This is a genomic window from Sedimentitalea sediminis (genome assembly GCF_042687825.1).
Lineage (GTDB): Bacteria > Pseudomonadota > Alphaproteobacteria > Rhodobacterales > Rhodobacteraceae > Sedimentitalea.
Window position 1 is genome coordinate 1 of the sequence record NZ_JBHUQE010000003.1, and the last position, 55,245, is coordinate 55,245.

Consider the following 55,245-nt stretch of genomic DNA (forward strand, 5'->3'; position numbering starts at 1 on the left):
TAGACAAACTCATACCCATGATCGACTGAGCTGCGGATTTCCTGCGAATCTGGACAAGGGCGCCCCATCGGGCGCCCTTTTTCGTGACCTGAACCGCGCCGGGGCAGACTGTTGTGGCGTGAAACGGCCGGCGCATCCAGCGGGCCAACCGCCCGGGGACTAAAAGGGGATTTTTGAACGAAATCGCGATGTTGCCGCTGAGAATGCGCCGATGCGAGCGTGGTCGTATACCATTGTATTCCGCTAACATCATGAAATAAAAAGAAAAATTGCAAAGTGGCGGATTTTTCCTATAGTGGCGCAAATCAGCCGGAGCCGAGCATGCCACCGATAGAAGACCACCCCTTGCGTTACAGACTGGCGAACGAGCTGCATGCGCGGCCCTTTCCCAAGATGAACACCACAAGCAATGTCGCGTTTCTTGCGGTCAAACAACCGAACGAGGCGGTCAGCCGCGACCGGGCACAGGATCTGGCGCATCTGACGGATCTGCTGGATCGTCACGGCGCACCGCACCCGCAGCCCGGCGCGACGCATTATTCCGGCCGCATCGGCCGGCATGTCCTGAAATGGGAGCAGCACACCGAATTCGTCACCTATACCGCCTATTCCGACGGGCTCAGCGCGCGGCCCTTTGATCCGGCGGATTTCCTGGTCTTTCCCGAAGATTGGCTTGCCGCCGCGCCGGGGCAACGGATCACCTCGGCGATGTTGCGGGTTGAACCCCGGCCGGACGACGACAGCATAAACGGCGTCCTGGCCAACTGGTTCGTGCCCGAAAGCCTGGCCGTGGCCGAAGTGCTGGACGGTGCCGCCGTGGTCGCCAGCGATTTTCGGATCGACCCGGCCGGGCATTTGCGGATCGCGGTCTTTGCGGGCGCCCAGACGGGCCAGCGCCGGATCGGGCGCGTGGTCCAGCGATTGTGCGAGATCGAAACCTATAAATCCGTGTCTATGCTGGGCTTTTCGCGCGCGCGCGACATGTCTGACCGGATTGCCGAACTGGACAACCGGCTGACCCGGCTGATGATGGAAATGACCGGTGACACCTTGCCGCCCGAGGTGATCCTGCCCGATCTGCTGTCGATTTCGGCCGAGCTGGAAACGCTGTTGGCGCGTTCGTCCTTTCGGTTCGGCGCCACCGGTGCCTATGAGGCAATCGTCAACCAGCGCATCGATGTGCTGCGCGAGGCGCGGTTTCAGGGACGCCAGACCTTTGCCGAGTTTATGATGCGGCGCTATGAGCCGGCGATGCGTACAGTCAAATCCACCCAGGAGCGCCTGCAGGCCCTGGCGGATCGCGCGATCCGCGCCGGGGATCTGTTGCGCACCCGGGTCGATGTCGAACGCAGCGCGCAGAACCAGGAATTGTTGGCCAGCATGGATCGCCGGGCCGATCTGCAACTGCGGCTGCAACACACGGTCGAGGGGCTGTCGGTGGTCGCGATCAGCTACTATGCTGTGTCCCTGGCCGGCTATCTGCTGTATCCGCTGACCGCGGCGGGCATCAGCAAGGGCATGTTGACGGCGCTGGTCACCCTGCCGGTGGTGGGGCTGGTCTGGTGGATGATCCGGCGCATCCGCAGCCGCATCGGCTGAGGCGGCGGCCGCGGCTGTGCTGGCGCGCCAGTGCAAAGTCGATATAGTCATCAGCGCGCGCGGGGCGGCGCCGTCTGTCGTTGCCCTGTGCCCCGGCCTAAGGAGACACCGATGCCCGTCAAGAACCGATTTGCCGAATTGCACGATGAAATCACCGCCTGGCGCCGGGATATTCATGCCCATCCCGAGCTTTTGTTTGACACCCACCGGACCGCGGCGCTGGTGGCGGACAGGCTGCGCGACTTTGGCTGTGACGAGGTCACCACCGGCATTGGGCGCACTGGTGTCGTCGGGGTGATCCGGGGCAGATCGGACAGCCAGGGCCGGGTGATCGGTCTGCGCGCCGATATGGATGCGCTGCCGATCCACGAGGCGACCGGGCTGGACTATGCCTCGCAGACCCAGGGGGCGATGCATGCCTGCGGCCATGACGGCCACACAGCGATGCTGCTGGGCGCCAGCAAATACCTAGCCGAGACCCGCAATTTCGACGGCACCGTGGTGGTCATCTTTCAGCCGGCCGAAGAGGGCGGCGGCGGCGGCAAGGAAATGTGCGACGATGGCCTGATGCAGCGCTGGGGCATTCAGGAAGTCTATGGCATGCATAACTGGCCGGGGCAGCCGGTGGGCAGCTTTGCGATCCGGCCGGGGGCGTTCTTTGCCGCCACCGACCAGTTCGAGATCACCTTCGAGGGGCGCGGCGGCCACGCGGCGAAACCGCACGATACCATCGACAGCACGGTGATGGCGGCACAGGCGGTGCTGGCGCTGCAGACCATCGCCAGCCGCAATGCCGATCCGGTCGATCAGGTCGTGGTATCGGTGACTTCGTTTGAAACCTCGACCAAGGCGTTCAACGTGATCCCGCAACAGGTGCATCTCAAGGGTACGGTGCGCACCCTCAGCAGCGCCTTGCGCGATCTGGCGGAAAAGCGGGTCACCGAGATTTGCAACGGCATGGCCGCCACCTTTGGCGGCACGGCGCGGATCAATTACATGCGCGGCTATCCGGTGATGGTGAATCACCCCGAACAGACCGATTTCGCCGCTGATGTGGCGCGCCGCGTGTCCGGGGCCTGCAACGATGCGCCGCTGATCATGGGCGGTGAGGATTTCGCCTATATGCTCGAGGAACGCCCCGGCGCCTATATTCTGGTCGGCAATGGCGATACCGCCATGGTGCATCACCCGGAATATAATTTCAACGACGAGGCGATCCCGCACGGGTGCAGCTGGTGGGCCGAGATCGTCGAACAGCGGATGCCGGCAACCTAGGCCGCCGCGCCGCGCCACAGACCGTCGTAGACCGCCTCGATGCCCGCGGCCTCGGCGGCGGCGCTGAAATCATCCACGGCGATCTGGCGTGCCGCCGCCGCCAGGGCGGCATGGCGCGCGGGGTTCAGCAGCGCCAGTGCGGCCTCGGCGGCCTGTTGCGGCGCCTCTTGCGGCACGATCGCGCCGCACCGCCCGTCCGAGGCAAAGCGGCGGTAATAGCCGGCGTCGCTGCCGACAAAGGGTACGCCGCTGGCCATGGCTTCCAATGGGACCATGCCATAGCCCTCGTAGCGCGGCAGTTGCATCACCAGCGACAGGCCTCGCATCAGTTCTGCCAGTTCGGCCGCCGGAATCTCGCCGGGGAACAGGATGCGGTCGCTCAGCCCCGCGGCGGCGATGCGATCCTGCAACCCGCGCAGGAAACCCTGGTGCTCGCGGGCGGCGCGCCCCAGCACCAGCGCCACCGCGCCGGGCATCTGCGGTAGGGCGTGCAGCATCGCCTGCACGAACAGATCGGTGCCCTTTTCCGGGCGGATGCGGCCCACCGTGGCAATGCCCATCGTGCCGCCATGGCCCAGAGCCGCCCAGGCCGCCGCGCGATCCGGTGCCGGGGTGAACAGATCGCTGTCCACGCCATGCGGCACCACGGCGCGGACATGCGGGACATATCCGGCAGCCTTGTCTGTTGTCGCGATCACCGCGTCCATGCGGCTGATCAGCCAACGCGGCCAGGCCGAATGCCGCCGCTGCGCCGCCGAAGTAAAGACGATGCGCAACGGCAGGCGCAGGACGTCACGCGCCCAGATCGCGGCGCGCATCTCCGGGTTGCGGCGCACGTGCCAGATGGCAAAGGGGCGGTCGGGCGCGGGCGTCGTCTGGCGCGTCAGTTGCCGGGCCTGCGCCACCGAGATCGGTGCCGGACAGCCGGGCAGGGGATGTCCCACCAGCCGCAGATCGTGATGCCGGGCTTGCTGGCGGATCACATTGGCGGCGGTCGCCGAGACGCCGGTAAAGCGCGGATTCAGGTTCGTGACGAAAAGGTCAGGCATCGACCGACAGCCCCAGACCGGCGCAAAGCCGGTCGATGATCCTGTCCAGCAGGCTCTGTTGCTGCGCGACCATGTCGGCAGCTGCGGCCCGGGCTGCGGCCAGCGAGTCGGGCTCGGCCATCCAATGTGTCAGCGCCTGTGCCAGTGCCGGAGCATCGCTGACCTCGATGGCGCCGCCCGAGGCGATCAGCGGGCCGTAGGTCTCCGAGAAATTGGTCACATGCGGTCCGGTCAGCACGGCTGCGCCGGCCTGCGCCACCTCGTAAGGGTTGTGCCCGCCGATCGGCAACAGCGAGCCACCCAGAAACACCAGGGGCGTCAGCGCATACCAGGTTCCGGTCTCGCCCAGCGTGTCGGCCATGTAGACCTGAGTGCGGGCTGTGACCGGTTCACCGCTGGTGCGCCGCGCCATGGTCAGCCCTGCCGCCTGTATCAGGTCGGTCACCGCATCGCCCCGTTCCGGGTGCCGGGGCACCAGCACCAGGCACAGGTCGGGATGCGTTTTTAACAAGTGCCGATGCGCCTGCAGAACCACCTCTTCCTCGCCGGGGTGGGTCGAACTGGCGACCCAGACCGGACGACCGTCCAACTGGACGCGCAGCGTGGACAAGGTGTCATGGTCCACCGGCAGGGGGGCGGCGGTCGATTTCAGGTTGCTCCCGACCTCGACCCGGCCCGGATCGGCGCCCATGGCCAGCAGGTAGTCAGCGCTCTGGCGGTTCTGGGTCAGCATGAGGGCAAAGCGGTCCAGCACGAAGCGCGCGGTGGCCGGCGCCTTTTGCCATCCCTGTACAGATTTTTCCGACAGCCGCGCGTTCAGCAGCGCCAGCGGCACGCCGCGATCATGTCCCTGCGCCAGGATCAGCGGCCACAGCTCGCTCTCCACAAATATCCCGGCATCGGGGTGCCAGTGATCGAGAAACCGCGCCACCGGGCCCGGCGCGTCCAATGGGGCGAACTGGTGCCGGGTGCGGGGCGGCATCCGGCGCGCGATCAGGGCGGCCGACGTGGCGGTGCCGCTGGTGATCAGGAACTCGGTATCGGGCAGGCGTTCGCCCATGCGGGTGATCAGGGTCAGAACCGACAGGCTTTCGCCGACGCTGGCGGCGTGAAACCAGATCAGCCGGCCCGCCGGGCGGCTGGCGCTGGCATTGCCCAGCCGTTCGTGCAGCCGGCGGGGCGGCACGTCGTGACGGCGCAACTTGCGCGACACGATGGCATAGGCCAGCGGCGACATCAGGGCCGAAAACAGCCGATAGGCGTGAAACAGCCCTGTCGGGGCAGCGGCGGATTCGCGGGCCATCAGCCGCCCGTATGGCTCATGTGACGCGACATCTGGCCGTCCGCCTGCTGGCGGGAATAGTCGAAATCATGGCCTTTGGGTTTGTGCGAGATCGCCGCCCGGATCGCCGCCTGCAACGGCGCCTCGGTCTGCGGGTGGTCCCGCAGCGGCGCGCGCAGATCCGCGTTGTCCTCTTGCCCGAGGCACATGAACAGTTCGCCGGTGCAGGTCAGGCGCACCCGGTTGCAGCTTTCGCAGAAATTGTGTGACAGCGGGGTAATAAAGCCGATCTTCTGCCCGGTTTCTTCCAGCCGCACATAGCGCGCCGGCCCGCCGCTGCGTTCCGCCAGATCGGTCACGGTATAATGCGCCTCGTATTCGCGGCGCACGTCCTTGAGCGACCAGAACTGACCGATGCGGTTCTCGTTGCCGATATCGCCCATCGGCATGACCTCGATCCAGGTCAGGTCCATGTCGCGCGCCGCGCACCATTCGGTGATCGCCGGCAACTCGTCCTCGTTGAACCCTTTCAGCGCCACCGCGTTGATCTTGACGCGCATGCCCGCGGCCTGTGCCGCGTCGATGCCGCGCAGAACCTGCGGCAGGCGGCCCCAGCGGGTGATGTCGGCAAATTTTCCCTGATCCAGCGTGTCCAGCGAGACATTGACCCGCCGCACTCCTGCCGCCCAGAGATCGCCGGCAAAACGTTCCAGCTGGCTTCCGTTCGTGGTCAGTGTCAGTTCGCGCAGGGCACCGCTGTCCAGATGCCGGCTCATGGCGTTGAAAAAGGTCATGATTCCCTTGCGCACCAGCGGCTCGCCACCGGTGATCCGCAGCTTTTCCACCCCCATGCCGACAAAGGTCGAGCACATGCGGTCCAGTTCCTCGAGAGTCAGCAGCTCTTTCTTGGGCAGAAAGGTCATGTTTTCCGACATGCAATAGACGCAGCGGAAATCGCACCGGTCGGTGACAGAGACACGCAGATAGGTGATGGCGCGGGCAAAAGGGTCAATCAGGGGCACGGTCATGTCATATAGCTAAAGCGCCACCCTGCGGGCGGCAAGGGCGATGTGATGACGCGCCTGCTCAGGCCGCGGGATCGGGGCCCGGATCGCCAAGGTATTTTGCCGCTTCGCGCCGGGCAAAGGGCTTCATCGCATCGCCATGAAGCGCCAGAAAGGCCCGCACGCGCGGCGCGTCATGCTTGGACAGGTCGCGCAGCCACCAGGCGATGGCCTTTTGAATGAACCAGTCGCGATCCGGCACATAGCTGGCGGCCCAATCCAGAATGCGGTCGCGGCGGACCAGATCCTCGGGTTTCGGATGATTCTGTTTGGTCCATGGCAGAGTGATGACCAGCGCGGCGCGGCGGGTCCACATGTGATCCGAGCGCGTCCATGTCTGGACCTGATCCAGCCGGTCGGGGTTGGCGATCAGGCGTTTCTGCCCGGCCATGCAGGCATGATCGGCCAGCGCCCAGCTGTCGAAAGCCGGCACCCAGCTCTGGATCAGCGCCCAGACCGCGTCATCGGGCCGGATCCGTGCCTGGGTCAGCAGCTTGGCGGCGGCCAGCCGCGCCTCGAAGATATCGGTGCGCCACAAGCCGTCCGCCACGTGTACCCGTTGTGCCGCGTCCAGATCGCGCCGCCACGCCTTTGTCAGATCGTTTATGACCGGGTTGGCCACGCCCAGATAGACGCGGTCCGCCTTGTGATAGGCCGCCATGCCACCGGCTCGTTCCGGGTCGGCATGTGCGCGGATCTGATCGAGATAGAAGTCGATCATGAACCGGCCGGGACCCGGTCGCGTCGGGGTAGGGATGCCACTTGCAGGGTCCGGTTCGCCATGGCTATTCCACGGTCACCGATTTCGCCAGGTTGCGGGGCTGGTCCACGTCGGTGCCCTTGGCGACGGCGGTGTGGTAGGCCAGCAGCTGCGCCGGAACGGCATAAAGGATCGGTGTCAGCGCATCGTGGACCCGCGGCATGCGGATAGTGTCCCAGACCCCGTCGCTGGCCGCGTCGATGCCGTCCTGATCCGAGATCAGCAGCACCTTGCCCTTTCGGGCCATCACCTCTTGCATATTCGACACGGTCTTGTCGAACAACGCGTCCCGAGGCGCCAGGACGACCACCGGCATATGCTGGTCGATCAGCGCGATGGGGCCATGCTTTAGTTCGCCAGAAGCATAAGCTTCGGCGTGTATATAGCTGATTTCCTTTAGCTTTAACGCGCCTTCCAGCGCCAGGGGATACATCGCGCCGCGCCCCAGGAACAGCACGTCCCGGGCCTCGCTCAGGCGTTGGGCCGCGGCGCGGATGGTGTCGTCCTGGTCCAGCGCCAGGTTCAGCATGGCCGGGATACCGCGCAGGGCGGCGACATGATCCGCCAGCGCTTCGGGGCTGATCGTGCCCCGGTCGGTTGCGGCCTTGAGCGCCAGCATCAGCAGCACCGACAGCTGGCAGGTGAACGCCTTGGTCGAGGCAACGCCGATTTCGACACCCGCATGGATCGGCAGGGCCAGGTCGCTTTCCCGCGCGATCGAGCTTTCCGGCACGTTCACCACCGACACGATCTTGTCCGCCTTGCCGGCGCAATAGCGCAGGGCGGCCAGGGTGTCGGCGGTCTCGCCCGACTGGCTGACGAACAGGGCCACCGTGCCGTCGGTCACCGGCGGCTCGCGATAGCGGAACTCGCTGGCGACATCGACCTCGACCGGCAGGCGGGCCAGTTGTTCGAACCAGTATTTCGCGGTCAGGCAGGCATAATAGGCGGTGCCGCAGGCGACCATGGTCAGGCGCTGGACCTTGCTGAAATCCAGGCTGTCATCGGGCAGGCGGATGGTTGTCTCGCCGCTGGGCAGATAGCGGCGGATGGCCTCGGCGATCACCTCGGGCTGCTCGGCGATCTCCTTGGACATGAAATGCTTGTGCCCGGCCTTGTCGACCCGGGCGCTGTCCCGCCGGATCCGCTTGACCGGGCGCGCGACCTGTTGCCCCTGCGCGTCATGGATGGTGACGCTGTTGCGGGTCACGGCGGCGCGGTCGCCCTCTTCCAGATAGGTGATGCGGTCCGTCAGGGGGGCCAGTGCGATCGCGTCGCTGCCGACATACATCTCGCCATCGCCATGCCCCAGCGCCAGGGGCGAGCCCTTGCGGGCGGCGACGATCAAGTCCTCGTGCCCGTCAAACAGAAAGGCCAGGGCAAAGGCGCCCTGCAGCCGGTCCAGCGTGCGGTACGCGGCGCGGACCGGGTCGGGGTCCTCGCGCAGGTACAGTTCGGTCAACAGCGCCACGGTTTCGGTGTCGGTATCGGTGGTGAAATGCACGCCCTGTTCGGCCAGTTCGGCGCGCAGTTCGCGGTAGTTCTCGATGATGCCGTTATGCACCACCGCGACGCCGCCGACCCGGTGCGGGTGGGCGTTGTTGACGCTGGGCGCGCCGTGCGTGGCCCAGCGGGTATGGCCGATACCGGATTTGCCGGCCAGCGGCTCATGCACCAGAAGGTCGCTGAGATTGACCAGCTTGCCGACCGCCCGGCGCCGGTCCAATGCCCCATTGTTGACCGTGGCGATACCGGCACTGTCATAGCCGCGATATTCCAGACGCTTCAGCGCCTCGACCAGGATCGGCGCCACTTCGTGGCTGCCCAGAACTCCTACGATGCCGCACATCAGTTGGTTTCCCTTTCGCGTCTGGCCTTTTTCGCCCGCAGCATATCGAACAATTTGCGCGCCCGCCCGGGTTTGTTCTGTTGTTCGGTGCGGGACATGGCCAAAGCGTCGTCTGCGACGTCGCGGGTGATCACCGACCCCGAGGCCGTCATCGCGCCGGCCCCGACATTGACCGGCGCCACCAGCATGGTGTTCGAGCCGATGAACGCGCGCGCGCCAATCCGGGTGTGGTGTTTCATCACCCCATCGTAATTGCAGGTGATCGTGCCCGCGCCGATATTGGCACCGGCGCCGATGGTGGCGTTGCCGATATAGGACAGGTGGTTGACCTTTGCGCCCTCGTCAATGCGGGCGTTTTTCAGCTCGACGAAATTGCCGACCTTGGTGTTTTCCGCCAGTTCGGCGCCGGGGCGCAGACGGGCATAGGGGCCGACGATGGCGCCGCGGCTGATATGGCACCCCTCAAGATAGCAGAAGGCGCGGATCAACGCGCCGGTTTCCACCGTGACGCCGGGGCCAAAGACCACATTGGGTTCGATCACCGTATCGCGGCCAATGACCGTGTCCTGCGCCAGATAGACGCTGTCCGGGGCCATCAGGGTGACTCCCTTGTCCAGCAGCCCGGCCCGGGCGCGGGCCTGGAACAGACCGTCCGCCACCGCCAGTTCGGCGCGCGAGTTCACGCCCAGTGTTTCGGCCTCGTCGCAGGTGACCGCGGTCGCGGACAGGCCGCGGGCGCGGGCCAGCGCCACGACATCGGTCAGATAATATTCGCCCGAAGCGTTGTCATTGCCGACCGTGGCGATCAGGTCAAACAGCATCGCGGCATCGCAGGCCAAAAGCCCGCTGTTGCACAGATCTATGGCGCGCTCGGCCGGGCCGGCATCCTTGAATTCGACGATGCGGGTCAGGTCCGAACCATCCATCACCAGCCGGCCATAGCGGGCCGGGTCGGCAGCCTGAAATCCCAGCACCACCAGATCGTGGTCGGCCCGGGCCGCGATCATCCTTTCCAGCGTGTCCGGCTGCACAAAGGGCGTATCGCCATAGAGAACCACGACATCGCCGGAAAACCCGGCCAGCGCGTCGCGCGCCTGATCGACCGCGTGGGCGGTGCCCAACTGCTCGGTCTGCAGCACCACCTGGGCATTGTCATCCTCGGCCCGCACGGCGCGGGTCACGGCCTCGGCGCCGTGACCGGCCACGACCACGACTCGGGCCGGGTCCAGCGCCGCCCCGGCGCGCATGGCATGCACCAGCATCGGCACCTGGGCGATGGGGTGCAGCACCTTTGGCAGATCCGATTCCATCCGCGTGCCTTTGCCGGCGGCCAGGATGACCAGTGCAATACTCATATGTTTTCTCTTTGTGTTTTGTCGGCGTCCGTTTTATCCGCTGGGGGCGGCACTGCAAGCGTTGCGGCGATCAAACAAGGTTGCGGGCTGCAATACGGGCGGGCGGAATACCGCCGGAGGACAGAATGCGCACGGTGATTTTCGATCTGGACGGCACGCTGGCGGACACGTCGGGCGACCTGATTGCGGCGGCAAATGCCTGTTTCCGCCAGATGGGGCTGGGCGACGTTCTGATCCCTGGACGGGATGCCGCCATCGCGCTGCGCGGCGGCAAGATGATGCTGAGCCAGGGGTTGCGGCGGCACGATCGCTATGACGCGGATGTGGTCGAGGCCTATTATCCGATGCTGCTGGAGGCCTATGCCGGCGCCATCGATACGCATACGGTGCTGTATCCCGGCGCCATGGATGCGGTGCGCGCCCTGCAGGATCGGGGTTATGGCACCGGCATCTGCACCAACAAGCCCGCCGCGCTGGCCGACCTGCTGTTGCATCGGCTTGGTGTGCGCGCTGATTTCGCGTCGATGGTGGGGGCGGACACGCTGCCGGTGCGCAAACCCGATCCGGAACCCCTGCGCGAGGCGGCGCGGCGCGCCGGCGGCGACCCGGCGCAATGTGTCCTGATCGGCGACAGCGACACCGACCGGCAGACGGCGCGGGCGGCGGGCGTGCCCTCGGTGCTGGTCACCTTTGGGCCGTCGGGTGCGGACATGGCGGCGCTGCAGCCCGAGGCGCTGCTGCATGATTTTAGCGATCTGCCGGCGGTTGTCGCCGATCTGATCGGCTGAAGCGGCGACCGCGAGGCGCTTTCCGCCCGAGGCGGTGATCGCCGGTCTTGACCGGGACTGACAAGCACCGCACTAATGGCGCATGAGCGAACGGTTCACGGGCAGCTTCACGCAGCAGGAACCGATCCCCGAAGCGGGGATCGCCGCGGCGCTGCGGGTTCTGCAGAACGGCCGTTTGCACCGCTACAATCTGGCTGGCGGCGAAGCCGGGGAAACCGCGCTGCTGGAGCAGGAATTCGCGGTCCAGACAGGCGCAAAATTCTGCCTTGCGGTGGCTTCGGGCGGCTATGCCATGGCGACGGCATTGCGGGCCATCGGGGTCCGGCCGGGCGATGCGGTTCTGACCAATGCGTTTACTCTGGCGCCGGTGCCGGGGTCCATCGCCTCGGTCGGCGCCCGACCGGTTTTTGTCGGGGTCACCGAGGGGCTGACCATCGATCTGGACGATCTTGCGGCAAAGGCGGATCAGGCCGGTGTTCTGCTGCTCAGCCACATGCGCGGGCATATTTGCGACATGGACCGGCTGATGGAGATCTGCAACGGCGCCGGGATCAAGGTGATCGAGGATTGCGCCCACACCATGGGCGCGTCCTGGCGCGGGGTGCCATCGGGCCGGCACGGCGTCTTTGGGGCGTATTCCTGCCAGACCTACAAGCATGTGAATTCCGGCGAGGGCGGGTTGCTGGTCACGGATGACGAAATCCTGGCCGCCCGCTCGGTGATGCTGTCGGGCAGCTACATGCTGTATGAACGGCACCTTGCAGCGCCGGGCCCCGAGGTGTTCGAAAGGGTCAAATACGTGACCCCCAACATATCCGGCCGGATGGACAATCTGCGCGCGGCGATCCTGCGGCCGCAGCTGGCCGATCTGGCGACGCAGGTCGGGCGCTGGAACCAGCGCTATCGGCTGCTCGAAGAGGGGTTGCGCGGTACGCCGGGCCTGACCTTGATCGAACGGCCCGAGTCCGAGGCCTTTGTCGGTTCGTCGATCCAGTTCCTGCTGCTGGACTGGTCGGCCGAGGCCGTGCAGCAGGTGATGCAACGCTGTGCCGCGCGCGGGGTCGAACTGAAATGGTTCGGCGGCGCGGAACCGGTCGGGTTCACGTCGCGTTACGACAGCTGGCGCTATGTCGATGCGCCGCGGATGCCCGTCAGCGACCGGGTTCTGGCGGCGATCGTCGATATGCGGGTGCCCTTGACCTTTTCGCCGGCGGATTGCGCGTTGATTGCCCGAATCATCCGCGCCGAAGTCGGCGCCGTGTTTCAGAACACGTGATCCGGGCGCATGAACCGGCCAGACCCATCCGCGGCAAACAATCCGAATTTTTCGTTAACCGGCGGGGCCTTCGGGTCCTGTTAACAAGATAATTGACCGGTTCGAATTTCACTGCTATTCATTTATTGAACAGTCGTTCATTAAATCGGAGGAATGCCCGCTATGTTCAATGCAACCATGCAGTACGACCTGGGAGAAGACGTGAATGCGCTGCGCGAAATGGTGCATCGCTGGGCCCAGGAGCGGGTCAAACCAATGGCGGCCGAGGTCGACCGGACCAACGAGTTTCCCGCCGATCTGTGGACGGAAATGGGCGAGCTGGGTCTGTTGGGGATTACCGTGCCGGAAGAATTCGGCGGTGCCGGTATGTCCTATCTGGCGCATGTGATCGCGGTCGAGGAAATCGCCCGCGCCAGCGCCAGCATCAGCCTGTCCTATGGCGCGCATTCCAACCTGTGCGTGAACCAGATCAAGCTGAACGGCAGCGACGAACAGAAACGCAAATACCTGCCCGGGCTGATCTCCGGCGAAAATGTCGGCGCTCTGGCCATGTCCGAGGCGGGTGCGGGTTCGGATGTCGTGTCGATGAAGCTGCGGGCGGAAAAGCGCAACGACCGCTATGTGCTGAACGGCAACAAATACTGGATCACCAACGGTCCGGACGCCGACACGCTGGTGGTCTATGCCAAGACCGACCCCGAGGCCGGCAGCCGCGGAATCACCGCCTTCCTGATCGAGAAATCGTTCAAGGGATTCTCGACCAGCCCGCATTTCGACAAGCTGGGCATGCGCGGATCGAACACCGCCGAGCTGATCTTTGAAGATTGCGAAGTGCCGATGGACAACGTGCTTGGCGAAGAAGGGCGCGGCGTCAAGGTTCTGATGTCGGGGCTGGATTACGAGCGGGTGGTTCTGGCCGGGATCGGCACCGGCATCATGGCCGCCTGCCTCGACGAAATCATGCCTTACATGGCCGAGCGCAAGCAGTTCGGCAGGCCGATCGGCTCGTTCCAGCTGATGCAGGGCAAGATGGCCGACATGTATACCGCGATGAATTCGGCGCGCGCCTATGTCTACGAGGTGGCCAAGGCTTGCGATCGGGGCGACGTGACCCGTCAGGACGCCGCGGCCTGCTGTCTCTATGCCAGCGAACAGGCGATGGTGCAGGCGCATCAGGCGGTGCAGGCCATGGGCGGCGCCGGCTATCTCAGCGACAACCCGGTAGGCCGGATTTTCCGCGATGCCAAGCTGATGGAAATCGGCGCCGGCACCAGCGAAATCCGCCGGATGCTGGTCGGTCGCGAGATGATGGGAGCGATGGGGTGACCCTGTTGCCGATGGATCAGCCGGAGCGTCTGACCGCAGCGGGCGACCTCGTCGCCGCGCCGTGGCCACAACGGCGCCCGGCGGTTTCTGTCGGCACCCGGTTCCGTCCGGCGGTTGGCCTGGCCCGTCTGGCAGGTGCGCTGTGATCCGTCTGGCGGCGCTGATCATCGGGCTGGCCGCGCCGGTCGCCGCGCAGGATCTGCGCTATGCCGACACCGCGACGCTGACCTGCCTGTCGGCGGTGCCGCCGGCGCAGCAAGTGGACTGTATCGGACGATCGGCCAACCAATGCATGACGGCGACCACGGATGGCGGCACCACTGTCGGAATGGGGTATTGCCTGGAGCAGGAACTGGTCTTTTGGGACAACCGCCTGAACGCGCATTACGGTGACATCCGGGCACGGGCGCGGGCGGTGGACGATGAAATGGCGCAGATCGGGGCCACCGTGCCGCAGATCGCTCCGGCCCTGCGCGACATGCAGCGGGCCTGGATCGCCTATCGCGATGCCACTTGCAATTTCGAGCGCGCGCAATGGGGCGGCGGTACCGGCGGCGGCCCGGCGACCTATTCCTGCCTGATGCGCATGACTGGTACTCAGGCGCTGTATCTGTCCAGCGCCTGGTTGGGGGAGTGAGGACATGGCCGCACCCGCACTCCTGCCAACCGAAACACCCGACGGGTTCGACTGGCACCTGCCGGATCGGCTGAACATGGCCGCGCAATGCCTGTCGGGCCCGCCGGACCGGGTCGCGATCGTTGATCTGACCGGTGGCGTGCGCCGTGACATCGCCGTGGCGCGGTTGTCGCGCATGGTGGACGGGCTGGCGCACCGGCTTGTGCAAGGCCAGGTCGCGCGCGGAGATCGTGTTGGTGTGCTGCTCAGCCAGTCACCCTGGTGTGCTGCCGCGCATCTGGCAATCTGGAAAATAGGCGCCATATCAGTGCCCTTGTTCAAGTTGTTCAAGCGAGATGCCCTGCAGGCACGGATATCGGATTCCGGATTGCAACTGGTTCTGACCGATGGCGAGGGGGCCGACTCGCTGGGCGATCTGGCGGTGCCGCTGCTGGCCGATATGGTCGACGAGGACGGCCCGGAGATCGCCTTTGCCGAGACCAGGCCCGACGACCCGGCGGTATTGATCTATACCAGCGGCACGACCGGCGCCGCCAAGGGCGCGCTGCATGCTCACCGCGTGCTGACCGGGCATCTGCCCGGTGTGGCGCTCAGCCATGACCATCTGGGCCAGCCCGGCGACTGTCTGTGGACCCCCGCCGACTGGGCCTGGATCGGCGGCCTGTTCGATGTGGTGATGAGCGGGCTGGCGCTGGGGGTGCCCGTGGTATCGGCGCGGCAGGACAAGTTCCGGCCCGACAGCTGTGCCGACATCCTGGCGCGCGGCGATGTGCGCAACGTGTTCTTTCCGCCGACGGCGCTCAGGATGCTCAAGGCGGCGGGGACCGAATTGCCCAGCCTGCGTTCGGTTGCCACGGGCGGCGAGCCGCTGGGCGCCAAGATGCTGGACTGGGGACGCAGCGCCTTTGGCCTGTCGATCAACGAATTCTACGGTCAGACCGAATGCAACATGGTTGTGTCCGCCTGCGGAGCCGATTTTCCGGCCCGCCCGGGCTGTATCGGCAAACCCGTGCCGGGACATGTGGTGGCGGTTCTGGACGATGACGGCCGGCCCACCGAGGATGAGGGCGAAGTGGCGGTGCGGCGCGGCTCGGCCAGCATGATGCTGGAATACTGGCGGCGTCCGGACGAGACGGTCGCCAAGTTTCGTGGCGACTGGATGATGACCGGCGATCGCGGCATCTGGCAGGATGGTTTTCTGCGCTTTGTCGGTCGCGAGGACGACGTGATCACGTCGTCGGGATACCGTATCGGTCCGGCCGAGGTCGAGGATTGTCTGCTGACCCATCCGGCGGTGGCGACGGTCGGTGTCGTGGGCAAGCCGGACCCGCTCAGGACCCAGATCGTCAAGGCCTATGTGGTGTTGAAACCGGGGGCCAGCGCGGCCGCCGATTCGCTTCAGAGTTTTGTCAAGGAGCGGCTCGCAACCCATTCTTATCCAAGAGAAATAACATTTCTAGAAACTTTGCCTACAACCGTGACTGGCAAGGTGATCCGCAAGGAACTCAAGCGCCGCGCGGCGGCGGAACAGGAGGCTGACCAGTGAAACTGACATCAAGCGCGCTCCCGTCCTCGGACGGATTCAAACAGAACCGTGCAGCGCATCTGGAAGCGCTGGAAACCATCCGTGCCGCAGCGCATGCGGCGCGCATGGGCGGCGGCGAGAAATCCCGCGCACGTCACGAGGAACGCGGCAAGATGCTGCCGCGCCGCCGGGTGGCCAACCTGCTGGATTCCGGCAGCCCGTTTCTGGAAATCGGCGCCACCGCGGCGCATGGCATGTATGACGACGCTGCCCCCGGCGCCGGGGTCATTGCCGGCATCGGCCGGGTGCATGGCCAGGAGGTGATGGTGGTCTGCAACGATGCCACCGTCAAGGGCGGCACCTATTACCCGATGACCGTCAAGAAACACCTGCGCGCCCAGGAGATCGCCGAGGAATGCAACCTGCCCTGCATCTATCTGGTGGATAGCGGCGGCGCCAATCTGCCCAACCAGGACGAGGTGTTTCCGGATCGCGACCATTTCGGCCGGATCTTCTACAACCAGGCGCGGATGAGCGCCAAGGGCATCCCGCAGATCGCGGTGGTGATGGGTTCGTGCACCGCCGGCGGCGCCTATGTGCCGGCAATGTCCGACGTCACCATCATCGTGCGCGAACAGGGCACCATCTTTCTGGCCGGCCCGCCGCTGGTCAAGGCCGCCACCGGCGAGGTGGTCACGGCCGAGGATCTGGGCGGCGGCGACGTGCATACCCGCCTCTCGGGCGTGGCCGACTATCTGGCCGAGGACGATGCCCATGCGCTGGCGCTGGCGCGGCGCGCGGTGGCGCAGCTGAACCGTGGCAAACCGGACACGGTGCAATGGCAAAGCCCGGAAGAGCCGGCCTATGATCCGGACGAACTGCTGGGCGTGGTGCCCGGCGACCTGCGCACCCCTTACGACATCCGCGAGGTGATCGCGCGCCTGGTCGACGGCAGCCGGTTTGACGAGTTCAAGCCGCGGTTCGGCGAAACCCTGGTCACCGGCTTTGCCCATCTCAAGGGCTGCCCGGTCGGCATCGTCGCCAATAACGGCGTGCTGTTCTCCGAGGCGGCGCAGAAGGGCGCGCATTTTGTCGAACTGTGCAGCCAGCGCAAGATCCCGCTGCTGTTTTTGCAGAACATCACCGGCTTCATGGTCGGGCGCAAATACGAAAACGAAGGCATCGCGCGCCACGGCGCCAAGATGGTGACGGCGGTGGCCAGCACCAATGTGCCCAAGATCACCATGCTGGTCGGTGGCTCGTTCGGGGCCGGCAATTACGGCATGGCCGGGCGCGCCTACCAGCCGCGTTTCCTGTGGACCTGGCCGAACTCGCGCATCTCGGTGATGGGCGGCGAACAGGCCGCCGGGGTTCTGGCGACGGTCAAGCGCGACGCCATCGAACGCGGCGGCGATGTCTGGTCGGCCGAAGAGGAGGCCGAGTTCAAGCGCCCCACCATCGAGATGTTCGAGGAACAGTCGCACCCGCTCTATGCCAGCGCCCGGCTCTGGGACGATGGCGTGATCGACCCGCGCAAATCCCGCGACGTGCTGGCCCTGTCGCTCAGCGCCGCCCTGAACGCGCCCATCGACGACACCCGGTTCGGCGTGTTCCGGATGTGAGCCACCCCCTCTTCCTCTTGCCGGAAATATCCCCGGGGGTCCGGGGGCAGGCAGCCCCCGGTTCCGCCGGTTCAAGAAAGGAATACACAGATGTTTGACACGATCCTGATAGCCAACCGGGGCGAGATCGCCTGCCGGGTGATGGAAACCGCACAGGCCATGGGGGTCCGTTGCGTGGCGGTCTATTCCGACGCCGATGCCGGCGCGAAACACGTGCAGATGGCCGACCTGGCCGTGCATATCGGCGGACCCGCCCCGGCCGACAGCTACCTGCGCGGCGACGTGATCATCGAGGCGGCGCTGGACACCGGCGCCCAGGCGATCCATCCGGGTTACGGCTTTCTCTCCGAGAACCCGGATTTCGTCGATCTGGTCGAGGCCGCCGGTCTGACCTTTATCGGTCCCTCGGGCGACGCGATCCGCAAGATGGGCCTGAAAGACGCCGCCAAGAAACTGATGGAAGAGGCCGGCGTACCGGTCGTGCCCGGCTATCACGGCGAAAATCAGGATGACGAGCACCTGTCCGGGGCCGCCGATACCATCGGCTATCCGGTGCTGATCAAGGCGGTGGCCGGCGGCGGCGGCAAGGGCATGCGCCTGGTCGAGAAACCCGCGGATTTCGCCGCCGCCCTGGCCAGCGCCCGCAGCGAGGCCAAGACCGCCTTTGGCAACGACGACGTGCTGGTCGAGAAATACATCACCAAGCCGCGCCATATCGAGGTGCAGGTCTTTGGCGACGGGACCCATGCGGTGCATCTGTTCGAACGCGACTGCTCGCTGCAGCGCCGCCACCAGAAAGTCATCGAAGAGGCACCGGCGCCGGGCATGACCGCAGAGACCCGCGCGGCGATGGGGCAGGCCGGCGTGCGGGCCGCCGAGGCCATCGGCTATTCCGGCGCCGGCACCGTCGAATTCATCGTCGACGGCTCGGATGGGCTGCGGCCCGACCGGTTCTGGTTCATGGAAATGAACACCCGCCTGCAGGTCGAGCATCCGGTGACCGAAGCAATCACCGGGGTCGACCTGGTGGAATGGCAGTTACGGGTCGCGTCCGGCGAGCCGCTGCCCTGCACGCAGGACCAGTTGACGATCACCGGCCATTCCTTCGAGGCGCGGCTCTATGCCGAGGACGTACCCAAGGGCTTTTTGCCGGCCACCGGAACGCTGACCCATCTGGTGTTCCCGGCCGGCTGCCGCGCCGACAGCGGCGTGCGCGCCGGCGACACGATTTCCCCCTGGTACGACCCGATGATCTCCAAGGTCACGGTGCACGGGCCGACCCGCGCCGTCGCGTTGGCGCGGCTGGACCGGGCGCTGGAACAGACCCAGGTCGGCGGCACCGTGACCAACCTGGCCTTTCTGGGCGCCCTGGCGCGGCACGCCGAATTTTCCGCCGGCGACGTCGATACCGGGCTGATTGCCCGCGATCTGGACAGCCTGGTGGAGCCCCCGGCACCCGAGCCACGCCACATGGTCGCGGCGGGCATGCGGGCGCTGGATGTTCTGGACGGCGACTGGGACAGCGGGTTCACCCTGTGGGAACCGCTGGTGCACACGGTCAGCCTGGCCTGGCAGGGCGATCCCTGCGATCTGTTGATGCGCGCCGAGGGGCCGGACCGGCAGGTCTGGACCGTCGATGGGCAAGAAGTGGTTGCCGAACGTATCGGCGGGCGCTGGCGGGTCGGCGGCACCGTGATGCCGGATGTGGCGATGGCCCAGGGCGTGGTGACGGTGTTTGACGGCTATGGCCTGGCCTTTGATGTCATCGATCCGCTGGAACGCGCCGCCGGCGCGGTCGGCGACGGCAACCTGATCGAGGCGCCGATGCCGGGGCTGGTCAAGGCGGTCTTTGCCGAGGTCGGCCAGGCCGTCTCCGAGGGCGACCGCCTGGCGGTGCTCGAAGCGATGAAGATGGAACATAGCCTGCTGGCCGCGCGTGACGGGGTGGTGGCCGAGGTGCTGGCCGGCGCCGGATCGCAGGTCGAGGCCGGCGCCGCGCTGGTGCGGCTGGAACCGGAAGAGGCCTGAGCCAAAGATTTCCGATCTGCGCCGCCGGCGCGGGTCGGGATTTGCGACGATTTGAGCTGAAACGAGCAAGGGGGCCGATGCCATGGGCGAACGGGTCGAAATCTTCGAAGTCGGGCCGCGGGACGGTCTGCAGAACGAGAAACGCCAGATTCCGGTGGCCGAAAAGGTGGCGCTGGTCGACTGCCTCAGCCGCGCCGGATTTTCGCGCATCGAGGTGGCCAGTTTCGTGTCGCCGAAATGGGTGCCGCAGATGGCGGGCAGCGCCGAGGTTCTGGCCGGGATCAGCCGCGCGCCTGGCGTGCGCTATGCCGCGCTGACTCCGAACATGCGCGGCTATGACGATGCGCGTCTGGCCGGGGCGGACGAGATCGCGATTTTCGCGTCGGCCAGCGAAGGGTTCTCCAAGGCCAATTTGAACGCGACCATTGCCGAAAGCATCGAGCGCTTCAACCCGATCCTCGAGGCCGCGCGGCACGTGGACCTGCCGGTGCGGGGGTATATCTCCTGCGTCACCGACTGCCCGTTCGACGGGCCGACACCGCCGGACAAGGTGGCGGAACTGGCGGATACCCTGTTTGCGCGGGGCTGCTACGAGATCTCGCTGGGCGACACGATCGGACAGGCGACGCCCGACAGCATCGCGCGGATGCTGATGGCGGTGCGCGATGTGGTGCCGGCCGGGCGGCTGGCCGGGCATTACCACGATACCGCCGGCCGGGCGCTGGCCAATATCGATGCGTCCCTGGCGCTGGGCGTGCGGGTGTTCGATGCCGCGGTGGGCGGTCTGGGCGGCTGTCCCTATGCCCCCGGCGCCAGCGGCAATGTCGCCACCGAGGCGGTGGCCGAGCATTTGCAGCGGTTGGGTTATGACACCGGGCTGGACATGGCCATCATTCACGAAGCCGCCGACATGGCGCGGAAAATGCGGGAGGGTGCGTGATGTACCAGACGATTTCACTGCAGACCGATGCGCGCGGGGTGGCGCGGCTGACCTTGACACGCGTGGACAAGCACAATGCCATGTCCGCCGAGATGATCGCCGAACTGACGGCGGCGGCGGCGCGGATCGCAGCCGATGAGGCGATCCGCGTTGTGATCCTGACGGCCGAGGGTAAATCGTTCTGCGCCGGCGGCGATCTGGGCTGGATGCAGGCGCAGATGGCCGCCGACGGCGAGACCCGCTATCGCGAGGCGCGCAAGCTGGCCGAGATGCTGGGGGCGTTGAACAATCTGCCGAAACCGGTGATCGGCGCCGTGCAGGGCAACGCCTTTGGTGGCGGCCTGGGGCTAGTCAGCGTCTGCGACGTGGCGATCGGCGCCGATCACGTCAAGATGGGGCTGACCGAAACCCGGCTGGGCCTGATCCCGGCGACCATCGGTCCCTATGTCGTCGCCCGCATGGGCGAGGCGCGGGCGCGCCGCGTGTTCATGTCGGCGCGGTTGTTCGATGCCGCCGAGGCGGTCGATCTGGGGCTGTTGGCGCGAATCGTGCCTGCGGGCGATCTCGACGCGGCGGTCGAGCGCGAAGTGGTGCCCTATCTGTCCTGCGCGCCGGGGGCGGTGGCCTCGGCCAAACAACTGATCCGGGATCTGGCCTCGACCGTGGACGAGGACTCGATCGATCACACGATCCGGGCTCTGGTGTCGCGCTGGGAAACCGACGAGGCCGCCGAAGGCATCGGTGCGTTTTTCGACAAGCGCAAGGCCAATTGGATGTCCTGAGCGTGCCGGCCTAGGCCAGCAGTGCGCAGGCGTCCCGCCACAGCCGCGCGGTCAGCTGGTCGGCGGGTTCTGCCTGTGCCAAGCGGGCCGACTGGCCGGCCCAGGCCTGCATGGCGTCGATATTTCCGGCCTGCACCGCAGCCGCCCGCATCGGCGCGGTCAGCGCCCGCTGCACCGGATAGGGCGCGGGGTCAGGGGCGTCCGCCGTCGTATAGGCGGTGCGGATCGACCGGCCAAGGCGGCCGGAAAACGCGGCTGTGGCGATGGTGTCTTCGGGGGCGGCTCGGCCTATGGCGTCCGCCCAGACCGGCGCGATCTGGGCTTCGGGCGTGCGCAGGAACCCGGTGCCGATCTGCACGCCTGACGCCCCCAGCAACAGGGCGGCGGCGATGCCGCGGGCATCGGCGATGCCGCCGGTGGCGACGACCGGCAGCGAGACCGCATCGACCACGGCGGGCAACAGGGCGAACAGCCCGACCATGGCGGTGGCCGCATCGGCGGCCTCAAAGGCGCCGCGATGGCCGCCGGCCTCCATCCCCTGGGCGATGATGACATCGGCACCGGCCGCTTCGGCGGCGCGCGCCTCGGCCACGGTCGTGGCATTGGCGAACCACTTGATTCCCCTGGCTTTCATCTGGGCAACAAAGTCCGGCGGATACAGCCCCATGATCGACGATATCGCAGTTGGCCCGGCCTGCAGCATGGCCTGACACTGGGCATGGAAATCCTGCAACGGCACATCGGCGGCCTCGGCGGGCACGTCGGGTCCCCATTGTGCCAGGTGGGCCCGCATTTCGGCTTCGTGTGCCGGGTTGCGGGCTGGGGCGGGATCGGGAATCCAGAGGTTCATCTGAAACCCGCCATTGGACGTGGCCCGCATCCGCCGGGCCCAGTCGGTGATCTGATCAGGGGGCATCAGCAGCGCACCACAGGCCCCCAGCCCGCCGGCCGCGGCCACCGCCGCCGATAACGGCACAGGGCAGGCACCGGCCATCGGAGCCAGCAGAAGCGGCGTTTCAATTCCCAGTTCCAAGGTGAAGGATCGGGCGCGGGTCAGACAGGGATGCATGGCGAATTCCTTTGCGGCGGGGCAGTGCCGGCATGGAGCCATGCCCGTAAGGCCCGGTCAAGGCGGTGCCATCGGGGCGCCGGATCCGGCATGTGGCGGCAAGGTCTGCGCGCCGTCCGGCTTTGCGGAGGGCCGGGGGCGTGGCGGGCCCTAATTTGGCGGGCTGTGGACGCGCCAGCGCGGGTCCTGGCCCTCCGGGCGCCGCCTGCGGCGATTCGGTCGCCCTGTGACAAGTTCCCTCGGTTGACCCTCTGGGTCGACCCAAGTAGACAATCTGTGAGTCAACACGCCAATTGAAGGCGCGCAACAAGTTGCGTGCTGCAGTTCAAGGAGCCGCTCGTGGAAGAGATGTTGCGGGAATACCTCCCGATCCTGGTGTTTCTGGCCGTTGCCGCCGGTCTGGGAATCGTTCTGATCCTGGCCGCCGTCATCCTGGCCGTGCGCAATCCGGATCCCGAAAAAGTCAGTGCCTATGAGTGCGGGTTCAACGCGTTCGACGACGCGCGGATGAAATTCGATGTCCGGTTCTATCTGGTGTCGATCCTGTTCATCATCTTCGACCTGGAAATCGCCTTTCTGTTCCCGTGGGCCGTGGCCTTCAAGGATGTCAGCATGGCCGGGTTCTGGTCGATGATGGCGTTCCTGGCCGTCCTGACCATCGGCTTTGCCTATGAGTGGAAGAAGGGAGCGATGGAATGGGAGTAGCAACCGGAAACACCGCCGGTGCCGACCGCGAAGTTGCCACCCGGGCCCTGAACGCCGAATTGCAGGACAAGGGCTTTCTGATGACCTCGACCGAGGACATCATCAACTGGGCCCGCACCGGGTCCTTGCACTGGATGACCTTTGGTCTGGCCTGCTGCGCCGTCGAGATGATGCACACCTCGATGCCACGCTATGATGCGGAACGGTTCGGCATCGCGCCCAGGGCCTCGCCGCGTCAGTCCGACCTGATGATCGTGGCCGGCACCCTGACCAACAAGATGGCCCCGGCGCTGCGCAAGGTCTATGACCAGATGCCCGAGCCGCGTTATGTGCTGAGCATGGGCAGCTGCGCCAATGGCGGCGGCTATTACCATTACAGCTATTCGGTGGTGCGCGGCTGCGACCGCGTGGTGCCGGTGGATGTCTATGTGCCGGGCTGCCCGCCGACCGCCGAGGCGCTGTTGTACGGGCTGATGCAGTTGCAGCGCAAAATCCGCCGCACAGGGACGATCGTGCGATGATGCGCGCGCCGATGGAGATGACACATGAGTGAAGCGCTGAAGGAACTGGGGGCGCATATCGAGCTGAAACGCCCCGATTGCGTGCTGGGCTGGGACGTGTCCCATGGCGAGCTGAATGTCGATGTGACCCCGGCCAATATCGTCGGATTTGTCGAGTTCCTAAAGTCGGATTCGACCTGCCGGTTCTCGTCTCTGGTCGATATCACCGGTGTCGACTATCCCGAGCGGGCCAAGCGGTTCGACGTGGTCTATCATTTCCTGTCGATGTACCAGAACCACCGTATCCGCCTGCGTGTCAGCGTGCGCGAGGATGACATGGTGCCCTCGATCGTGTCGGTACATCCCAGCGCCAACTGGTTCGAACGCGAAGTGTTCGACATGTTCGGCGTTCTGTTTTCGGGCCACCCGGATCTGCGCCGCATCCTGACCGATTACGGGTTCCGCGGTCATCCGCTGCGCAAGGACTTCCCGACCACGGGCTATACCGAGGTGCGGTATGACGAGGCGGAAAAGCGCGTGGTCTACGAACCGGTGTCGCTGGTGCAGGAATACCGGCAGTTCGATTTCATGAGCCCCTGGGAGGGCGCCGAGTACATCCTGCCGGGGGATGAGAAGCCGGAGGCCAAGTAATGGGCGGCCTTTGGTGGCTTGTCCTGTCGGCGCTGACGGCGATCCCGATGGTCAAGCTGCTGCCGTTCTTTGGCATCAACAAATACTGGGCTGCGGCCTGTCTGGTCCCGTTCGGAACCATCGCGTTGCTGTGGTGGATGGGGCTGAAACTGCAAGAGCTGGAGAAGCTGTGATGGCGCCGTTCTGGACGGAAAATTTGGACCCGGCGACGGCGCGGCTGACACAAGCGGCAGCGGCAGACATGTATACGAAATTCAGTGGAACAAGATTTTCCCATCTTGTGGAGGCACGCTAAATGGACGGCTCGAAATTCGACGACGCCCTGACGGGCGAACAGAAGATTCGCAATTTCAACATCAATTTCGGGCCTCAGCACCCGGCGGCGCACGGCGTGCTGCGGCTGGTGCTGGAGCTGGATGGCGAGATCGTCGAGCGCTGTGATCCGCATATCGGCCTTTTGCATCGCGGCACCGAAAAGCTGATGGAAAGCCGGACCTATCTGCAGAACCTGCCTTATTTCGACCGGCTGGACTATGTGGCGCCGATGAATCAGGAACACGCCTGGTGTCTGGCCATCGAAAAGCTGACCGGCACCGTAGTGCCGCGGCGCGGCTCGCTGATCCGGGTCCTGTACTCGGAAATCGGCCGCATTCTGAACCACCTGCTGAACATCACCACCCAGGCGATGGACGTGGGCGCGCTGACGCCGCCATTGTGGGGGTTCGAAGAGCGCGAAAAGCTGATGATCTTTTACGAGCGGGCCTGCGGCGCGCGCCTGCATGCGGCCTATTTCCGGCCCGGCGGCGTGCACCAGGATCTGCCCGATGCCCTGCTGGACGACATCGAGGCCTGGAGCCATGATTTCCCGCGCGTGATGGACGATATCGACGGGCTCTTGACCGAGAACCGCATTTTCAAGCAGCGCAATGCCGATATCGGCATCGTCACCGAAGAGGACATCCAGAATTACGGCTTTTCCGGGGTGATGGTGCGCGGCTCGGGTCTGGCCTGGGATCTGCGGCGCAGCCAGCCCTATGAATGCTACGACGAGTTCGACTTTCAGATTCCGATCGGCAAGAACGGCGACTGCTATGACCGCTATCTGGTGCGCATGGAAGAGATGCGCCAGTCGCTCAGCATCATCCAGCAGGCAATCGCCAAGATGCGCGAACCCGAAGGGCAGGGCGACGTGCTGGCGCGCGGCAAGATCACGCCGCCGGCGCGCAGCGATATGAAAACCTCGATGGAAAGCCTGATCCACCACTTCAAGCTGTATACCGAGGGCTTTCACGTGCCTGCCGGCGAGGTCTATGCCGCGGTCGAGGCGCCCAAGGGCGAGTTCGGTGTCTATCTGGTGGCGGACGGCACCAACAAACCCTATCGCAGTAAAATCCGCGCGCCGGGCTTTTTGCACCTGCAGGCGATGGACCATGTCGCGGGCGGTCACCAGCTGGCCGATGTGGCGGCGATCATCGGCACGATGGACGTGGTCTTTGGAGAGATCGACAGGTGACACGCCGCCCCGCCCAATCTGCGAAACGCAGCCATTCCAACATCCTGCTGGCCGGTTCGACGCTGGTCGCTGCGGTGTTCGTGGCGGTGCAGGCGTGGTACGCGCGGGTGCAGTTCGTCGACTCCAGCGAGACCCGTCTGCTGGAGAAAAAGCTGGATATCTGCTTTGACAATTTCGACGCCGCCGCGGTGCTGGACACGGAATTGCGCCGCGCCGCCCCGGGCATGGGGATCGACGAGGTCTGGCCGCCCCGCATCGAGGTCGCGGATGCGGCGGGAATGCGGCGGTTACAGGACACGGTCGTGCCGCGCCTGAACGCGCTGGAAAGCGGGTTGTTCAAGGCCTCGATCCTGAGCGATCTGGACAAACACCGGGCCTTTCTGGCCCAGCAGCTGCGCGGGCTTTCCAAGCGGCTGTTAGATATCGTGCCGGCCCGGATCGGGCAGGACAAGATGGACAAGGAAATCGACGGGGTGATGGCCACGTTGAGTGATTTTCTGGGTGCGCAGTATTCGGTGTTTACCGGCTGTCGCCTGGTTGCGGAAGGAAAAGCCTGATGTTGCGACGTCTTCATGCTGAACAGCCTGAAACATTCGAGTTCACCCCGGACAACCTGGCCTGGGCCGAAGGTCAGATCAGCAAATATCCCGAGGGTCGCCAGGCAAGTGCGATCATCCCGCTGCTGTGGCGGGCACAAGAGCAAGAGGGTTGGCTGACGCGGCCGGCCATCGAGCATATCGCCGACATGCTGGGCATGGCCTATATCCGGGCGCTCGAGGTGGCCAGTTTCTACTTTATGTTCCAGCTGCAGCCGGTCGGCAGCGTTGCGCATGTGCAGATTTGCGGTACCACGTCCTGCATGATCTGCGGTGCCGAGGATCTGATGGCGGTCTGTCAGGACAAGATCGCCGCCGCGCCGCACCAGCTCAGCGCCGATGGCAAATTCAGCTGGGAAGAGGTGGAATGTCTGGGGTCGTGTTCCAACGCCCCGATGGCGCAGATCGGCAAGGATTATTACGAGGACCTGACCGCCGCGCGTTTTGCCGAGATTCTGGACGAGTTGGCGGCCGGAAAGGTTCCGGTGCCGGGTCCGCAGAACGGCCGTTACACATCCGAGCCCCTCAGCGGGCTGACCAGCCTGTCCGAATATGAAAGCGGGCGCACCCAATACAACGCCAGTGTTCAGCTGGCCGTGGATATCGGCGATACGGTGAAACGGATCGACGGCACCGAAGTGCCGCTGCTGACGCCCTGGCGCAGGGATGCCGCCAACAGCAGCTCGAAACCCGCTGCACCCGAAGCCGAGGCGCCCGAGGCAGCGCCAGCACCCGCCCCCGCAGAAGAGGGGGCGATGCCGCCGCGGCTGGATGCGGCGCGTGATGGCAAGGCCGACGATCTGAAACTGATCAAGGGCGTCGGGCCAAAGCTGGAGGAAATGCTGAACGGCATCGGCATCTATCACTTTGACCAGATCGCGGCCTGGGGGCCGGCCGAAGTGGCATGGGCAGACGAGAATCTGGTCGGCTTCAAGGGCCGCGTCAGCCGGGACGAATGGGTGGCTCAGGCAAAGGTGCTGGCCAGTGGCGCCGAGACCGAATTTTCCCAACGCGCCAAGAACGGCGAAAGCCAGGACTGAGCCGGGCTGCCCGGCGGATATTAGACAGAATGGACCTGATGAACACGGAACAGGACAAAAGCTTTGCCCGCAAGGGCCGTATCACCGGATTGGTGATTGCGGCGGGTGGGCTGGCGGCGATCCTGGCGCCATGGATCGTTCAGGTCCTGCACCTGCCCGCCCGTTTCGAGATGCTGATCTATTTCGGTTCTCTTGCGGCGTTCGTATGGGCATTGGTCAACATTTACCAACTCTGGCGCATGCGCCAGGACAGCCAGAGGTAGGCACTCATGCTGAAAGACCAGGATCGGATCTTTACCAATCTTTACGGGATGCACGACCGCACCCTGGCCGGAGCCAAGGCGCGCGGTCACTGGGACGGCACGGCCGGGCTGATCCAGAAGGGGCGCGACTGGATCGTGCAGCAGATGAAGGATTCGGGCCTGCGCGGTCGCGGCGGTGCGGGCTTTCCGACCGGTCTGAAATGGTCGTTTATGCCCAAGGAAAGCGACGGCCGGCCCAGCTATCTGGTCGTCAACGCGGATGAATCCGAACCCGGCACCTGCAAGGACCGCGAAATCATGCGCCACGATCCGCACACGCTGATCGAGGGCTGCCTGATCGCCAGTTTCGCGATGAACGCCAACGCCTGCTACATCTATATCCGCGGCGAATACATCCGCGAGAAAGAGGCGCTGCAGAACGCCATCGACGAGGCCTATGACGCCGGGCTGGTGGGGCCGAACGCGGCCGGGTCGGGCTGGGATTTCGATCTCTACCTGCATCACGGCGCCGGTGCCTATATCTGCGGCGAGGAAACCGCGCTGCTGGAAAGTCTCGAAGGCAAGAAGGGCATGCCCCGGATGAAGCCGCCATTTCCGGCGGGGGCCGGCCTCTATGGCTGTCCGACCACGGTGAACAACGTGGAATCCATCGCCGTCGTGCCGACCATCCTGCGCCGTGGTGCCGACTGGTTCGCCGGTTTCGGACGCCCCAACAATGCCGGCACCAAGCTGTTTGCCATCTCGGGCCACGTGAACAATCCCTGCGTCGTGGAAGAGGCGATGAGCATCAGTTTCGAAGAACTGATCGACCGTCACTGCGGCGGCATTCGCGGCGGCTGGGACAATCTTAAGGCGGTTATTCCGGGGGGCTCGTCCGTGCCCTGCCTGCCGGGCAAGATCATGAAGGACGAATGCATCATGGATTTCGACTGGCTGCGCGAGCAGCGGTCGGGCCTGGGCACGGCGGCGGTGATCGTGATGGACAACGACACCGACATCATCAAGGCGATCTGGCGGCTCAGCAAGTTCTACAAGCATGAAAGCTGTGGCCAGTGCACGCCCTGCCGCGAAGGCACCGGCTGGATGATGCGGGTCATGGACCGTCTCGTCACCGGCGATGCCGATCCCGAAGAGATCGACATGCTGCTGGACGTGACCAAACAGGTCGAAGGCCACACCATCTGCGCTCTGGGCGACGCGGCGGCCTGGCCGATCCAGGGTCTGATCCGGAATTTCCGCGACGAGATCGAGGACCGTATCAAACACAAGCGCACGGGGCGCGTCAGCGCCGTGGCAGCGGAGTAGGCAGCCAGATGGAGACGTTCACCGCTTATTCCCACGCGCTGGCGTCGCTGGTGCTGTTCGCGCTGATCGTGCTGATTCTGTCGCCGCTGTCGGCGATCCAAAAGCAAAAGGCCGGTCTGGCCCCGGGGGCAACGCCGCCGGGGGATTATGGTGATATGGCCTATCGTCTGAACCGCGCCTATCTGAACGGCACCGAGACGTTGCCGGCGTTTCTGACTGTCACGGCGGTTGCGATCCTGGCCGGGGCCAGCGTCTTCTGGGTCAATTTGCTGGCCTCGCTGGTTCTGGTCTCGCGGGTTTTGATGCTGATCTTTCACTTGCGCGGGATGGGCAGTCCGTACAATGGACCGCGCACCTTTTCCTATGTTGCGGGCTGGGCGTGCCTGGCGGTCCTGGGCGTTCTGGCTCTGGCGGCACTGGTCTGAAGGGCGCGACGTGGAGATGGACCGCATATCCCCCAAGGACCCGCTTTGGACCGGACATTCTTCCGTCCCGGCTCTGTCCGGTGCATCGGGGGCGGCAAGACGCAGCACGGGTCTGCCCGCGATCTGCGCCGCGGCAGTGCTGATCGTCGTCGCAGGCTGTTCCGGGCGCGACGCCAATGCGGTGGCCTTTGACGGGGTCGTGTTCAAGGCCAAGACGGCGGCGGTGGATAAAAAGGTGTCGCGTGCCGATTTCACCGCGACAATCTTCGATGTCTCGCGCTCGCTGGACGGCGCGCGGCAGGCGGCGGGCTATGAAGGCACGAAATACTGTATCGAGAATTACGGCACTTCGGTGATCGACTGGTCGGTCGGTCCGGAAACCGAGCCGGGCCGGTTGCAGGTTGCCGATGATGCCATCACTTTTCGCGGCCGGTGCGACCCATGAGCGGCGCATCTGCATATCCATGCCCGCAAGGGGCACCGGCCGGACCCGCCAAAGGCCCGTTGTTATTGCATAGCGCCGTGTGCCGCGCTCCTGCTGCGCCCTCCACAATGGAGGAAAATGCCATGCCCCCCCTGAAAGCCGGCCTGTTGGCCGTTGGTATCTGTGCCGCGCCGCTGGCGGCTGCCGAAGCCAAGCCGTCGCTGCGGGACGTGCCCGAGATCGAGAACATCATCTTTGCCGCCGCCGTGGCGCATGAGATCAGCGAGAAGTGCAGCAGCATTTCGGCCCGCCGGCTCAAGGCGGTGGGCATGGCCTGGCGGCTGCGGGCCCGGGCCAACGATCTGGGCTATTCGGATGCCGAGATCCGGGCCTATGTCGAATCCGATGCGGAAAAGGCGCGGATGCGCGCCAAGGGCGAGACCTATCTCACCCAGAACGGTGTTTCATACGCCAAACCAGAAACCTTCTGCGCGTTCGGACGTGCGGAAATTGCGAAATCCAGCGCGATCGGCGCGCTATTGAAGGCGAGATAGACCATGTCTGACCTGCGCAAGATCAACATTGACGGAACCGAAGTGGAAGTGGACGGGGCGATGACCCTGATCCAGGCCTGCGAAGTGGCGGGGGTCGAAATTCCGCGGTTCTGCTATCACGAGCGACTGACGATTGCCGGCAATTGCCGGATGTGCCTGGTCGAGGTTGTCGGCGGTCCGCCGAAACCGGCGGCCAGCTGTGCCATGCAGGTGCGCGATCTGCGCCCCGGTCCCGAGGGCCAGGCCCCCGAGATCAAGACCAACAGCCCGATGGTCAAGAAGGCCCGCGAAGGGGTGATGGAGTTCCTGCTGATCAACCACCCGCTGGACTGTCCGATCTGCGATCAGGGCGGCGAATGCGATCTGCAGGACCAGGCCATGGCCTATGGTGTCGATTTCAGCCGGTTCCGCGAGGCCAAGCGGGCCACCGACGATCTGGACTTGGGGCCGCTGGTGGAAACCCACATGACCCGGTGCATCAGCTGTACGCGCTGCGTGCGCTACACCACCGAGGTTGCCGGGATCACCCAGATGGGCCAGACCGGGCGCGGCGAGGATGCCGAGATCACCAGCTATCTGGGCCAGACCCTGGACAGCAACATGCAGGGCAACATGATTGATCTGTGCCCGGTCGGGGCTTTGGTTTCCAAGCCCTATTCGTTCACCGCCCGGCCCTGGGAACTGACCAAGACCGAAAGCATCGACGTGATGGACGCCCTGGGCAGCAACATCCGGGTGGATACCAAGGGCCGGGAAGTCATGCGCTTTCTGCCGCGCAACAATGATGGCGTGAACGAAGAGTGGATTTCCGACAAGACCCGCTTTGTCTGGGACGGTCTGCGCCGCCAGCGGCTGGACACGCCCTATATCCGCGAGGGCGGCAAGCTGCGCCCGGCCACCTGGCCCGAGGCGCTGGGCAAGGCCGCCGAGGCGCTGAAGGGCGCGGAACAGGTTGCCGGACTGGTCGGTGATCTGGTGCCGGTCGAGGCAGCCTTTGCCCTGAAACAGATGATCGAGGGTCTGGGCGGCGTCGTGGAGTGCCGTACCGACGGGGCCAAGCTGCCGGCGGGGAACCGGGGCGCTTATGTCGGCACCGCCACGATCGAGGATATCGACAGCGCCGAACGCATCCTGTTGATCGGCACCAACCCGCGCATCGAGGCGCCGGTGCTGAACGCCCGGATCCGCAAGGCCTGGAGCCGGGGCGCCGATGTGGCCCTGGTCGGGCCCGCCGCCGACCTGACCTATGAATACGCGCATGTGGGCGATGACCGCGCCGCGTTGCAGCAGGTTCTGGACATGGGCGGAGATGACGAGATCAAAGGGCGTGCCTCGCTGATCATCGTTGGGCAGGGTGCGCTGCAAGAGGCGGACGGTGCTGCCGTGCTGGCCACCGCTCAACAGATCGCCGAGGCCACCCAGAGCGGCCTGATGATCCTGCACACAGCGGCTGCGCGCGTCGGGGCGATGGATGCCGGCTGTGTCAACGATCGCGGCATGGACGCGATTGGTGATGCCAAGGTGATCTACAACCTGGGCGCCGACGAGATCGACATCGCCGCCGGTGCTTTCGTGATCTATCAGGGCAGCCATGGCGACCGGGGTGCACATCGCGCCGATGTGATCCTGCCGGGCGCCGCCTATACCGAGGAGCCCGGGCTGTTCGTCAATACCGAGGGCCGTCCGCAACTGGCGCAGCGGGCCGGGTTCGCGCCCGGTCAGGCCAAGGAAAACTGGGCCATCCTGCGGGCGTTGTCGGCCGAGCTGGGCGCGGCGTTGCCCTATGATTCGCTGGCCGCGTTGCGGCAGACCCTGGTGGCCGAGGTGCCGCATCTGGCACAGATCGACCAGGTGCCCGAGAACGCCGTCGTTGCGCTGGAATCCGCGCCGCTGGGCAAGGCCAGTTTCCGGCCGGCGATCGGCGATTTCTATCTGACGAACCCGATTGCCCGGGCCAGTACGCTGATGGCCGAACTGTCGGCCAATGCCCGCGCCCGCGGCGAGTCCCGGATTGCTGCGGAATGATCCGTGGCGTTCGGATATCCCTGCGACCGGTCATGCGGTCCGCGCCATTCGGTGGCGGCGGAATTGCGCGGCATTTGCGCACAAATGTAAACGTAGAGGGTGGCGCGTGGGCGGCAGATGCTGTTTACACCAGAACGTCATCACTGCCACGCGGTGTGGATACGATCGATGCAGACATCGTCGTCGCCGGCTGCGCGGAAAACAGAATACCCACGGTGTGAGGACTTATGGCTGAATTCTTTTCCACTCCGGTCGGCATCTTTGTGCTGATATTGGCGCAAGTGCTTGCGGTCGTTGCCTTTGTCATGATCTCGTTGCTTTTCCTCGTCTATGGCGACCGAAAAATCTGGGCCGCTGTACAGATGCGACGCGGACCCAATGTCGTGGGCGTCTACGGCATTCTGCAATCGGTAGCCGACGCGCTGAAATATGTTGTCAAAGAGGTCGTGGTGCCCGCCGGGTCGGACCGGGTGGTGTTCCTGCTGGCGCCGCTGACCAGTTTCGTGCTGGCGATGATCGCCTGGGCGGTGATCCCGTTCAATGACGGCTGGGTTCTCAGTGACATCAACGTCGCGATCCTCTATGTCTTTGCCGTCTCGTCGCTGGAAGTCTACGGCGTGATCATGGGCGGCTGGGCGTCGAACTCGAAATATCCGTTCCTCGGCTCGCTGCGGTCCGCCGCGCAGATGATCAGCTATGAGGTCTCGATCGGCCTGATCATCATCGGTGTGATCATCTCGACCGGCAGCATGAATTTCGGTGACATCGTACGGGCGCAGGACGGAGGCTATGGCTTCTTCAGCTGGTACTGGCTGCCGCATTTCCCGATGGTGTTCCTGTTCTTCATCTCGGCCCTGGCCGAGACCAACCGCCCGCCCTTTGACCTGCCCGAAGCGGAAAGCGAACTGGTGGCCGGGTATCAGGTGGAATATTCCGCCACGCCCTTCCTGCTGTTCATGGCCGGGGAATATATCGCGATCTTCCTGATGTGTGCCCTGACCAGCCTGCTGTTCTTTGGCGGTTGGCTGTCGCCGATCCCGGGTCTGCCCGACGGTGTTCTGTGGATGGTCGGAAAGATGGCGTTCTTCTTCTTCATCTTCGCCATGGTCAAGGCGATCACCCCGCGCTACCGCTATGACCAACTGATGCGCCTGGGCTGGAAAGTGTTCCTGCCGTTCAGCCTGGTCTGGGTGGTTTTCGTGTCCTTTGCCGCCAAATTCGACTGGTTCTGGGGTGCCTTTGCGCGCTGGGGCGCAGGGGGCTGAACGTGTCGCTGGCTGAAAATATCCGGGCGGCGGGCGAACCGGAGCTGAACGCCCTGGCGACCTATCTGATCGGTGAGTTCGAGATGAAAGACCCCGACGTGAAAAACGGTGAAAAACGCCCGGCCGATGCGCGCAGTGTGACTGCTGCGCTGGCCGCCTGGGCCTATATGCAACTGCATGCGCAGGATCAGGGAGACTGACATGACGCAGATCGATTATGGCCGCGCCGCCAAATATTACCTGCTTTGGGATTTCGTCATCGGCATGAAGCTGGGTCTCAAGTACTTTTTCGCCCCCAAGGCGACGCTGAACTACCCGCATGAAAAGGGTCCCCTGTCGCCGCGCTTTCGCGGCGAGCATGCACTGCGCCGTTATCCCAACGGCGAGGAACGTTGCATCGCCTGCAAACTTTGCGAGGCGATATGCCCGGCGCAGGCGATCACCATCGATGCCGAACCGCGCGAGGACGGCAGCCGCCGGACCACGCGATACGACATCGACATGACCAAGTGCATCTATTGCGGCTTCTGCCAGGAGGCCTGTCCGGTCGATGCAATCGTCGAAGGGCCGAATTTCGAATTCGCCACCGAGACCCGCGAAGAGCTGTTCTATGACAAGACCAAGCTCTTGGAAAATGGCGAGCGCTGGGAAGCCGAGATCGCCCGCAACCTGGAACTGGATGCACCGTACCGATGAACGACGCACAGAACCCGTTCGAAGCCATGCTGAAACAAGCCCAGGACATGGCCAAGGCCTTTAACCCGGCCATGGAGAATTTCTCGCCCAAGGGGTTCGAGGCCCTGTGGCCGACCATCCCCAAGGAAGTCATGGAGATGGTCTTTGGTAATGCGGTCAACACCGAGGGGCTGGATGCCAAGACCCGGCTGCTGATCACGCTGGCCGGGCTGACGATGCAGGGCGCGCAGGCCGACACGGCCGTGCGTCAGACCGTGCGCCACGCCGTCGCGGCGGGGGCGCGCAAACAAGAGATCGTTGAAACGATCGGTCAGATGTCGGTCTTTGCCGGCATTCCGGCCATGAGCCGCGCGCTGGAACTGGCGCAAGAGGCCATGGGTGGCGAGACAGAGGACGACCAGACATGAGCGTATTTGCCTTTTACCTCTTTTCGATCAGCGTGATTGCCGGCGGGTTCTTTACCGTGGTCAGCCGGCAGCCGGTGCATTCTGTGCTGTGGCTGATCCTCAGTTTCATCTCGTCGGCGGGGCTGTTCGTGCTGTTGGGCGCGGAGTTCGTGGCGATGCTGCTGGTCATCGTCTATGTCGGCGCCGTGGCGGTGCTGTTCCTGTTCGTGGTAATGATGCTGGATGTGGATTTTGCCGAGCTCAAGGCGGAAATGGCGAAATACATGCCATTGGCGCTGCTGATCGGCTTGGTGATCCTGATGCAGTTCGTGATGGCCTTTGGGGCCTGGGAAAGCAGCCATGCGGCCATGGACTTGCGTGCCCAAATCCCGCCTTTGGACCGGCACAACACCGAAGCGTTGGGGCTGATCCTGTATGATCAGTATTTCCTGCTGTTCCAGCTGGCAGGACTGATCCTGCTGGTGGCGATGGTCGGCGCCATCGTGCTGACGTTGCGGCATCGCACCGACATCAAGCGGCAGAATATCATCGCGCAGATGATGCGCGACCCGGCAAAGGCGATGGAACTCAGGGACGTCAAGCCGGGGCAAGGCCTGTAACGGCCTTGTGGCGAAAAAAAACGGACCGGAACTCGCACCTGTTCCGGCAACATAAATTGAACGTGGGACGAACAGATGATCGGACTTGAACATTACCTGACGGTGGCGGCGACGCTGTTCGTCATCGGCATCTTCGGGCTTTTTCTGAACCGCAAGAACGTGATCATCCTGCTGATGAGCATCGAACTGATGCTGTTGGCGGTGAACATCAACCTTGTTGCCTTCTCCAGTTTCCTCGGTGATCTGGTCGGGCAGGTGTTCACCCTGTTCGTGCTGACCGTCGCGGCGGCAGAGGCGGCGATCGGGCTGGCCATCCTGGTCTGTTTCTTCCGCAACCGCGGCACCATCGCGGTTGAAGACATCAACATGATGAAGGGCTGAGAGCACCATGGAAACCATCATCCTCTTTGCCCCGCTCGTCGGTTCGCTGATCTGCGGGTTCGGCTGGAAATTCATCGGTGAAACCGCGGCCCTCTGGGTCTCGACCGGGCTGCTGTTCCTGGCGGCGCTGCTCAGCTGGGCGGTTTTCGTGGGTTTTGACGGCGTTGCCCATCAGATTCCGGTCCTGCGCTTTATCGAAAGCGGCTCACTGGCAACCGAATGGGCGATCCGCATGGACCGGCTGACCGCGATCATGCTGATCGTGATCACCACGGTGTCCAGCCTCGTGCATCTCTACAGCTTTGGCTACATGGACAAGGACCCGCAGTGGAAAGAGGGCGAGGTCTATAAACCGCGCTTCTTTGCCTATCTGTCCTTCTTCACCTTTGCGATGCTGGCGCTGGTCACCTCGGACAACCTGGTGCAGATGTTCTTTGGCTGGGAAGGCGTGGGGGTCGCATCCTATCTGCTGATCGGTTTCTATTACCGCAAGCCCACCGCCAATGCCGCCGCCATCAAGGCCTTTGTGGTGAACCGGGTCGGCGATTTCGGTTTTGCGCTGGGTATCTTTGGCCTGTTCTTTCTGGTCGACAGTATCAACATGGATGACATCTTTGCCGCCGCGCCGACGCTGGCAGAGACCCAGCTGACCTTTCTCTGGAGCGAGTGGAACGCGGCCAATCTGATCGCCTTCCTGCTGTTCATCGGTGCAATGGGCAAATCGGCACAACTGATCCTGCACACCTGGCTGCCGGACGCGATGGAAGGCCCGACCCCGGTGTCGGCCCTGATCCACGCCGCGACCATGGTGACGGCGGGCGTCTTCCTGGTGTGCCGCATGTCGCCTCTGATGGAATTCGCGCCGGAAGCGACGACCTTCATCACCGTTCTGGGTGCGCTGACGGCGTTTTTTGCCGCGACGGTGGGTCTGGTTCAGACCGACATCAAGCGGGTGATCGCCTATTCGACCTGTAGCCAGCTGGGCTATATGTTCGTGGCGGCGGGCGTCGGCATGTATTCAGCGGCGATGTTCCACCTGTTCACGCACGCGTTCTTCAAGGCGCTGCTGTTTCTCGGTGCCGGTTCGGTCATCCACGCCATGCATCACGAACAGGACATGATGAACTATGGCGGCCTGCGCAAACGTATCCCGCAGACCTATTGGGCGATGATGATCGGCACGCTGGCGATCACCGGTGTCGGCATTCCGCTGACCTCGATCGGCTTTGCCGGGTTCCTCAGCAAGGACGCGATCATCGAAAGCGCCTGGGCCGGCGGATCCGATTTCGGCTTCTGGCTGCTGGTGGTTGCCGCTGCGATGACCAGTTTCTATAGCTGGCGTCTGATCTTCTTGACCTTCTTTGGCGAGGCGCGGGGCGACAAGCATACCCATGAGCACGCGCATGAAAGCCCGATGTCTATGCTGATCCCGCTGGGAGTGCTGAGCTTTGGCGCGGTGTTCGCCGGGATGATCTGGTACGGCAGCTTCTTTGGCCATACCGACAAGGTCGCCAAATTCTACGGCATCCCCTATGCCGAGGCCGGCGCACATGGCGACGCGCATGCTGTGACCGCTGCGGATGGACATGCCGAGGCACCTGCCGCGGACAGCCATGGCGCTGCCGATGACGGCCACGGCGAACCTGCCGCGACCACAGATCACGCCGCTGCACCCCAAGAGGATGCGGGTCATGGCGACGCCGCGGCCGCCGAGGGCGAACATCATTATGTATTCGCCGGTAAACCGGGCGAAGGCGCGATCTATTTCGGCGAAGGCAACACGGTTCTGGACGATGCCCATGCGGCCCCGGCCTGGGTCAAGGTTTCGCCCTTTGTCGCGATGCTGGGCGGACTGTTCATGGCCATCTGGTTCTACATCGTGAATCCGTCCCTGCCGGGCCGACTGGCAGAAAACCAGCGTCCGCTGTACCTGTTCCTCAAGAACAAGTGGTATTTTGACGAGGTCTATGACGTGATCTTCGTCAAGCCGGCCCTGGGCCTGGGCCGCGCGCTGTGGAAACGCGGTGACGGCAGCGTCATCGACGGTTTCCTCAACGGTGTGGCCATGGGGATCGTGCCCTTCTTTACCCGCCTTGCGGGGCGGGCTCAGACCGGATTCATCTTTACATACGCGTTCTGGATGGTCCTGGGCATTGCCGCCCTGGTCACCTGGATGTCGATCGGCGGAGGAGCGCACTGATGGACAATATACTCTCCATTGTCACCTTCATCCCGGCACTGGCGGCGCTGATTTTGTTGGTGTTCCTGCGCGGCGAAGACGAAGCGGCGCAGCGCAACGCGAAATATGTCGCGTTGTTCGCGACCGGTGTGACCTTTCTGGTGTCGCTGGGCATCTATTTCGAATTCGATCCGGCGAATACCGGCTTTCAGTTCGTCGAGCAGTCCGAATGGCTGCTGGGCCTGCAATACAAGATGGGTGTCGACGGGATCAGCGTTCTCTTTGTGATGCTGACGACCTTCATCATGCCGCTGACCATTCTGGCCAGCTGGAACGTGACCGAACGCGTCAAGGAATACATGGTGGCCTTCCTGCTGCTGGAAACCCTGATGCTGGGCGTCTTCATGGCGCTGGACCTGGTGCTGTTCTATCTGTTCTTCGAGGCCGGGCTGATCCCGATGTTCCTGATCATCGGCATCTGGGGCGGCAAGGAGCGGATCTATGCCAGCTTCAAGTTCTTCCTCTATACGTTCCTCGGTTCGGTGCTGATGCTGGTCGCCATGGTCGGCATGTTCGCCGATGCAGGCACCACCGATATCGAAGTGCTGCTGACACATCAGTTCGCCTCTGAAACGTTCCACCTGATGGGCTTCCAGATTGTCGGCGGCATGCAGACACTGATGTTCCTGGCCTTCTTCGCCAGCTTTGCCGTCAAGATGCCGATGTGGCCGGTGCATACCTGGCTGCCGGACGCGCACGTGCAGGCGCCCACCGCCGGTTCGGTGGTTCTGGCGGCGATCCTGCTGAAGATGGGCGGCTATGGGTTCCTGCGGTTCTCGCTGCCGATGTTCCCGGTGGGGTCCGAGGTGCTGGCGCCGCTGGTCCTGTGGATGAGCGCCATCGCCGTTGTCTACACCTCTCTGGTGGCGCTGGTGCAGGAGGACATGAAAAAGCTGATCGCCTATTCCTCGGTCGCGCATATGGGGTTCGTGACCATGGGCGTCTTTGCCTTCAATCAGCAGGGCATTGACGGCGCGATCTTTCAGATGCTCAGCCACGGGTTCATTTCAGCGGCCTTGTTCCTGATCGTCGGCGTGATCTATGACCGGATGCACACCCGCGACATCGAGGCCTATGGCGGTCTGGTGGTGCGCATGCCGGCCTATGCCCTGGTGTTCATGTTCTTTACCATGGGCAATGTGGGTCTGCCCGGCACCAGCGGATTCGTCGGCGAATTCCTGACCTTGATGGGGGTTTTCCAGGTCAACACCTGGGTGGCCGCAGTCGCCGCGAGCGGTGTGATCTTCAGCGCCGGCTATGCGCTGTGGCTGTATCGCCGTGTGGTCTTTGGCGATCTGATCAAGGAGAGCCTGCGGACCATCACCGACATGACGCGGCGCGAGCGGGTGATCTTTGCACCATTGGTGGTTATGACCATCCTTCTGGGCGTTTATCCTGCGATCGTGACCGATATCATCGGGCCGTCCACGACGGCTCTGATCAGCAACTTTGACACATCGCTGGCAGCGGCCGAGGCCGCCACCCAGCACGCATCGAACTGAGGGGGCCGCGGGCATGATCCAGGCTGATCTGACCATTATTGCGCCGGAAATCATTCTGGCCGTCTTCTCCATGCTGGCGCTTCTGGCGGGCGCCTATACCATCAAGGACCGGCTGGCCACGCCGCTGGTCTGGGTGACCTCGGGCCTGATGGTGATCCTGGCGATGTTCATTGCCAGTCGCAGCGGCGGCGCGCAAATCGGGTTTGGCGGTATGATCGTCGATGACGGGTTTGCCCGCTTTGCCAAGGTGGCGATCCTGCTGTCGGCGGCATCGGTGCTGCTGATGAGCCGGGATTACATGGCACGCCGCAACCTGTTGCGGTTCGAATATCCGCTGCTGGTGGCGCTGGCCGCCGTCGGCATGATGGTCATGGTCAGTGCCGGCGATCTGATGTCGCTGTATATGGGCCTGGAACTGCAGTCGCTGGCGCTGTATGTGGTGGCCGCCCTGCGCCGGGACAGCGTGACCTCGACCGAGGCGGGCCTCAAGTATTTCGTGCTGGGTGCGCTCAGCTCGGGTCTGCTGCTGTACGGCGCGTCGCTGGTCTATGGCTATGCCGGCACCACGCTGTTCTCGGGCATCATCCAGACCGCACATCATGGCGATGTATCTCTGGGTCTGCTGTTCGGCCTGATCTTCCTGATCTCGGGCATGGCATTTAAGGTCAGCGCCGTTCCGTTCCACATGTGGACCCCGGACGTCTATCAGGGCTCGCCGACGCCGGTGACCGCGTTCTTTGCCACTGCGCCCAAGGTCGCGGCGATGGGTCTGTTTGCGCGGGTGCTGCATGACGCCTTTGGCGCTGCCGTTGCCGACTGGCAGCAGGTGATTGCGCTGCTGGCGCTGCTGTCGATGTTCCTGGGCGCCGTCGCGGCGATCGGTCAGCGTGACATCAAGCGTCTGATGGCCTATTCCTCGATCGCCCATATGGGCTTTGCGCTGATGGGCCTGGCTGCGGGCACGGCCTTTGGCGTGCAGGCCATGCTGATCTATATCTCGATCTACGTCACCATGAATATCGGCACCTTTGCCTTTATCCTGATGATGGAGCGGGACGGTCAGCCCGTCACCGATATCGAGTCGTTGAACATGTTGTCCAAGAGCCAGCCGGGCAAGGCGCTGGCGATGCTGGTCCTGCTGTTCTCGATGGCCGGCGTGCCGCCGATGCTGGGCTTTTTCGGCAAGTTCTATGTGCTGCGCGCTGCCTATGAGGGCGGGCTGGCCTGGCTGGCTGTGGCCGGCGTGGTCGCCTCGGTGATCGGAGCGTTCTATTACCTGCGCATCGTCTACTACATGTATTTCGGTCAGGCGGGCGAAGAACTGGACAACAACCGGTCGCCGGTGCTGCTGGGCTTTTTGATGGCATCCGCCACGGTGATGTTGCTGGGCATCGTCAACATGTTCGGCGTCGAAAACGCGGCTGCGGCGGCAGCGGCAACGCTGGTCAACTGAGCCCGATGCGACTGGATCGGGCGTTCCGGTTGCCGGACGGCAACCGGTTCCTGGCTGAGACCGTGTCATGACGCACTGGCCCGACGGCTACGGTCTGCGTATTCTGGACAGCGTGGACTCGACCCTGAACGAGGCCGCACGCATCGCGCCGGATCTGGCCGGACCCGAATGGATTCTGGCCCGAAATCAGACGGCTGCCCGCGGACGGCGCGGGCGCGGCTGGAGCAATCCGCAAAGCAATCTGGCCGCGACGTTGGTGCTGAAACCGCATGAACCCGCCGCCCAGGCAGCACTGCGCAGCTTTGTCGCGGCGCTGGCGCTGTATGATGCCTGCGTCGCGGTGATCGGGCGCAGCGACGGGTTGCAGTTGAAATGGCCCAATGATGTGTTGCTGAACGGCGGAAAGCTGGCTGGTATTCTGCTGGAAAGCACCGGTCGCGGTGGCAACCTGAGCTATCTGGGCATCGGCATTGGCGTCAACCTGGCCGAGGCGCCGTCGCCCGAGGCGGTCGAGCCGGGGGCGATGCGGCCGGTGTCGCTGTTGTCGGAGACCGGCAGCGACGTTGATCCAGAAACCTTTCTGACCCATTTGGCCGCTGCCTATGCCAGGCACGAACTGCAATTCACCACATACGGGTTCGAGCCGATCCGCGCTGCCTGGCTGACCCGCGCTGCCCGTCTGGGCCAGCAGATCCGCGCCCGCACCGCGACATCCGAGACCACAGGGCGTTTCGAGACGGTGGACGGGCAGGGCAACCTGGTTCTGGAAACGGCCCAGGGGCGCGTGAGCATTCCGGCGGCGGATGTCTATTTCTAAGGGAGGCGCCCATGCTTCTGGCCATTGACTGCGGCAACACCAACACCGTTTTCTCGATCTGGGACGGTAAACGGTTCCTATGCACCCTGCGCACATCGACCCATCACGCCCGGACGGCGGATGCGTATTTCACCTGGTATTCGACGCTGGTGAAGCATTACGGGATCGAGGCCGACATCACCGACGTGATCATCAGTTCGACGGTGCCGCGCGTGGTGTTCAACCTGCGGGTCTTTGCCGACCGGTTCTTTGGTTGCCGACCGCTGGTCGTGGGCAAGCCGGAATGCCTGTTGCCGCATCCGCCGCGGGTGGACACCGGCACCTATGTGGGTCCTGACCGGCTGGTTAACACGGCCGGTGCCTATGACCGGCATGGCGGCGATCTGGTCGTGGTCGATTTCGGCACCGCCACCACCTTTGACGTGGTGTCCGAGGATGGCGCCTATATCGGTGGCGTGATCGCGCCGGGCGTCAATCTCAGCCTCGAAGCGTTGCATATGGCGGCGGCGGCGCTGCCGCATGTGGATATATCCAATCCGCAGACCGTGATCGGCAGCAATACGGTGGCTTGTATCCAGTCCGGCGTGTATTGGGGGTATATCGGACTGGTCCGCGAGATTTGCACCCGAATCAAGGAAGAGCGCGGACGGGCAATGACCGTCGTGGCGACCGGAGGGCTGGCGCCGCTGTTCCAGCAAAGCGCCGACCTCTTCGAGGTGCTGGAAGAAGACCTGACAATGCACGGTCTGACCGTGATCCACCAATTCAACAAGGATAACGGCTGACCGCATGACCAGTGAACGTTTGATCTACCTGCCGCTTGGGGGCGCAGGGGAAATCGGCATGAATGCCTATCTCTATGGCTATGGGGCGCCGGGTGCCGAGCGGTTCGTTCTGGTCGATCTCGGGGTGACCTTTCCGGACATGGATGGCACGCCGGGGGTCGATCTGATCCTGCCGGACCTGACCTGGCTCAAGGACCGCGCCGACCGCCTGGATGCGGTGTTCATCACCCATGCCCACGAGGATCACGTGGGCGCGGTGGCGCATGCCTATTCCGATCTCAGGGCGCCGATCTATGCGCGCAGTTTCACCGCCAATATCGCCCGGGCCAAGATGGCCGAGCAGGGGCATCCCGAAACGGCCGTGCGCACGGTCTCGGCCTGGCCCGAGCAGGTGACGGCGGGGCCGTTTCGCATCGGCTTTCTGCCGATCTCGCATTCGATCCCGGAAAGCGCGGCCCTGGTCATCGACACGCCCGATGGCCGATTGATCCATTCCGGCGATTTCAAGCTGGACCCGACTCCGGTCGTGGGTGAACCCTTTGATCCGGATCTCTGGGCCGAGGTCAGCAAAAACGGCATTCGCGCCCTGATCTGCGATTCGACGAACGTCTTTTCGCCCGATCCGGGGCGTTCGGAACTCAGCGTCGGCCCGGCCATCGAACAACTGGTGTCCGAAGCCGACGGCATGGTGGTGGCCACCACATTTGCCAGCAACGTGGCGCGGGTCAAGACGCTGGCCGAGGCGGGGCAGCGGGCAGGACGCTCGATCGTTTTGCTGGGACGGGCGATGCGGCGGATGGTCGACGCGGCGCTGGAAACCGGGGTATTGTCCGACTTTCCCACGGTGATCGATGCCGAGGCCGCCCAGGATGTCCCGCGCGGCAATCTGATGCTGCTGGTGACCGGCAGCCAGGGCGAACGCCGCGCCGCCAGCGCGCAACTGGCGCGCGGCAAGTATCGCGGGCTGGAGATGAAAGAGGGCGACCTGTTTCTGTTTTCCTCGAAAACCATTCCCGGCAACGAACGCGGCGTGATCCGGATCATCAATGCCTTCAGTGAAATGGGGGTCGATGTGGTCGATGACAGCACCGGGCGCTATCACGTGTCCGGCCATGCCAACCGCCCGGATATCGAACGGCTGCATGACATCGTGCGCCCCCAGATGGTGATCCCGATGCATGGCGAACACCGGCATCTGCGCGCCCATGCAAAGCTGGCCATTGCCCGGGGCATGCAGGGTGTCGTGGCTGTGAACGGCATGATGATCGACCTGTCGGGCAATGCCCCGACGGTGGCCGAATATGTCGAAACCGGCCGCACCTATCTGGACGGCAGTGTCAAGATCGGCGCGCTGGACGGCGTGGTGCGCGATCGCATCCGCATGGCGCTGAACGGCCATATCACCGTGACCGCAATACTGGATGAACAGGACGAACCGCTGGGTGATCCCTGGTGCGATATTATGGGTTTGCCCGAAACCGGCAGTTCGAATGCATTGCTGGTCGAGGTGCTGGAAGAGGATCTGGGCCAGTTTCTGGGGCGCGCCGGACGCAAGACGCTAAAAGATGACGACCGTCTGGAACAAGAGCTGCGCCGGATCGCGCGCAAGACCGCCCAGACCGAGATCGGCAAGAAACCCGAAGTGACAGTGGTGATCAGCCGGATGCGGTAGTGTCAGCCGTTGTCGCGGCGCATTTCCTTTGCATCCTCGGTGCGTAGCGGCTTGCCGCCGTATCCCCAGGACCCACTTTTGACTTCGTGAATTCGCACCGAGGTGGCGGCCTTCATGCGCCCGCCCGCAACTTCGGCGAAGGCGTCGGTCACCTTTTCGATCATGGCCGCCTTTTCCTCGGCGCTAAAGACGTCTTCGAGAACCTGTATGTCGATCAGGGGCATGTTGTTCTCCTGTCGCCGGTATCGGCGGTGGGGACAATCTATTGCAGGATCGTGCAGCGTTTCAATGTTCTGTCGCTGCTCGGGATATCAAACCGATCTGGTTCGATTGTATCCGAGCGGCGATTGGAAGGGCGAGCACGCCTCGGCGTCACCCCGCCCGGCGTTCCTCGAAACTGAGCGCGATGAAGCTGGGCAGATGGTCGCCCATGCCAACGATCCTGTTGCCATTGCCAGAGGCGCGCTGTCCGGACCGGCCGCGCGACTCGCTGCGCTCCTTGGCCGGCCGGGGCTGCTCGTCGACCGGTTGGGGGGCGTTGGCCGCGGCGGCGGCGTCTGGCGCTTTGTTGTCCGGCGACTCGGTTTGAGCGGTCGCCTCGTCCGGCCGCGCTGTCCGCCTGGGGCCGCGAGCGCGTTTGGCCGGTTTCCGGTCTTCGTCCTCGGCGCCGCCCTGGGGATCGGGCCGGGTCGATTTCAGCGGACTGTCCAGGCGCGGGATTTCTTTTTGAACCAGCCGTTCGATATCGACCAGGTTCTTTTCGTCGCGCGGCACGCAGATCATCATCGCCTTGCCATCCCGGCCCGCACGCCCGGTGCGACCGATCCGGTGCACGTAATCCTCGGCATGACCCGGCACGTCGAAATTGAAGACGTGGCTCACGCTGGGCACGTCCAGCCCGCGCGCGGCGACATCCGAGGCCACCAGGAACCGCAGCGTGCCATCCCGGAATCCGTCCAGCGTGCGGGTGCGCTGGCTCTGATCCAGATCGCCATGGATCGGCGCCGCGTCATAGCCGTATTTCTTCAGGCTCTTGGCGACGATATCCACATCGGTCTTGCGGTTGCAGAAGATGATCGCGTTGGTGCATTTTTCGCCCTCTGCGTCGATCAGCGCGCGCAGCAGCTTGCGTTTCTCGCTGCCTTCGCGGTCCTTGCGGCTGCCTTTGAACATCACCACGCATTGTTCGATATTCTCGCCGGTGGTGGCCTGACGCGCCACCTCGATCCGGGTCGGCGCCGACAGAAAGGTGTTGGTGATGCGTTCGATCTCGGGTGCCATCGTAGCGGAAAAGAACAGCGTCTGGCGGGTAAACGGCGTCAGGCTGAAAATCCGTTCGATATCCGGAATGAACCCCATGTCCAGCATCCGGTCGGCCTCGTCCACCACCATGATCTGAACCCCGGTCAACAACAGCTTGCCGCGTTCGAAATGGTCCAGCAGCCGGCCCGGTGTTGCGATCAGAACGTCGACGCCCTTGTCGATCAGCTTGTCCTGCTCGCCAAAGCTGACGCCGCCGATCAGCAGTGCCTTGGTCAGCTTGACATGCTTGGCATAGGTGTCGAAATTCTCGGCCACCTGGGCCGCCAGTTCCCGGGTCGGGCACAGCACCAGGCTGCGCGGCATCCGGGCGCGGGCGCGGCCGCGGGCCAGCATGGTGATCATCGGCAGGGTAAAGCTGGCGGTCTTGCCGGTACCGGTCTGCGCGATGCCAAGAACATCCTTGCCTTCGAGGGCCGGCGGGATGGCGCCTTCCTGAATCGGCGTCGGGGTTTCGTAACCGGCCTCGTCAATGGCCTTGAGTACCTTGGGATTGAGGTTCAGTTCAGAAAATTTTGTCATGTGTGTCCGTGTTTTGCGGACACTGTTCCGGCCCGCCGTCTGATCGGAGCCGGACCCCACTGGTCCTGCGCTTGTGCGCATGCTGGCTCGTTCGCGTGCCTTAGCAAAAAGCCGGGCTGCGGTCAAACAATGCCGTGATCCGGTGCCATTATTTTCATTCTGTTTCCCGAAGGGAGCCAGTGTCGTCAAAGGCCGGAAAATGTTTCCGGCGTTTCGCGTCCAGGTTCAGGTCGCACAGGCGCAACAGCCCTTCGGCCCGCAGGCTGGCGCGGCGCGCCGGCGTGTCGGCGCAGAATTCATCATAGAACCGCCGCAGGCCGGGTTCGCCCTCCCGCGCCGCAAGTCCGGTCAGAAGCTCGTGCAACGACAGGCCAAAGGATACATCGCTCCGGTTCGACGGCAGATCGGCCCGATAGGACCCTTGCTGCAGCCGGTACCGATAGGCCGCGATCCAATGCGACCAGCTGCGGGCGTGGCGGTGGCACAGCGCGGCCCCTTCAAGTTCCTGTTCGCCGGGATTCCGCGCCGCCCCGGCCTGGGCATTGTGGATGCGAAAGGCCACGTCCGGCAGGCCGGTGCGCAGAAACAGCTTGCCGGCGGCATGGCTGAGAAATCCGCCCCGCACATAGCGCCCGAACTCGGGGTAAAGGCGTTGCACGATCGCGTCGCGCTGCGGACCGGGCGGGATGAACCCCTTGAACGCCGTACCGGATCCGTCCAGCGCCTCGATCGGGCGGACCCGGGCGCAGAAACAATCGGCGGGCAGCGCCGCCAGCAGACCGCCCGGCGGCACATCGGGCCACAGGTATTCGTCCACATCGATATGCGCCAGCCAGTCCACCTCGGGCGGGCGGGCATAGCAATGGGTGGCGTTCAGGCATTGCCGGACCTGATGCTTTTTCGGCCGTGCCTTGCCCAGTTTTCGCCAATGCGCGGCATCGCAGTCAAACACCCGAACCTTGGGGTGGGCCTTTAGATGGGCAAAGGCTGCGGGTTCCGGCGTGTCAAGATAGAGGTAGAGCCGGTGCGCGCCCAGCTCGATGTGATGGGCGGCAAAGGCCAGTATCTCGTCCACCGGCGCCTTGACGGTGGCGACAAGGCCCCATTTGTCCATCGCGCGCTCTCCCGGATGTGGACCCGCAGCCAACCAGCGCAGCGGGGGGGCGTCAAGACCGCCGCGCCGTCAGACCATCATTTCCTTGGTGGCGGTCAGCCGCACGTCGGGATAGTCGCGTTCGATCCGGTCGATGTCCCATTGCAGCCGGGTCAGATAGACGATGTCGCCATCATGGTCATGGGCGATGTGCTGCTTGTTGGCGGCGACGAATTTCTCGACCGCGGGTTTTTCGCCGCTGACCCAGCGGGCCGAGGTGAATTGCGAATTGTCGAACCGCACGGGCAGGCCGTATTCCAGCTCGATCCGGCTGGCCAGAACCTCGAATTGCAGCGCGCCGACGACGCCGACCACAAAGCCCGATCCAAAGCTGGGCTTGAATACCTTGGCCGCGCCTTCCTCGGCAAATTGCATCAGCGCCTTTTCCAGGTGCTTGGATTTCATCGGATCGCCCGCGCGCACCCCCTGCAGCAGTTCCGGTGCAAAGCTGGGAATACCGGTGACGCGCAGCGCCTCGCCTTCGGTCAGCGTGTCGCCGATGCGCAGCTGGCCGTGATTGGGAATGCCGATGATGTCTCCGGCCCAGGCCTCTTCGGCCAGTTCCCTGTCGCTGGCCAGAAACAGCACCGGGTTGCTGATCGCCATCGGTTTCTTGCTGCGCACATGCGTCAGTTTCATGCCGCGCCGGAAATGCCCCGAGGCCATGCGCACAAAGGCCACGCGGTCGCGATGCTTGGGGTCCATGTTCGCCTGAACCTTGAAGACAAAGCCGGAAACTTTTGTTTCCTCTGGACAAATCTGTCTTGGGTTGGCGGTCTGGGGTTGCGGCTGGGGGCCGTATTGCCCGATTCCGTCCATCAGTTCCTTGACGCCAAAACTGTTGATCGCCGAACCGAACCAGATCGGGGTCATATGCCCCTCCAGCACCGCCTGCGGGTTCAGCGCGGGCAACAATTCGCGCGCCATTTCCAGTTCTTCGCGCAGTTGATCCAACAACTGCGCCGGTACGTGTTCGGCCAGGGCCGGGTCATCCAGCCCCTTGATCTCGATGCTTTCGGCCACCTTGTTGCGGTCGGCCCGGTCCATCAGTTCCAGGCGGTCGCGCAGGATGTCATAGCAGCCCAGAAAATCGCGCCCCTGACCGATCGGCCAGCTGGCCGGGGTCACGTCGATGGCCAGGTTCTCCTGAATCTCGTCGATGATTTCAAAGACGTCGCGGCTTTCGCGGTCCATCTTGTTGCAAAAGGTCAGGATCGGCAGATCGCGCAGCCGGCAGACCTCGAACAGTTTCTGGGTCTGGCTCTCGACCCCCTTGGCACCGTCGATCACCATCACCGCCGCATCCACCGCCGTCAGGGTGCGATAAGTGTCTTCGGAAAAGTCGCTGTGCCCGGGCGTGTCGACCAGATTGAACCGAAAGCTGTTGTAATCGAACGACATCGCCGAGGCCGAGACCGAAATGCCCCGGTCCTTTTCCATCTGCATGAAATCCGACCGGGTGCGTCGGGCCTCGCCCTTGGCGCGCACCTGTCCGGCCATCTGGATGGCGCCGCCATAGAGCAGGAATTTCTCGGTCAGCGTGGTCTTGCCCGCGTCCGGGTGCGAGATGATCGCAAAGGTGCGGCGCCGCGCGATTTCGGGCGGCAGGTCTGGGCGGTTTGCAGCGGTGTCCAACATGTCCGGGCGTATAGGTAAGGATTGCGGCAAGCGCAAGAATGGCGGGCGCGGCGGGAACCGCTGGCCTTTTTGGGCGCGCGGGTCATACTCGGGCCGCAACAGGATCGGAGGGGTCAACATGGATCTGGGAATTGCCGGAAAACGCGCGCTGGTCTGCGCCAGCAGCAAGGGGCTGGGGCTGGGCTGCGCCGAGGCGCTGGCCGAGGCCGGGGTCGACCTGGTGATGAATGCGCGCGGCACCGAGGCGCTGGAGGTCGCAGCGCAGGCCATTCGCGACGCGCATGGGGTCACGGTGACCACGGTTACCGCCGATGTCGCGACCCGGGACGGTCAGGCCAGCGTGATCGCCGCCGCCGGGGCGGTCGATATCCTGGTGAACAATGCCGGAGGGCCGCCGCCGGGCATGTGGAGCGACTGGGAGCGCGAGGATTTCATCAAGGCGCTGGACGCCAACATGCTGGCGCCGATCGCGCTGATCACGGCGCTGGTACCGGGGATGATCGAACGCGGCTGGGGACGGGTGGTCAACATCACCAGCCAGGCGGTGCGGGCACCGATCCCGGTGCTGGGCCTGTCCAATTCGGCCCGCGCCGGGTTGACCGGGTATGTCGCCGGCACCGCGCGGCAAGTGGCCGGCCACGGCGTCACCATCAACAACCTGCTGCCGGGCATCCATGACACCGACCGGGCGGTGTCGCTGGATGATGGTGTGGCCAAGGCGCAGAATATCAGCGTGCAAGAGGCCCGCGACAGGCGCGCGGCGTCGATTCCGGCCGGGCGCTATGGCACGCGCGGCGAATTCGGCGCCACCTGCGCCTTTCTCTGCAGCCAGCATGCCGGGTTCATCGTCGGGCAGAACATCCTGCTGGATGGCGGCGCCACCAATCTGACCATGTGACATGGCGGCAGGAACGGCGCTCAAGGATCGGTTCTACAACGCCTGCAAGGTGCGGCAACTGGCCGACCGGTTCACGGCTGCCGACCCGGGCTTTGACGGCCCGGGTTTTCAGGCGCAGGTCATGGCGCGGCTGCCGGAACTCGAGCTGAAACAGCGCATGGCCTGGATCGCCGCCTGTCTGGACAGGCAATTGCCGGGGCCGCTGTCCGAGATTGCGCCGGTTTTGCGGGCGGCATTGCCGCCGCCCCTGGATCCGACCCTGACCGACGGTGATTTCGGCGATTTCATCTATGCGCCGCTGGGCGAACTGGTGGTGATGCGCGGGCTGGACACGCCGGACCTGGCGCTGGATCTGTTGTGCGATATTACCCAGCGGTTCTCGATGGAATGGGCGCTGCGCCCGTTCCTGAACCGCTGGCCTGACGAGGTTCTCGCCCGTCTGCGGCACTGGAGCCGGCATAACAATTACCACGTGCGCCGTCTGGTCAGCGAAGGCACCCGTCCGCGGTTGCCCTGGGGGCACAAGATCGGGCTGGACGTGGCCACTCCGTTGCCATTGCTGGATCGGTTGCATGCCGATCCCACCCGCTATGTCACCCGGTCGGTGGCCAATCATCTGAATGACATCTGCCGGACCCGACCGGATCTGGTAATGGACCGGTTGTCGGACTGGGCCGATCGGGGCGGGCAGGACCCTGTCGAGCGGGCCTGGATGACCCGCCACGCGCTGCGCGGCCTGATCAAGGCGGGCAACCCGCGCGCCTTGGCCATGCTGGGATTTGATCCGGGCGCAACAATCGACGTGGTGGCCTTTGAGGTTCCGCCACATGCGGATATCGGTGGAAAACTGGCGCTGCGGGTGGCGCTGTGCGCGCCCAAAGAGGCTGCGGCGATGGTGGATGTGGTGTTGTGGCGGCGGCGTGCGGATGGCCGGCTGTCGCCCCGGGTGTTCAAGGTGAAACAGCTTGAACTGCCCGCCGGTCGCCGCGTTGACCTGGAGCGGACGCTGCCGTTGCGCGGTCAGGCCACGACCTATCGGCTGCATCCCGGCACGCATCGTATCGATCTGCAGGTCAATGGGCGTACTCTGGCCAGCGCCGGCTTTGAGTTGCGACCGGCCTGATGGTTCCGCCTCGGGCGGCGGGCTGGGTGCTTGCGCCGCTGCGGCGGGGTTGTTATCTGCGCAGAAGCCCGATGAATTTGATCGGGTACAGGCAATGAGGCCCAACGGTGCAATCCAAGACCCTGCATGCCCAGACCAAGCCGGCCCCGGTTGCGGGGGCCGCCGCACCGCGGCTGGAAATTCGCAACCTGAAACGCCGGTTTCAGGGCCGTATCGTGGTGAATGACGTATCGCTATCGATCATGCCGGGGCAGGTTACCTGCCTTCTGGGCCCCTCCGGCTGCGGCAAGTCGACCACGCTGCGAATGATCGCCGGTGTCGAGATGCAGGACAGCGGCGAAATCTGGGTAGATGGCAAGCTGGTCTGCGACACGATATTTCGCGTGCCGCCCGAACGCCGCGGTATCGGCCTGATGTTTCAGGATTTTGCGCTGTTTCCGCATCTCAGCGTGGCCGGCAACGTCGCTTTTGGACTGAGCGGCAGCAAGGACGAGAAACGCGCCCGGGTCGTCGAGTTGCTGGAACGGGTCGATCTGATCCAGTTCATCGACGGCTATCCGCATCAATTGTCCGGCGGCGAACAGCAGCGCGTGGCGCTGGCCCGTGCGCTGGCGCCGCGCCCCAGCATCATGCTGATGGATGAACCGTTTTCCGGGCTGGACAACCGGCTGCGCGACGGCATTCGCGACGAGACCCTGAGCCTGCTCAAGGAAGAGGACACCGCCGTCCTGCTGGTCACCCACGAACCCGAAGAGGCGATGCGCATGGCCGACGAGATCGCGCTGATGCGCGATGGCCGGATCGTTCAGCAGGGCGCACCTTACAACGTCTATACCCGCCCGGTGGATCGGGCCGCCGTGGCGTTCTTTTCCGATGCCAACGTGTTGCGGGCGCAGGTCAACGGTGCTCTGGCGCAAACCCCGTTCGGCCAGTTCCTGGCCCCCGGCGTACCCGACGGCACCGATGTCGATATCGTCTTTCGGCCCCAGCATGTGCGCATCGATTTCGACCGGGCGGGTATCGGGCCGTTACCGACGCCGACCGATGGCGTGGCGGCACGCGGTGTGGTGCAGCGGGCTCGGTTCATGGGGCATGAAAGCCTGATCGAGTTTTGCATGGATTACGACGGTTCGGTGCTGAAGGCGACGGTGCCCAACGTGTTCCTGCCGCATGAAGGCAAGGTGATGTGGCTGACCATTCGGCGGGACAGGTGTTTCGTGTTTCCGGCCTGAGCCTGGGACACGCGGACCGCGGCCACCGTGTGAGGACAGCGATTTAGGGGCTGTGGTCGGACAGACGCTTGCCCGGTTCATCGACAAAAAGTTCCGGCAGCGGCGTCGCAGTTTCGATCAGATCGGTGCGGAACTCGTGAAAACCACCGTGACTGTCGCACCAGGCCAACAGGATCCAGACCCCGCCCCAGGGGGCCAGCCGCAGGGGCCGTACAACATGCGGGATGCGGCGGCCATCGGGGTGGCAATAGGTCAGGTCCAGTTTCTGCTTGCCGGCAATGGCGTCGCGCAGGCCGGCCATGTGCGACAGGCCGCGCGCCGGATCGGCCAGGGGGTTCAGGGCGGTTTTCCAGGCCTCGGCCTCGGCGATGGTTTCCGCCGGCAATGCCGCCTCGATCTTGTCGGCCAGCGTTCTTGCGGCGTTACTCAGTTCCGGATCGGCGGCCTCTGAAACGATGGCGATGCCTAGGTTCAGCGCATCCAGTTCGGCCGGTGTCAGGGTCAGTGGCGGCAGGGCGATATGGTCGGTCACACGATAGCCGGTGCCGCGCGTGCCCTGCACCGGTATACCGGCCGCGCCCAACCGCGCGATGTCGCGATAGATCGTGCGTTGGGATACGCCCAGCCGGGCGGCCAGGTCGCCGGCGGTGTACACCTGTCCGTTGCGCAACAAGGCGATCAGTTGAACAAGTCGGTGAGGGCGCGGCATGGGGCTTGGTGACATATCAGAGCAGGAAAATCCACAACAACTGACAAAAACATGTCAGTTGTCGGCACCGCGCTCCACTATGCGCCGGAATGTGATGGGGTTTGGCCATGTGCGCGTGGTTTGCGTCTTTTCAGCGTCCGGGGGGCTGCGTAGAACGCAGACAACTTTTCACGCGCGCCGCCCGGGCGGCGCGCCCTGTCTGAGGAGACGGACATGTTGAACAATATCGGCCTTCCCGGCCTGTTGCTGATCGCGGTGGTGGTTCTGGTGCTGTTTGGTCGCGGCAAGATCAGTTCGCTGATGGGCGAAGTGGGCAAGGGCATCACCTCGTTCAAGAAAGGCATCAACGAGGGCCAGAAGGAACTGGAAGACGACAAGGCCGCCGAGGCCAAGGACGTCACGCCCGAAACCGACAAGGACAAGGCGTAACCACGGATGTTCGACCTGGGCTGGACCGAGTTGCTGGTGATCGGCATCGTGGCGCTGATTGTTGTCGGCCCCAAGGATCTGCCGGTGCTGTTTCGCAGCGTCGGGCGGTTCGTGGGCAAGGCCAGGGGCATGGCGCGCGAGTTTTCCAGCGCGATGCATGACGCGGCCGAGCAATCGGGCGTCAACGACGTGGCCAAGGGGCTCAAGGCGGCCAGCAACCCGATGGCCGCCGCCATGGACGAGGTCAAGGACGTGGCCCGCGATCTGGGCGACAACTTGAACCCGGCCAAGCTGGACCCGGCAAAATACGACCCGACCAGCGAAATCGGCAAACTGGCCGCAGAACGTGCCAAAGCCGCCGAAAAGATCGAGGCCGCGTCGGCCCGGGCGGCGGCCGACCGGCTGAGCCGAGAGGCCGCAGAGGCGCAGGCCAAGGCGGCGGAATACGAGGCGAACCTGGCCGACAAGCCGGAAAGTAAAGCATGAGCCCAACCGACGATATCGAGGACAGCAGCGCGCCGCTGATCGAGCATCTGGCCGAGCTGCGTTCCCGGCTGATCCACTCGGTGGTGGCGTTCATCGCCGGCATGGTGGTCTGTTTCACCGTGGCGACGCCGATCTTCAATTTTCTGACCGCGCCGCTGTGCCAGGTGCTGGCCGATCGCGGCCAGGATTGCGATCTGATCTTCATCAGCCCGCAAGAGGGGTTCTTTGTCGCCATTAAGGTCTCGCTGCTGGGCGGGTTCCTGCTGGCCTTTCCCTATATCGGGCTGCAGATGTGGCGCTTTGTGGCGCCGGGTCTGTACAAATCGGAAAAAGGGGCCTTTCTGCCCTTTCTGATCGCCTCGCCTTTCATGTTCGTCCTGGGCGCGTCGTTTGCCTTTTACGTGGTGACGCCGCTGGCCTATGACTTTTTTCTGGGTTTTCAGCAGTTCGGCGCCGATGGCGCCGCGGTGACCGAGGGGCAGGCCCCGCTGAGCGTGGTGTTTCAGGGCAGTGCGCAGGAATATCTGAACCTGACGATCAAGTTCATCGTCGCCTTTGGCCTGTGTTTTCAATTGCCGGTTCTGCTGACATTGATGGGCAAGGCCGGACTGGTCAGCGCCGAAGGGCTGGGAAATGTGCGCAAATATGCCGTGGTCGGCATTCTGGTTCTGGCCGCGCTGGTGACACCGCCCGATGTGATCACCCAGATCATCCTGTTTGTGGTCGTCTATGGCCTGTACGAAGTGTCGATTTTTCTGGTCCGCCGGGTCGAAACCCAGCGCGAGGAACAGCTGCGCGCAGAGGGTTATTATGACGACGACATGTTCGACGATGAACCGGTGAACACGTCCCAGGAGAAAGACGGCAGGTGACCGACGATCCCATGAACCGCATTGCGGCGGCGCTGGAAAGGATGTCGCCGCCGCCCATGCCCGCGCCCGATTTCGAGGCCGCCGGTGCCTTTGTCTGGCATGTCGAGCCGGACCGGATGGAGCCGGTCGAAAGGGTCAACCGGGTGGCGCTGGATCTTCTGGTCGGAATCGACCGGTCGCGCGATACGCTGCTGGACAACACGCGCCGCTTTGCTGCCGGCCACGCCGCCAACAACGCCCTGTTGTGGGGCGCTCGCGGCATGGGGAAATCCAGCCTTGTCAAGGCGATCCATGCCGATGTTCATGCTGATCACCCGGCGCTGAAACTGGTCGAACTGCAACGCGAGGATCTGCCCAGCGTCGGGCGGTTGCTGAACCATCTGCGCGGCGCGCCGCAGCGGTTCCTGCTGTTCTGCGACGACCTGTCCTTTTCCCATGACGACCAGCATTACAAGAGCCTCAAGGCGGTGCTGGATGGCGGCATAGAGGGCCGGCCGGAAAACGTGGTGTTCTATGCCACCAGCAACCGTCGCCATCTGATGCCCCGCGACATGATCGAGAACGAACGCAGCAGCGCCATCAACCCGTCAGAGGCGGTCGAGGAAAAGGTCTCGCTTTCGGACCGGTTCGGGCTGTGGCTGGGCTTTCATCCCTGTTCTCAGGACGAGTATCTGGCGATGATCGACGGCTATTGCACCGCCTACGGGCTGCACATCGCGCCGGAAACCCTGCGCGCCGAGGCGATCGAATGGCAGGCGACGCGCGGCGCGCGATCAGGCCGGGTCGCCTGGCAGTTTTTTACCGATCTGGCCGGACGCAA

Annotated in this window: 57 protein-coding genes (1 of these 57 only partly in view); 44 read left to right on the plus strand and 13 right to left on the minus strand. The window is 64.2% G+C overall.

Going from position 1 to position 55,245, the window contains the following annotated elements; genetic code table 11:
• The coding region (locus tag ACFMPD_RS03180) for a hypothetical protein (protein WP_380991735.1) at positions 1–275 on the minus strand (275 nt) is incomplete at its 3' end.
• 46 nt (positions 276–321) lie between these two features.
• Between ACFMPD_RS03180 and ACFMPD_RS03185 the strand changes: the two genes are divergently transcribed.
• Together ACFMPD_RS03185 and ACFMPD_RS03190 are read left to right on the plus strand one after the other, a co-directional pair.
• Entirely contained in the window at positions 322–1,599 is a 1,278-nt protein-coding gene (locus tag ACFMPD_RS03185) for a DUF3422 family protein (RefSeq protein WP_380991737.1), read from the plus strand.
• A 111-nt stretch (positions 1,600–1,710) separates the two neighbouring features.
• Positions 1,711–2,874: a M20 aminoacylase family protein gene (locus ACFMPD_RS03190; RefSeq protein WP_380991739.1), complete on the plus strand. Its 1,164-nt coding sequence runs from the start codon at positions 1,711–1,713 to the stop codon at positions 2,872–2,874.
• On the opposite strand, the gene ACFMPD_RS03195 is transcribed toward ACFMPD_RS03190, so the two are convergent.
• The 6 genes from ACFMPD_RS03195 to glmU all read right to left on the minus strand — a co-directional run bounded on the left by ACFMPD_RS03195 (position 2,871) and on the right by glmU (position 10,233).
• The gene (locus tag ACFMPD_RS03195; RefSeq protein ID WP_380991741.1) at positions 2,871–3,923 is read right to left on the minus strand and encodes a glycosyltransferase family 4 protein; all 1,053 of its coding nucleotides are present in this window, start codon (positions 3,921–3,923) and stop codon (positions 2,871–2,873) included. The genes ACFMPD_RS03190 and ACFMPD_RS03195 overlap by 4 nt on opposite strands.
• On the minus strand, positions 3,916–5,226 hold the full coding sequence (locus ACFMPD_RS03200) for a 3-deoxy-D-manno-octulosonic acid transferase (RefSeq protein WP_380991743.1): 1,311 nt from the start codon (positions 5,224–5,226) through the stop codon (positions 3,916–3,918). The genes ACFMPD_RS03195 and ACFMPD_RS03200 overlap by 8 nt, the downstream gene beginning before the upstream one ends.
• Positions 5,226–6,233: a GTP 3',8-cyclase MoaA gene (gene moaA, locus ACFMPD_RS03205; protein WP_380991745.1), complete on the minus strand. Its 1,008-nt coding sequence runs from the start codon at positions 6,231–6,233 to the stop codon at positions 5,226–5,228. The genes ACFMPD_RS03200 and moaA overlap by 1 nt, the downstream gene beginning before the upstream one ends.
• Positions 6,234–6,291: 58 nt before the next feature.
• Entirely contained in the window at positions 6,292–6,990 is a 699-nt protein-coding gene (locus ACFMPD_RS03210; RefSeq protein WP_380991747.1) for a DNA alkylation repair protein, read from the minus strand.
• A 64-nt stretch (positions 6,991–7,054) separates the two neighbouring features.
• Positions 7,055–8,878, minus strand: a complete 1,824-nt coding sequence (glmS, locus tag ACFMPD_RS03215) for a glutamine--fructose-6-phosphate transaminase (isomerizing) (protein ID WP_380991749.1) — start codon at positions 8,876–8,878, stop codon at positions 7,055–7,057.
• Positions 8,878–10,233: a bifunctional UDP-N-acetylglucosamine diphosphorylase/glucosamine-1-phosphate N-acetyltransferase GlmU gene (gene glmU, locus ACFMPD_RS03220; RefSeq protein ID WP_380991751.1), complete on the minus strand. Its 1,356-nt coding sequence runs from the start codon at positions 10,231–10,233 to the stop codon at positions 8,878–8,880. Before glmU ends, glmS begins: the two co-directional genes overlap by 1 nt.
• Before the next feature lie 125 nt (positions 10,234–10,358).
• On the opposite strand from glmU, the gene ACFMPD_RS03225 reads away from it, so the two are divergent.
• The 10 genes from ACFMPD_RS03225 to ACFMPD_RS03270 all read left to right on the plus strand — a co-directional run bounded on the left by ACFMPD_RS03225 (position 10,359) and on the right by ACFMPD_RS03270 (position 21,157).
• On the plus strand, positions 10,359–11,021 hold the full coding sequence (locus tag ACFMPD_RS03225; protein ID WP_380991753.1) for an HAD-IA family hydrolase: 663 nt from the start codon (positions 10,359–10,361) through the stop codon (positions 11,019–11,021).
• Positions 11,022–11,103: 82 nt separating this feature from the next.
• A complete protein-coding gene (locus ACFMPD_RS03230) occupies positions 11,104–12,297 on the plus strand; it encodes a DegT/DnrJ/EryC1/StrS family aminotransferase (protein ID WP_380991755.1) in 1,194 nt (397 codons plus the stop codon).
• Positions 12,298–12,459: 162 nt separating this feature from the next.
• Positions 12,460–13,623: an isovaleryl-CoA dehydrogenase gene (locus tag ACFMPD_RS03235; protein WP_380991757.1), complete on the plus strand. Its 1,164-nt coding sequence runs from the start codon at positions 12,460–12,462 to the stop codon at positions 13,621–13,623.
• Positions 13,620–13,769, plus strand: a complete 150-nt coding sequence (locus tag ACFMPD_RS03240) for a hypothetical protein (RefSeq protein WP_380991759.1) — start codon at positions 13,620–13,622, stop codon at positions 13,767–13,769. The genes ACFMPD_RS03235 and ACFMPD_RS03240 overlap by 4 nt, the downstream gene beginning before the upstream one ends.
• Positions 13,766–14,260: a lysozyme inhibitor LprI family protein gene (locus ACFMPD_RS03245; protein ID WP_380991761.1), complete on the plus strand. Its 495-nt coding sequence runs from the start codon at positions 13,766–13,768 to the stop codon at positions 14,258–14,260. The genes ACFMPD_RS03240 and ACFMPD_RS03245 overlap by 4 nt, the downstream gene beginning before the upstream one ends.
• Before the next feature lie 4 nt (positions 14,261–14,264).
• Entirely contained in the window at positions 14,265–15,806 is a 1,542-nt protein-coding gene (locus ACFMPD_RS03250) for an AMP-binding protein (RefSeq protein WP_380991763.1), read from the plus strand.
• Positions 15,803–17,407, plus strand: a complete 1,605-nt coding sequence (locus ACFMPD_RS03255; protein ID WP_380991765.1) for a carboxyl transferase domain-containing protein — start codon at positions 15,803–15,805, stop codon at positions 17,405–17,407. The genes ACFMPD_RS03250 and ACFMPD_RS03255 overlap by 4 nt, the downstream gene beginning before the upstream one ends.
• A 90-nt stretch (positions 17,408–17,497) precedes the next feature.
• Positions 17,498–19,435, plus strand: coding sequence for an acetyl/propionyl/methylcrotonyl-CoA carboxylase subunit alpha (locus ACFMPD_RS03260; protein WP_380991767.1), 1,938 nt, complete (start codon positions 17,498–17,500; stop codon positions 19,433–19,435).
• 82 nt (positions 19,436–19,517) lie between these two features.
• The gene (locus ACFMPD_RS03265; protein WP_380991769.1) at positions 19,518–20,375 is read left to right on the plus strand and encodes a hydroxymethylglutaryl-CoA lyase; all 858 of its coding nucleotides are present in this window, start codon (positions 19,518–19,520) and stop codon (positions 20,373–20,375) included.
• A complete protein-coding gene (locus ACFMPD_RS03270) occupies positions 20,375–21,157 on the plus strand; it encodes a crotonase/enoyl-CoA hydratase family protein (RefSeq protein WP_380991771.1) in 783 nt (260 codons plus the stop codon). Before ACFMPD_RS03265 ends, ACFMPD_RS03270 begins: the two co-directional genes overlap by 1 nt.
• Before the next feature lie 10 nt (positions 21,158–21,167).
• Here ACFMPD_RS03270 and ACFMPD_RS03275 read toward each other — a convergent pair whose 3' ends face one another.
• The gene (locus ACFMPD_RS03275; protein WP_380991773.1) at positions 21,168–22,226 is read right to left on the minus strand and encodes an NAD(P)H-dependent flavin oxidoreductase; all 1,059 of its coding nucleotides are present in this window, start codon (positions 22,224–22,226) and stop codon (positions 21,168–21,170) included.
• Positions 22,227–22,565: 339 nt separating this feature from the next.
• Here ACFMPD_RS03275 and ACFMPD_RS03280 point away from each other — a divergent pair, with 339 nt between their 5' ends.
• From ACFMPD_RS03280 to ACFMPD_RS03400, 25 genes are all read left to right on the plus strand, one after another.
• Complete coding sequence (locus ACFMPD_RS03280) at positions 22,566–22,931, plus strand: NADH-quinone oxidoreductase subunit A (RefSeq protein WP_380992303.1); 366 nt, start codon at positions 22,566–22,568, stop codon at positions 22,929–22,931.
• Complete coding sequence (locus tag ACFMPD_RS03285; RefSeq protein ID WP_380991775.1) at positions 22,922–23,452, plus strand: NuoB/complex I 20 kDa subunit family protein; 531 nt, start codon at positions 22,922–22,924, stop codon at positions 23,450–23,452. The genes ACFMPD_RS03280 and ACFMPD_RS03285 overlap by 10 nt, the downstream gene beginning before the upstream one ends.
• A 24-nt stretch (positions 23,453–23,476) precedes the next feature.
• Complete coding sequence (locus ACFMPD_RS03290; protein ID WP_380991777.1) at positions 23,477–24,082, plus strand: NADH-quinone oxidoreductase subunit C; 606 nt, start codon at positions 23,477–23,479, stop codon at positions 24,080–24,082.
• Positions 24,082–24,255 carry a hypothetical protein gene (locus ACFMPD_RS03295; RefSeq protein ID WP_380991779.1) on the plus strand — a complete coding sequence of 58 codons (174 nt, stop codon included), beginning with the start codon at positions 24,082–24,084 and terminating at the stop codon, positions 24,253–24,255. The genes ACFMPD_RS03290 and ACFMPD_RS03295 overlap by 1 nt, the downstream gene beginning before the upstream one ends.
• A gap of 122 nt (positions 24,256–24,377) precedes the next feature.
• Positions 24,378–25,595, plus strand: coding sequence for an NADH-quinone oxidoreductase subunit D (locus ACFMPD_RS03300; RefSeq protein ID WP_380991781.1), 1,218 nt, complete (start codon positions 24,378–24,380; stop codon positions 25,593–25,595).
• Entirely contained in the window at positions 25,592–26,152 is a 561-nt protein-coding gene (locus ACFMPD_RS03305; RefSeq protein WP_380991783.1) for a hypothetical protein, read from the plus strand. Before ACFMPD_RS03300 ends, ACFMPD_RS03305 begins: the two co-directional genes overlap by 4 nt.
• A complete protein-coding gene (gene nuoE / locus ACFMPD_RS03310) occupies positions 26,152–27,231 on the plus strand; it encodes an NADH-quinone oxidoreductase subunit NuoE (protein WP_380991785.1) in 1,080 nt (359 codons plus the stop codon). The genes ACFMPD_RS03305 and nuoE overlap by 1 nt, the downstream gene beginning before the upstream one ends.
• A gap of 29 nt (positions 27,232–27,260) precedes the next feature.
• Complete coding sequence (locus ACFMPD_RS03315) at positions 27,261–27,494, plus strand: DUF5337 domain-containing protein (RefSeq protein WP_380991787.1); 234 nt, start codon at positions 27,261–27,263, stop codon at positions 27,492–27,494.
• A 6-nt stretch (positions 27,495–27,500) separates the two neighbouring features.
• Positions 27,501–28,799: an NADH-quinone oxidoreductase subunit NuoF gene (gene nuoF, locus ACFMPD_RS03320; protein ID WP_380991789.1), complete on the plus strand. Its 1,299-nt coding sequence runs from the start codon at positions 27,501–27,503 to the stop codon at positions 28,797–28,799.
• A gap of 8 nt (positions 28,800–28,807) precedes the next feature.
• Positions 28,808–29,224 (plus strand): MAPEG family protein, encoded by a 417-nt coding sequence (locus tag ACFMPD_RS03325; RefSeq protein ID WP_380991791.1) that lies wholly within the window; start codon positions 28,808–28,810, stop codon positions 29,222–29,224.
• 16 nt (positions 29,225–29,240) lie between these two features.
• Positions 29,241–29,669: a hypothetical protein gene (locus tag ACFMPD_RS03330; RefSeq protein ID WP_380991793.1), complete on the plus strand. Its 429-nt coding sequence runs from the start codon at positions 29,241–29,243 to the stop codon at positions 29,667–29,669.
• A 122-nt stretch (positions 29,670–29,791) separates the two neighbouring features.
• Positions 29,792–30,202, plus strand: a complete 411-nt coding sequence (locus tag ACFMPD_RS03335) for a DUF5333 domain-containing protein (protein WP_380991795.1) — start codon at positions 29,792–29,794, stop codon at positions 30,200–30,202.
• Between the two features lie 3 nt (positions 30,203–30,205).
• Positions 30,206–32,227 carry an NADH-quinone oxidoreductase subunit NuoG gene (gene nuoG, locus ACFMPD_RS03340; RefSeq protein ID WP_380991797.1) on the plus strand — a complete coding sequence of 674 codons (2,022 nt, stop codon included), beginning with the start codon at positions 30,206–30,208 and terminating at the stop codon, positions 32,225–32,227.
• Positions 32,228–32,454: 227 nt separating this feature from the next.
• On the plus strand, positions 32,455–33,492 hold the full coding sequence (gene nuoH, locus ACFMPD_RS03345) for an NADH-quinone oxidoreductase subunit NuoH (protein WP_380991799.1): 1,038 nt from the start codon (positions 32,455–32,457) through the stop codon (positions 33,490–33,492).
• 2 nt (positions 33,493–33,494) lie between these two features.
• Positions 33,495–33,692, plus strand: coding sequence for a hypothetical protein (locus tag ACFMPD_RS03350; protein WP_380991800.1), 198 nt, complete (start codon positions 33,495–33,497; stop codon positions 33,690–33,692).
• Position 33,693: 1 nt separating this feature from the next.
• Entirely contained in the window at positions 33,694–34,188 is a 495-nt protein-coding gene (gene nuoI, locus ACFMPD_RS03355; RefSeq protein ID WP_380991802.1) for an NADH-quinone oxidoreductase subunit NuoI, read from the plus strand.
• The gene (locus ACFMPD_RS03360; protein ID WP_380991804.1) at positions 34,185–34,595 is read left to right on the plus strand and encodes a carboxymuconolactone decarboxylase family protein; all 411 of its coding nucleotides are present in this window, start codon (positions 34,185–34,187) and stop codon (positions 34,593–34,595) included. The genes nuoI and ACFMPD_RS03360 overlap by 4 nt, the downstream gene beginning before the upstream one ends.
• A complete protein-coding gene (locus ACFMPD_RS03365; protein WP_380991806.1) occupies positions 34,592–35,194 on the plus strand; it encodes an NADH-quinone oxidoreductase subunit J in 603 nt (200 codons plus the stop codon). Before ACFMPD_RS03360 ends, ACFMPD_RS03365 begins: the two co-directional genes overlap by 4 nt.
• Before the next feature lie 75 nt (positions 35,195–35,269).
• Positions 35,270–35,575: an NADH-quinone oxidoreductase subunit NuoK gene (gene nuoK, locus ACFMPD_RS03370; RefSeq protein ID WP_008208630.1), complete on the plus strand. Its 306-nt coding sequence runs from the start codon at positions 35,270–35,272 to the stop codon at positions 35,573–35,575.
• 7 nt (positions 35,576–35,582) lie between these two features.
• A complete protein-coding gene (gene nuoL, locus ACFMPD_RS03375) occupies positions 35,583–37,775 on the plus strand; it encodes an NADH-quinone oxidoreductase subunit L (RefSeq protein ID WP_380991809.1) in 2,193 nt (730 codons plus the stop codon).
• Entirely contained in the window at positions 37,775–39,316 is a 1,542-nt protein-coding gene (locus ACFMPD_RS03380; RefSeq protein WP_380991811.1) for an NADH-quinone oxidoreductase subunit M, read from the plus strand. The genes nuoL and ACFMPD_RS03380 overlap by 1 nt, the downstream gene beginning before the upstream one ends.
• Before the next feature lie 13 nt (positions 39,317–39,329).
• Complete coding sequence (gene nuoN / locus ACFMPD_RS03385; protein ID WP_380991813.1) at positions 39,330–40,769, plus strand: NADH-quinone oxidoreductase subunit NuoN; 1,440 nt, start codon at positions 39,330–39,332, stop codon at positions 40,767–40,769.
• Between the two features lie 67 nt (positions 40,770–40,836).
• Positions 40,837–41,586, plus strand: coding sequence for a biotin--[acetyl-CoA-carboxylase] ligase (locus ACFMPD_RS03390; RefSeq protein WP_380991815.1), 750 nt, complete (start codon positions 40,837–40,839; stop codon positions 41,584–41,586).
• Between the two features lie 11 nt (positions 41,587–41,597).
• Positions 41,598–42,371, plus strand: a complete 774-nt coding sequence (locus ACFMPD_RS03395) for a type III pantothenate kinase (protein ID WP_380991817.1) — start codon at positions 41,598–41,600, stop codon at positions 42,369–42,371.
• A gap of 4 nt (positions 42,372–42,375) precedes the next feature.
• On the plus strand, positions 42,376–44,043 hold the full coding sequence (locus tag ACFMPD_RS03400) for a ribonuclease J (RefSeq protein ID WP_380991819.1): 1,668 nt from the start codon (positions 42,376–42,378) through the stop codon (positions 44,041–44,043).
• Between the two features lie 2 nt (positions 44,044–44,045).
• Here the strand turns inward: ACFMPD_RS03400 and ACFMPD_RS03405 are convergent, their stop codons facing one another.
• The 4 genes from ACFMPD_RS03405 to ACFMPD_RS03420 form a co-directional block, all read right to left on the minus strand.
• Positions 44,046–44,267 carry a tautomerase family protein gene (locus tag ACFMPD_RS03405; protein WP_380991821.1) on the minus strand — a complete coding sequence of 74 codons (222 nt, stop codon included), beginning with the start codon at positions 44,265–44,267 and terminating at the stop codon, positions 44,046–44,048.
• Positions 44,268–44,415: 148 nt separating this feature from the next.
• Positions 44,416–45,885, minus strand: a complete 1,470-nt coding sequence (locus ACFMPD_RS03410; protein WP_380991823.1) for a DEAD/DEAH box helicase — start codon at positions 45,883–45,885, stop codon at positions 44,416–44,418.
• Positions 45,886–46,039: 154 nt separating this feature from the next.
• Entirely contained in the window at positions 46,040–46,999 is a 960-nt protein-coding gene (locus ACFMPD_RS03415) for a glycosyltransferase family 2 protein (protein WP_380991825.1), read from the minus strand.
• Positions 47,000–47,068: 69 nt separating this feature from the next.
• Positions 47,069–48,676 (minus strand): peptide chain release factor 3, encoded by a 1,608-nt coding sequence (locus tag ACFMPD_RS03420; RefSeq protein WP_380991827.1) that lies wholly within the window; start codon positions 48,674–48,676, stop codon positions 47,069–47,071.
• Positions 48,677–48,794: 118 nt separating this feature from the next.
• Here ACFMPD_RS03420 and ACFMPD_RS03425 point away from each other — a divergent pair, with 118 nt between their 5' ends.
• The 3 genes from ACFMPD_RS03425 to ACFMPD_RS03435 all read left to right on the plus strand — a co-directional run bounded on the left by ACFMPD_RS03425 (position 48,795) and on the right by ACFMPD_RS03435 (position 51,929).
• Positions 48,795–49,574 carry an SDR family oxidoreductase gene (locus ACFMPD_RS03425; protein ID WP_380991829.1) on the plus strand — a complete coding sequence of 260 codons (780 nt, stop codon included), beginning with the start codon at positions 48,795–48,797 and terminating at the stop codon, positions 49,572–49,574.
• A gap of 1 nt (position 49,575) precedes the next feature.
• The gene (locus ACFMPD_RS03430; RefSeq protein ID WP_380991831.1) at positions 49,576–50,697 is read left to right on the plus strand and encodes a hypothetical protein; all 1,122 of its coding nucleotides are present in this window, start codon (positions 49,576–49,578) and stop codon (positions 50,695–50,697) included.
• Positions 50,698–50,804: 107 nt separating this feature from the next.
• Positions 50,805–51,929, plus strand: coding sequence for an ABC transporter ATP-binding protein (locus ACFMPD_RS03435; RefSeq protein WP_380991833.1), 1,125 nt, complete (start codon positions 50,805–50,807; stop codon positions 51,927–51,929).
• Between the two features lie 43 nt (positions 51,930–51,972).
• On the opposite strand, the gene ACFMPD_RS03440 is transcribed toward ACFMPD_RS03435, so the two are convergent.
• Positions 51,973–52,638 carry a helix-turn-helix transcriptional regulator gene (locus ACFMPD_RS03440; RefSeq protein WP_380991835.1) on the minus strand — a complete coding sequence of 222 codons (666 nt, stop codon included), beginning with the start codon at positions 52,636–52,638 and terminating at the stop codon, positions 51,973–51,975.
• 213 nt (positions 52,639–52,851) lie between these two features.
• Between ACFMPD_RS03440 and tatA the strand changes: the two genes are divergently transcribed.
• The 4 genes in view from tatA to ACFMPD_RS03460 are tightly spaced (at most 11 nt apart) and all read left to right on the plus strand, a layout consistent with a single transcriptional unit that may run on beyond the window.
• Complete coding sequence (tatA, locus tag ACFMPD_RS03445) at positions 52,852–53,067, plus strand: twin-arginine translocase TatA/TatE family subunit (RefSeq protein WP_380991837.1); 216 nt, start codon at positions 52,852–52,854, stop codon at positions 53,065–53,067.
• 6 nt (positions 53,068–53,073) lie between these two features.
• Positions 53,074–53,553 (plus strand): Sec-independent protein translocase protein TatB, encoded by a 480-nt coding sequence (tatB, locus tag ACFMPD_RS03450; protein WP_380991839.1) that lies wholly within the window; start codon positions 53,074–53,076, stop codon positions 53,551–53,553.
• Positions 53,550–54,425: a twin-arginine translocase subunit TatC gene (gene tatC / locus ACFMPD_RS03455; RefSeq protein WP_380991841.1), complete on the plus strand. Its 876-nt coding sequence runs from the start codon at positions 53,550–53,552 to the stop codon at positions 54,423–54,425. Before tatB ends, tatC begins: the two co-directional genes overlap by 4 nt.
• A gap of 11 nt (positions 54,426–54,436) precedes the next feature.
• Positions 54,437–55,245, plus strand: partial view of an ATP-binding protein gene (locus tag ACFMPD_RS03460; RefSeq protein WP_380992305.1) — the 5' portion only. 19 nt of this gene lie beyond the right edge of the window; the window shows 809 of its 828 coding nt (coding positions 1–809); it begins with the start codon at positions 54,437–54,439; its stop codon lies beyond the right edge, outside the window.

Bases quoted from the DNA above. Each gene is read 5' to 3' on its own strand.
- ACFMPD_RS03185 (WP_380991737.1), top strand. From the start codon at position 322: ATGCCACCGATAGAAGACCACCCCTTGCGTTACAGACTGGCGAACGAG.
- ACFMPD_RS03190 (WP_380991739.1), top strand. From the start codon at position 1,711: ATGCCCGTCAAGAACCGATTTGCCGAATTGCACGATGAAATCACCGCC.
- ACFMPD_RS03195 (WP_380991741.1), bottom strand. From the start codon at position 3,923: ATGCCTGACCTTTTCGTCACGAACCTGAATCCGCGCTTTACCGGCGTC.
- ACFMPD_RS03200 (WP_380991743.1), bottom strand. From the start codon at position 5,226: ATGGCCCGCGAATCCGCCGCTGCCCCGACAGGGCTGTTTCACGCCTAT.
- moaA (WP_380991745.1), bottom strand. From the start codon at position 6,233: ATGACCGTGCCCCTGATTGACCCTTTTGCCCGCGCCATCACCTATCTG.
- ACFMPD_RS03210 (WP_380991747.1), bottom strand. From the start codon at position 6,990: ATGATCGACTTCTATCTCGATCAGATCCGCGCACATGCCGACCCGGAA.
- glmS (WP_380991749.1), bottom strand. From the start codon at position 8,878: ATGTGCGGCATCGTAGGAGTTCTGGGCAGCCACGAAGTGGCGCCGATC.
- glmU (WP_380991751.1), bottom strand. From the start codon at position 10,233: ATGAGTATTGCACTGGTCATCCTGGCCGCCGGCAAAGGCACGCGGATG.
- ACFMPD_RS03225 (WP_380991753.1), top strand. From the start codon at position 10,359: ATGCGCACGGTGATTTTCGATCTGGACGGCACGCTGGCGGACACGTCG.
- ACFMPD_RS03230 (WP_380991755.1), top strand. From the start codon at position 11,104: ATGAGCGAACGGTTCACGGGCAGCTTCACGCAGCAGGAACCGATCCCC.
- ACFMPD_RS03235 (WP_380991757.1), top strand. From the start codon at position 12,460: ATGTTCAATGCAACCATGCAGTACGACCTGGGAGAAGACGTGAATGCG.
- ACFMPD_RS03250 (WP_380991763.1), top strand. From the start codon at position 14,265: ATGGCCGCACCCGCACTCCTGCCAACCGAAACACCCGACGGGTTCGAC.
- ACFMPD_RS03260 (WP_380991767.1), top strand. From the start codon at position 17,498: ATGTTTGACACGATCCTGATAGCCAACCGGGGCGAGATCGCCTGCCGG.
- ACFMPD_RS03265 (WP_380991769.1), top strand. From the start codon at position 19,518: ATGGGCGAACGGGTCGAAATCTTCGAAGTCGGGCCGCGGGACGGTCTG.
- ACFMPD_RS03270 (WP_380991771.1), top strand. From the start codon at position 20,375: ATGTACCAGACGATTTCACTGCAGACCGATGCGCGCGGGGTGGCGCGG.
- ACFMPD_RS03275 (WP_380991773.1), bottom strand. From the start codon at position 22,226: ATGCATCCCTGTCTGACCCGCGCCCGATCCTTCACCTTGGAACTGGGA.
- ACFMPD_RS03285 (WP_380991775.1), top strand. From the start codon at position 22,922: ATGGGAGTAGCAACCGGAAACACCGCCGGTGCCGACCGCGAAGTTGCC.
- ACFMPD_RS03290 (WP_380991777.1), top strand. From the start codon at position 23,477: ATGAGTGAAGCGCTGAAGGAACTGGGGGCGCATATCGAGCTGAAACGC.
- ACFMPD_RS03295 (WP_380991779.1), top strand. From the start codon at position 24,082: ATGGGCGGCCTTTGGTGGCTTGTCCTGTCGGCGCTGACGGCGATCCCG.
- ACFMPD_RS03300 (WP_380991781.1), top strand. From the start codon at position 24,378: ATGGACGGCTCGAAATTCGACGACGCCCTGACGGGCGAACAGAAGATT.
- nuoE (WP_380991785.1), top strand. From the start codon at position 26,152: ATGTTGCGACGTCTTCATGCTGAACAGCCTGAAACATTCGAGTTCACC.
- ACFMPD_RS03315 (WP_380991787.1), top strand. From the start codon at position 27,261: ATGGACCTGATGAACACGGAACAGGACAAAAGCTTTGCCCGCAAGGGC.
- nuoF (WP_380991789.1), top strand. From the start codon at position 27,501: ATGCTGAAAGACCAGGATCGGATCTTTACCAATCTTTACGGGATGCAC.
- ACFMPD_RS03325 (WP_380991791.1), top strand. From the start codon at position 28,808: ATGGAGACGTTCACCGCTTATTCCCACGCGCTGGCGTCGCTGGTGCTG.
- ACFMPD_RS03330 (WP_380991793.1), top strand. From the start codon at position 29,241: ATGGACCGCATATCCCCCAAGGACCCGCTTTGGACCGGACATTCTTCC.
- ACFMPD_RS03335 (WP_380991795.1), top strand. From the start codon at position 29,792: ATGCCCCCCCTGAAAGCCGGCCTGTTGGCCGTTGGTATCTGTGCCGCG.
- nuoG (WP_380991797.1), top strand. From the start codon at position 30,206: ATGTCTGACCTGCGCAAGATCAACATTGACGGAACCGAAGTGGAAGTG.
- nuoH (WP_380991799.1), top strand. From the start codon at position 32,455: ATGGCTGAATTCTTTTCCACTCCGGTCGGCATCTTTGTGCTGATATTG.
- nuoI (WP_380991802.1), top strand. From the start codon at position 33,694: ATGACGCAGATCGATTATGGCCGCGCCGCCAAATATTACCTGCTTTGG.
- ACFMPD_RS03360 (WP_380991804.1), top strand. From the start codon at position 34,185: ATGAACGACGCACAGAACCCGTTCGAAGCCATGCTGAAACAAGCCCAG.
- ACFMPD_RS03365 (WP_380991806.1), top strand. From the start codon at position 34,592: ATGAGCGTATTTGCCTTTTACCTCTTTTCGATCAGCGTGATTGCCGGC.
- nuoK (WP_008208630.1), top strand. From the start codon at position 35,270: ATGATCGGACTTGAACATTACCTGACGGTGGCGGCGACGCTGTTCGTC.
- nuoL (WP_380991809.1), top strand. From the start codon at position 35,583: ATGGAAACCATCATCCTCTTTGCCCCGCTCGTCGGTTCGCTGATCTGC.
- ACFMPD_RS03380 (WP_380991811.1), top strand. From the start codon at position 37,775: ATGGACAATATACTCTCCATTGTCACCTTCATCCCGGCACTGGCGGCG.
- nuoN (WP_380991813.1), top strand. From the start codon at position 39,330: ATGATCCAGGCTGATCTGACCATTATTGCGCCGGAAATCATTCTGGCC.
- ACFMPD_RS03390 (WP_380991815.1), top strand. From the start codon at position 40,837: ATGACGCACTGGCCCGACGGCTACGGTCTGCGTATTCTGGACAGCGTG.
- ACFMPD_RS03395 (WP_380991817.1), top strand. From the start codon at position 41,598: ATGCTTCTGGCCATTGACTGCGGCAACACCAACACCGTTTTCTCGATC.
- ACFMPD_RS03400 (WP_380991819.1), top strand. From the start codon at position 42,376: ATGACCAGTGAACGTTTGATCTACCTGCCGCTTGGGGGCGCAGGGGAA.
- ACFMPD_RS03405 (WP_380991821.1), bottom strand. From the start codon at position 44,267: ATGCCCCTGATCGACATACAGGTTCTCGAAGACGTCTTTAGCGCCGAG.
- ACFMPD_RS03410 (WP_380991823.1), bottom strand. From the start codon at position 45,885: ATGACAAAATTTTCTGAACTGAACCTCAATCCCAAGGTACTCAAGGCC.
- ACFMPD_RS03415 (WP_380991825.1), bottom strand. From the start codon at position 46,999: ATGGACAAATGGGGCCTTGTCGCCACCGTCAAGGCGCCGGTGGACGAG.
- ACFMPD_RS03420 (WP_380991827.1), bottom strand. From the start codon at position 48,676: ATGTTGGACACCGCTGCAAACCGCCCAGACCTGCCGCCCGAAATCGCG.
- ACFMPD_RS03425 (WP_380991829.1), top strand. From the start codon at position 48,795: ATGGATCTGGGAATTGCCGGAAAACGCGCGCTGGTCTGCGCCAGCAGC.
- ACFMPD_RS03430 (WP_380991831.1), top strand. From the start codon at position 49,576: ATGGCGGCAGGAACGGCGCTCAAGGATCGGTTCTACAACGCCTGCAAG.
- ACFMPD_RS03440 (WP_380991835.1), bottom strand. From the start codon at position 52,638: ATGCCGCGCCCTCACCGACTTGTTCAACTGATCGCCTTGTTGCGCAAC.
- tatA (WP_380991837.1), top strand. From the start codon at position 52,852: ATGTTGAACAATATCGGCCTTCCCGGCCTGTTGCTGATCGCGGTGGTG.
- tatB (WP_380991839.1), top strand. From the start codon at position 53,074: ATGTTCGACCTGGGCTGGACCGAGTTGCTGGTGATCGGCATCGTGGCG.
- tatC (WP_380991841.1), top strand. From the start codon at position 53,550: ATGAGCCCAACCGACGATATCGAGGACAGCAGCGCGCCGCTGATCGAG.